The organism is Streptomyces sp. NPDC037421 (assembly GCF_055602105.1).
In genome coordinates, this window is sequence record NZ_JBVJWV010000038.1 from 1 (window position 1) to 55,383 (window position 55,383).

51 protein-coding genes (1 of these 51 only partly in view) are annotated in these 55,383 nt (G+C 74.2%); 28 read left to right on the plus strand and 23 right to left on the minus strand.

All coding sequences use genetic code 11. The features are described 5' to 3' along the window. Window positions 1–147 precede the first annotated feature (147 nt). From ACZ7IF_RS33830 to ACZ7IF_RS33840, 3 genes are all read left to right on the plus strand, one after another. Window positions 148–399, plus strand: coding sequence for a hypothetical protein (locus ACZ7IF_RS33830; RefSeq protein ID WP_470979567.1), 252 nt, complete (start codon window positions 148–150; stop codon window positions 397–399). A gap of 170 nt (window positions 400–569) precedes the next feature. Further along, window positions 570–1,070 carry a hypothetical protein gene (locus ACZ7IF_RS33835; RefSeq protein WP_470979570.1) on the plus strand — a complete coding sequence of 167 codons (501 nt, stop codon included), beginning with the start codon at window positions 570–572 and terminating at the stop codon, window positions 1,068–1,070. 161 nt (window positions 1,071–1,231) lie between these two features. Further along, window positions 1,232–3,301, plus strand: a complete 2,070-nt coding sequence (locus ACZ7IF_RS33840; RefSeq protein ID WP_470979573.1) for a SpoIIE family protein phosphatase — start codon at window positions 1,232–1,234, stop codon at window positions 3,299–3,301. A gap of 4 nt (window positions 3,302–3,305) precedes the next feature. Here ACZ7IF_RS33840 and ACZ7IF_RS33845 read toward each other — a convergent pair whose 3' ends face one another. The 4 genes from ACZ7IF_RS33845 to ACZ7IF_RS33860 form a co-directional block, all read right to left on the minus strand. After that, window positions 3,306–4,475, minus strand: coding sequence for a PP2C family protein-serine/threonine phosphatase (locus ACZ7IF_RS33845; protein WP_470979576.1), 1,170 nt, complete (start codon window positions 4,473–4,475; stop codon window positions 3,306–3,308). 94 nt (window positions 4,476–4,569) lie between these two features. Beyond that, entirely contained in the window at window positions 4,570–6,627 is a 2,058-nt protein-coding gene (locus ACZ7IF_RS33850; RefSeq protein ID WP_470979579.1) for a prolyl oligopeptidase family serine peptidase, read from the minus strand. Between the two features lie 62 nt (window positions 6,628–6,689). Then, entirely contained in the window at window positions 6,690–7,601 is a 912-nt protein-coding gene (locus ACZ7IF_RS33855) for an aldo/keto reductase (protein ID WP_470979581.1), read from the minus strand. A 60-nt stretch (window positions 7,602–7,661) separates the two neighbouring features. Beyond that, the gene (locus ACZ7IF_RS33860) at window positions 7,662–8,015 is read right to left on the minus strand and encodes a PRC-barrel domain containing protein (RefSeq protein WP_470979584.1); all 354 of its coding nucleotides are present in this window, start codon (window positions 8,013–8,015) and stop codon (window positions 7,662–7,664) included. A gap of 100 nt (window positions 8,016–8,115) precedes the next feature. On the opposite strand from ACZ7IF_RS33860, the gene ACZ7IF_RS33865 reads away from it, so the two are divergent. Then, window positions 8,116–8,730, plus strand: a complete 615-nt coding sequence (locus ACZ7IF_RS33865; RefSeq protein ID WP_470979587.1) for a TetR/AcrR family transcriptional regulator — start codon at window positions 8,116–8,118, stop codon at window positions 8,728–8,730. Window positions 8,731–8,768: 38 nt separating this feature from the next. Next, a complete protein-coding gene (locus ACZ7IF_RS33870) occupies window positions 8,769–10,067 on the plus strand; it encodes an MFS transporter (protein ID WP_470979728.1) in 1,299 nt (432 codons plus the stop codon). Between the two features lie 45 nt (window positions 10,068–10,112). On the opposite strand, the gene ACZ7IF_RS33875 is transcribed toward ACZ7IF_RS33870, so the two are convergent. The 5 genes from ACZ7IF_RS33875 to ACZ7IF_RS33895 all read right to left on the minus strand — a co-directional run bounded on the left by ACZ7IF_RS33875 (window position 10,113) and on the right by ACZ7IF_RS33895 (window position 16,641). Beyond that, window positions 10,113–13,349: a TIM-barrel domain-containing protein gene (locus ACZ7IF_RS33875; protein ID WP_470979590.1), complete on the minus strand. Its 3,237-nt coding sequence runs from the start codon at window positions 13,347–13,349 to the stop codon at window positions 10,113–10,115. Window positions 13,350–13,536: 187 nt separating this feature from the next. Next, entirely contained in the window at window positions 13,537–14,313 is a 777-nt protein-coding gene (locus ACZ7IF_RS33880; RefSeq protein WP_470979593.1) for a class I SAM-dependent methyltransferase, read from the minus strand. Between the two features lie 44 nt (window positions 14,314–14,357). Beyond that, the gene (locus ACZ7IF_RS33885) at window positions 14,358–15,311 is read right to left on the minus strand and encodes a transporter (protein WP_470979596.1); all 954 of its coding nucleotides are present in this window, start codon (window positions 15,309–15,311) and stop codon (window positions 14,358–14,360) included. Further along, window positions 15,308–16,219, minus strand: coding sequence for an ABC transporter ATP-binding protein (locus ACZ7IF_RS33890; protein ID WP_470979599.1), 912 nt, complete (start codon window positions 16,217–16,219; stop codon window positions 15,308–15,310). Before ACZ7IF_RS33890 ends, ACZ7IF_RS33885 begins: the two co-directional genes overlap by 4 nt. Continuing rightward, complete coding sequence (locus tag ACZ7IF_RS33895; RefSeq protein ID WP_470979601.1) at window positions 16,216–16,641, minus strand: GntR family transcriptional regulator; 426 nt, start codon at window positions 16,639–16,641, stop codon at window positions 16,216–16,218. Before ACZ7IF_RS33895 ends, ACZ7IF_RS33890 begins: the two co-directional genes overlap by 4 nt. A gap of 211 nt (window positions 16,642–16,852) precedes the next feature. Here ACZ7IF_RS33895 and ACZ7IF_RS33900 point away from each other — a divergent pair, with 211 nt between their 5' ends. Both ACZ7IF_RS33900 and ACZ7IF_RS33905 read left to right on the plus strand, forming a co-directional pair. Next, window positions 16,853–19,681 (plus strand): D-alanyl-D-alanine carboxypeptidase, encoded by a 2,829-nt coding sequence (locus ACZ7IF_RS33900; RefSeq protein ID WP_470979604.1) that lies wholly within the window; start codon window positions 16,853–16,855, stop codon window positions 19,679–19,681. Window positions 19,682–19,710: 29 nt separating this feature from the next. Further along, entirely contained in the window at window positions 19,711–20,214 is a 504-nt protein-coding gene (locus tag ACZ7IF_RS33905; protein WP_470979606.1) for a GNAT family N-acetyltransferase, read from the plus strand. A 10-nt stretch (window positions 20,215–20,224) separates the two neighbouring features. On the opposite strand, the gene ACZ7IF_RS33910 is transcribed toward ACZ7IF_RS33905, so the two are convergent. Then, window positions 20,225–20,800, minus strand: a complete 576-nt coding sequence (locus ACZ7IF_RS33910) for a helix-turn-helix domain-containing protein (RefSeq protein ID WP_470979609.1) — start codon at window positions 20,798–20,800, stop codon at window positions 20,225–20,227. Window positions 20,801–20,953: 153 nt separating this feature from the next. Here ACZ7IF_RS33910 and ACZ7IF_RS33915 point away from each other — a divergent pair, with 153 nt between their 5' ends. From ACZ7IF_RS33915 to ACZ7IF_RS33935, 5 genes are all read left to right on the plus strand, one after another. Beyond that, complete coding sequence (locus tag ACZ7IF_RS33915) at window positions 20,954–21,733, plus strand: ABC transporter permease (protein ID WP_470979612.1); 780 nt, start codon at window positions 20,954–20,956, stop codon at window positions 21,731–21,733. After that, window positions 21,730–22,446, plus strand: a complete 717-nt coding sequence (locus ACZ7IF_RS33920) for an ABC transporter ATP-binding protein (protein ID WP_470979614.1) — start codon at window positions 21,730–21,732, stop codon at window positions 22,444–22,446. The genes ACZ7IF_RS33915 and ACZ7IF_RS33920 overlap by 4 nt, the downstream gene beginning before the upstream one ends. Before the next feature lie 291 nt (window positions 22,447–22,737). Beyond that, window positions 22,738–23,739 (plus strand): ABC transporter substrate-binding protein, encoded by a 1,002-nt coding sequence (locus ACZ7IF_RS33925; RefSeq protein ID WP_470979617.1) that lies wholly within the window; start codon window positions 22,738–22,740, stop codon window positions 23,737–23,739. Window positions 23,740–23,771: 32 nt separating this feature from the next. Continuing rightward, entirely contained in the window at window positions 23,772–24,881 is a 1,110-nt protein-coding gene (locus ACZ7IF_RS33930; RefSeq protein ID WP_470979620.1) for an aryl-sulfate sulfotransferase, read from the plus strand. Between the two features lie 303 nt (window positions 24,882–25,184). After that, window positions 25,185–26,771 (plus strand): phospholipase D-like domain-containing protein, encoded by a 1,587-nt coding sequence (locus tag ACZ7IF_RS33935; RefSeq protein ID WP_470979623.1) that lies wholly within the window; start codon window positions 25,185–25,187, stop codon window positions 26,769–26,771. Window positions 26,772–26,804: 33 nt separating this feature from the next. Here the strand turns inward: ACZ7IF_RS33935 and ACZ7IF_RS33940 are convergent, their stop codons facing one another. The 7 genes from ACZ7IF_RS33940 to ACZ7IF_RS33970 form a co-directional block, all read right to left on the minus strand. Continuing rightward, complete coding sequence (locus tag ACZ7IF_RS33940) at window positions 26,805–27,194, minus strand: hypothetical protein (protein WP_362462246.1); 390 nt, start codon at window positions 27,192–27,194, stop codon at window positions 26,805–26,807. Window positions 27,195–27,528: 334 nt separating this feature from the next. Beyond that, window positions 27,529–28,446: a MurR/RpiR family transcriptional regulator gene (locus ACZ7IF_RS33945; protein WP_470979625.1), complete on the minus strand. Its 918-nt coding sequence runs from the start codon at window positions 28,444–28,446 to the stop codon at window positions 27,529–27,531. Window positions 28,447–28,557: 111 nt separating this feature from the next. After that, on the minus strand, window positions 28,558–29,358 hold the full coding sequence (locus ACZ7IF_RS33950; protein WP_470979628.1) for a hypothetical protein: 801 nt from the start codon (window positions 29,356–29,358) through the stop codon (window positions 28,558–28,560). Further along, complete coding sequence (locus tag ACZ7IF_RS33955) at window positions 29,358–30,623, minus strand: VWA domain-containing protein (RefSeq protein ID WP_470979630.1); 1,266 nt, start codon at window positions 30,621–30,623, stop codon at window positions 29,358–29,360. The genes ACZ7IF_RS33950 and ACZ7IF_RS33955 overlap by 1 nt, the downstream gene beginning before the upstream one ends. A gap of 75 nt (window positions 30,624–30,698) precedes the next feature. Further along, complete coding sequence (locus ACZ7IF_RS33960) at window positions 30,699–31,892, minus strand: cytochrome P450 family protein (protein ID WP_470979632.1); 1,194 nt, start codon at window positions 31,890–31,892, stop codon at window positions 30,699–30,701. Window positions 31,893–31,998: 106 nt separating this feature from the next. Beyond that, a complete protein-coding gene (locus tag ACZ7IF_RS33965) occupies window positions 31,999–34,260 on the minus strand; it encodes a HelD family protein (RefSeq protein ID WP_470979635.1) in 2,262 nt (753 codons plus the stop codon). 138 nt (window positions 34,261–34,398) lie between these two features. Then, the gene (locus ACZ7IF_RS33970; RefSeq protein ID WP_470979638.1) at window positions 34,399–34,875 is read right to left on the minus strand and encodes a hypothetical protein; all 477 of its coding nucleotides are present in this window, start codon (window positions 34,873–34,875) and stop codon (window positions 34,399–34,401) included. Window positions 34,876–35,301: 426 nt separating this feature from the next. Between ACZ7IF_RS33970 and ACZ7IF_RS33975 the strand changes: the two genes are divergently transcribed. Continuing rightward, complete coding sequence (locus tag ACZ7IF_RS33975; RefSeq protein ID WP_470979641.1) at window positions 35,302–37,125, plus strand: glyoxal oxidase; 1,824 nt, start codon at window positions 35,302–35,304, stop codon at window positions 37,123–37,125. Between the two features lie 169 nt (window positions 37,126–37,294). Then, window positions 37,295–37,504: an acyl-CoA carboxylase subunit epsilon gene (locus ACZ7IF_RS33980; RefSeq protein ID WP_470979644.1), complete on the plus strand. Its 210-nt coding sequence runs from the start codon at window positions 37,295–37,297 to the stop codon at window positions 37,502–37,504. 29 nt (window positions 37,505–37,533) lie between these two features. Here the strand turns inward: ACZ7IF_RS33980 and ACZ7IF_RS33985 are convergent, their stop codons facing one another. Next, window positions 37,534–39,168 (minus strand): FAD-dependent oxidoreductase, encoded by a 1,635-nt coding sequence (locus ACZ7IF_RS33985; RefSeq protein ID WP_470979646.1) that lies wholly within the window; start codon window positions 39,166–39,168, stop codon window positions 37,534–37,536. A gap of 293 nt (window positions 39,169–39,461) precedes the next feature. Between ACZ7IF_RS33985 and ACZ7IF_RS33990 the strand changes: the two genes are divergently transcribed. From ACZ7IF_RS33990 to ACZ7IF_RS34040, 11 genes are all read left to right on the plus strand, one after another. Next, entirely contained in the window at window positions 39,462–40,556 is a 1,095-nt protein-coding gene (locus tag ACZ7IF_RS33990) for a SchA/CurD-like domain-containing protein (protein ID WP_470979649.1), read from the plus strand. A gap of 112 nt (window positions 40,557–40,668) precedes the next feature. Continuing rightward, a complete protein-coding gene (locus tag ACZ7IF_RS33995; RefSeq protein ID WP_470979652.1) occupies window positions 40,669–41,115 on the plus strand; it encodes a cupin domain-containing protein in 447 nt (148 codons plus the stop codon). Then, window positions 41,112–42,383 (plus strand): beta-ketoacyl-[acyl-carrier-protein] synthase family protein, encoded by a 1,272-nt coding sequence (locus ACZ7IF_RS34000; RefSeq protein ID WP_470979655.1) that lies wholly within the window; start codon window positions 41,112–41,114, stop codon window positions 42,381–42,383. Before ACZ7IF_RS33995 ends, ACZ7IF_RS34000 begins: the two co-directional genes overlap by 4 nt. Further along, window positions 42,380–43,633, plus strand: a complete 1,254-nt coding sequence (locus ACZ7IF_RS34005) for a beta-ketoacyl synthase N-terminal-like domain-containing protein (protein ID WP_470979658.1) — start codon at window positions 42,380–42,382, stop codon at window positions 43,631–43,633. Before ACZ7IF_RS34000 ends, ACZ7IF_RS34005 begins: the two co-directional genes overlap by 4 nt. A gap of 76 nt (window positions 43,634–43,709) precedes the next feature. Then, the gene (locus ACZ7IF_RS34010; RefSeq protein WP_007262353.1) at window positions 43,710–43,964 is read left to right on the plus strand and encodes an acyl carrier protein; all 255 of its coding nucleotides are present in this window, start codon (window positions 43,710–43,712) and stop codon (window positions 43,962–43,964) included. 1 nt (window position 43,965) lies between these two features. Further along, window positions 43,966–44,439, plus strand: coding sequence for an SRPBCC family protein (locus ACZ7IF_RS34015; RefSeq protein ID WP_470979662.1), 474 nt, complete (start codon window positions 43,966–43,968; stop codon window positions 44,437–44,439). Window positions 44,440–44,485: 46 nt separating this feature from the next. Next, the gene (locus ACZ7IF_RS34020; protein ID WP_470979665.1) at window positions 44,486–44,818 is read left to right on the plus strand and encodes a TcmI family type II polyketide cyclase; all 333 of its coding nucleotides are present in this window, start codon (window positions 44,486–44,488) and stop codon (window positions 44,816–44,818) included. Window positions 44,819–45,201: 383 nt separating this feature from the next. Then, window positions 45,202–47,271 carry an RICIN domain-containing protein gene (locus ACZ7IF_RS34025; protein WP_470979668.1) on the plus strand — a complete coding sequence of 690 codons (2,070 nt, stop codon included), beginning with the start codon at window positions 45,202–45,204 and terminating at the stop codon, window positions 47,269–47,271. 97 nt (window positions 47,272–47,368) lie between these two features. After that, window positions 47,369–47,995, plus strand: a complete 627-nt coding sequence (locus ACZ7IF_RS34030) for a hypothetical protein (protein ID WP_470979671.1) — start codon at window positions 47,369–47,371, stop codon at window positions 47,993–47,995. A gap of 97 nt (window positions 47,996–48,092) precedes the next feature. Further along, window positions 48,093–48,608 (plus strand): mycothiol transferase, encoded by a 516-nt coding sequence (locus ACZ7IF_RS34035; RefSeq protein WP_470979674.1) that lies wholly within the window; start codon window positions 48,093–48,095, stop codon window positions 48,606–48,608. Window positions 48,609–48,624: 16 nt separating this feature from the next. Further along, the gene (locus tag ACZ7IF_RS34040) at window positions 48,625–49,116 is read left to right on the plus strand and encodes an SDR family NAD(P)-dependent oxidoreductase (protein WP_470979676.1); all 492 of its coding nucleotides are present in this window, start codon (window positions 48,625–48,627) and stop codon (window positions 49,114–49,116) included. Between the two features lie 5 nt (window positions 49,117–49,121). On the opposite strand, the gene ACZ7IF_RS34045 is transcribed toward ACZ7IF_RS34040, so the two are convergent. The 3 genes from ACZ7IF_RS34045 to ACZ7IF_RS34055 are packed head-to-tail and all read right to left on the minus strand — an operon-like array spanning window position 49,122 to window position 51,843. Next, window positions 49,122–49,937, minus strand: coding sequence for a DUF4097 family beta strand repeat-containing protein (locus ACZ7IF_RS34045; RefSeq protein WP_470979679.1), 816 nt, complete (start codon window positions 49,935–49,937; stop codon window positions 49,122–49,124). Next, window positions 49,934–50,587 (minus strand): response regulator transcription factor, encoded by a 654-nt coding sequence (locus tag ACZ7IF_RS34050; RefSeq protein WP_470979682.1) that lies wholly within the window; start codon window positions 50,585–50,587, stop codon window positions 49,934–49,936. Before ACZ7IF_RS34050 ends, ACZ7IF_RS34045 begins: the two co-directional genes overlap by 4 nt. Continuing rightward, window positions 50,575–51,843 (minus strand): sensor histidine kinase, encoded by a 1,269-nt coding sequence (locus ACZ7IF_RS34055; RefSeq protein ID WP_470979685.1) that lies wholly within the window; start codon window positions 51,841–51,843, stop codon window positions 50,575–50,577. Before ACZ7IF_RS34055 ends, ACZ7IF_RS34050 begins: the two co-directional genes overlap by 13 nt. Before the next feature lie 176 nt (window positions 51,844–52,019). Between ACZ7IF_RS34055 and ACZ7IF_RS34060 the strand changes: the two genes are divergently transcribed. Beyond that, the gene (locus ACZ7IF_RS34060; protein ID WP_470979688.1) at window positions 52,020–52,439 is read left to right on the plus strand and encodes an LPXTG cell wall anchor domain-containing protein; all 420 of its coding nucleotides are present in this window, start codon (window positions 52,020–52,022) and stop codon (window positions 52,437–52,439) included. A gap of 18 nt (window positions 52,440–52,457) precedes the next feature. Here ACZ7IF_RS34060 and ACZ7IF_RS34065 read toward each other — a convergent pair whose 3' ends face one another. Continuing rightward, window positions 52,458–52,868 (minus strand): organic hydroperoxide resistance protein, encoded by a 411-nt coding sequence (locus ACZ7IF_RS34065; protein ID WP_007262362.1) that lies wholly within the window; start codon window positions 52,866–52,868, stop codon window positions 52,458–52,460. A gap of 120 nt (window positions 52,869–52,988) precedes the next feature. Between ACZ7IF_RS34065 and ACZ7IF_RS34070 the strand changes: the two genes are divergently transcribed. Further along, the gene (locus tag ACZ7IF_RS34070) at window positions 52,989–53,492 is read left to right on the plus strand and encodes a MarR family winged helix-turn-helix transcriptional regulator (RefSeq protein ID WP_470979691.1); all 504 of its coding nucleotides are present in this window, start codon (window positions 52,989–52,991) and stop codon (window positions 53,490–53,492) included. Between the two features lie 10 nt (window positions 53,493–53,502). Here ACZ7IF_RS34070 and ACZ7IF_RS34075 read toward each other — a convergent pair whose 3' ends face one another. Further along, entirely contained in the window at window positions 53,503–53,949 is a 447-nt protein-coding gene (locus tag ACZ7IF_RS34075; RefSeq protein ID WP_470979694.1) for a MarR family winged helix-turn-helix transcriptional regulator, read from the minus strand. 137 nt (window positions 53,950–54,086) lie between these two features. On the opposite strand from ACZ7IF_RS34075, the gene ACZ7IF_RS34080 reads away from it, so the two are divergent. Then, window positions 54,087–55,383, plus strand: partial view of an MFS transporter gene (locus ACZ7IF_RS34080; RefSeq protein ID WP_470979697.1) — the 5' portion only. The gene runs 206 nt beyond the window's last position; the window shows 1,297 of its 1,503 coding nt (coding positions 1–1,297); it begins with the start codon at window positions 54,087–54,089; its stop codon lies off the right edge, out of view.

The window sequence follows — 55,383 nt, forward strand, 5'->3', positions numbered from 1 at the left end:
CCCCCCCCCCCCCCCCCCCCCCCCCCCCCCCCCCCCCCCCCCCCCCCCCCCCCCCCCCCCCCCCCCCCCCCCCCCCCCCCCCCCCCACCCCCACCCCCGCCCCCGCCCCCGGATGCGTCGGCGGCTGACCGGCTCCAGGGTGGAGGCATGGAGCACGCGCCGATCGTCGTCCACCGCATCTCCCCCTCGGGCGGCCGCCGGGTCACCCTGCGCGTCCAGGACCGCGAAGCGGCCCTCGGCACGGCGCACACCGACGCGGACGTGATCGAGTTCCTGCGCCGTGCGGAGGTCCCGGACCCCGACGAGGTGGTGCTCGGCGGCGCGCCGGCGCTCATCGAGTGGCAGGGGGACGCCCCGCACGTCTACGAGGCCGAGCCGACGGACACCGACGTCCCCTGACGACCCCGCCCCGCTGCCTCCCTCCCCCCTCCCCCACCGCCGGCAGGGCCTCATTCCGGCCAATGCATGACGCGTGCATGACATTTCACGACGCCTGTGACACATTCCGTGGCGCACTCCGCACCGCCCTCGCACCACACCCCCACAAGGACGTGTCACAGAGGAGCGACATGATGCACCGTGCGAAACTCGCCGTCGCCGCACTGGCCCTCGCGGCCACGGCCGGCAGTGTCACGAGCGCCGCCGCCTTCGGCACCACCGCCGACCAGAAGGTCGACGGCGTCATCGTCGTAGCGGGCAACACCTGCACCTGGACCAACGCCCGCACCAGCGCCAATCCCCCCAGCGCCCTCACCGTCGACCGCACCAGCATCAACAGGCCCGGCGGGAACCTCACCTGCGACGGGGGCATCACCGCCACCCTCAACAACAACCCGGCGTTCACCTTCGACGCCGCCGGGACCTCCGCCCGTACCGACCTGATCGACATCACCGGCCAGCAGAGCTTCATATCCTGCCGCTACAGGGCCACCGGCATCCTGTGGGACCGCGACGCGGCGACCGGGAAGTACGTCAACCGCGCCTTCACCGCCACCAAGAGCTCGGGCAGCTTCCTGTGCCCGGGATCCGTGACCACGGCGGCCGGCGGCGCTTCCATGCTCTTCCACTGACCTGCCCCCACCCGCCGGCACGGCACCGCCGTCCGCACCGGACGGCGGTGCCGTCCCGCGTGAGCGGGGACACCACCACCCGATGGCCGCGACCGGGTCGCCAGGGCTGCGGCGGGGCATCAGCATGGTGGGGAGTCCGCCCGGGTGAGGAGGCGCAGGTGATGGCCGATGCGCAGCCCGGACCGCCCTCCGGCGGCCCCGGGGCGGGATCTCCGGCGGCGGGCGGCCTGCTCGACGTGCTCGGGGTGGCCGCCGTGGTCCTGGACGCCGAGGGCCGCATCAGCCTGTGGAGCCCGCAGGCCGAGACCCTCTTCGGCTACCCGGCGGAGGAGGCCCTGGGGCAGTACGCGGCGACGCTGCTGGTGGACGAGCGGGACCGCGAGGAGGTCCTGGAGCTGTTCGCCCGGGTGATGTGGGGCCAGGGCGCGTGGGCGGGCTCCTTCCCCGTGCGCCACCGGGACGGCCGCAGCGTCCTCGTGGAGTTCCGCAACATGCGCCTCCAGGCCGCCAACGGCCGTCTCTACGCACTGGGCCTGGCCTCGGAGCAGGCCACCCTGCGCCGCGTCGAACGGGATCTGGCCCTGTCCCTGCGCATGGTCGACCAGTCCCCCATCGGGCTGGCCGTCCTCGACACCGATCTGCGGTACGTCCTGGTCAACCCGGCCCTGGAACGCATCAACGGGGTGCCGTCCGAGCGGCACATCGGGCACCGGATCGCCGACATCCTGCCCTTCCTGGACGCCTCGGCGGTCGAGGCCGGCATGCGGGAGGTCATGGCGACCGGCGCGCCCCTGCTGGACCACTTCACCACCGGCCAGATCTCCGAGGACTCCGGTGAGCGGGCCTGGCTGGTGTCGATCTACCGGCTGGAGGACCAGGCCGCCCGGGTGATCGGCGTCGCGGTGTCGGTGGTGGACGTGACCGAACAGCACCGCGCGGCCGTGTCGGCCGCCCACGCCCGCCGGCGCCTGGCCCTGATCGCCGACGCCTCCGCGCGCATCGGCACCACCCTGGACCTGGACATCACCGCCCGGGAGCTGGCCGACGTCGCCGTCCCCGAGATCGCCGACATCGCCGCCGTGGACGTCCTCGACACCATGCTCACGGGGCCCCGGCCGGGCGAGGCCGCCGACGAACGGGGCGTACGGTTCCGCGCGCTCGCGGTGAAAGCGGCCTACCGCACCCCCGCCGAAGAGGCGGCCGACCCCGTCGGCGACGTGGCGTCGTACCGCCCCGAACGCCTGGTGGCACGCTGCGCCCGTACCGCGCGGCCGGAACTCGTCCCGCACGTACGGCCCGAGGACCTGCCCCGCATCGCCCGCGACGAGGCCGCCGCCCGGCTGCTGGGCGAGGCGGGGGTGCACTCGTACCTGGCGGTGCCGCTGATCGCCCGCGGCCAGGTCCTGGGCACCCTCGACCTCAAGCGTGCCCGCAACCCGGTGCCGTTCGGCCCCGACGACGTGCTCCTCGCCTCCGAACTCGCCGCCCACGCGGCCGTGTCCATCGACAACGCCCGCTGGTACCAGCGCCAGCGCCACGCCGCCCTCGCCCTCCAGCGCCACCTGCTGCCCCAGCACCCGCCGGCGGCCCCGGGCCTGGACATCGCCTACCGGTACCAGCCCGCCGGCGCGGCCGACGAGACCGGCGGCGACTGGTTCGACGTCATCCCGCTCACCGGGGACCGGACCGCGCTGGTCGTCGGCGACGTGATGGGCAGCGGGATCAACGCGGCGGCGACCATGGGCCAGCTGCGCGCCACCGCCCGCGCGCTGGGCCGCCTGGGCCTCGACCCCGCCACGGTGCTCACCCACCTCGACGCGGCGACCGGCGACCTCGGGGAGGCCATGGCCACGTGCGTCTACGCCGTCTACGACCCCCACAGCAGGCTGTGCCACATCTCCACCGCGGGCCACCTGCCGCCCGTGCACCTGCGCAGCGGCCGCCCTCCCCGGCTGCTGCGGCTGCCGACGGCGGTGCCGCTGGGCGTCGGCGGCGTCCCCTTCGAGAACACCGCCCTGACCCTCGGCGAGGGCGACGAGCTGGTGCTCTACACCGACGGGCTGGTCGAGACCCGCGACCAGGACATCGACGCCCGCCTGCTGACCCTGACCGACCTCCTCGCCGGCCCCCACCGCCCCATCGAGGAGACCTGCGACCTGCTGCTGTCGGCGCTGCGCCGTCCCGACACGCACGACGACGTCGCCCTCCTCGTCGCCCGCGCCCTCGGCTGAGCCCTCACGCGGACGCGCTCCGCGAGCGGATCCGGGCGGCGAGCACGGCGACGTCGTCCTCGGCGTGGCGGGCGTCGAGGCCCGCGACCACGGCGTCCACGGCCTCCTCGGCCGTCCCGCAGGCCGGCAGCCGCAGGCCGGTGAGCCGGGCGAGGGAGCGGTCGATGTCCTCGCCGCGCCGCTCGACCAGCCCGTCGGTGTAGAGGACCAGGGTGTCCTCGGGCCCGAGGGGGTGGGCCGCCGACTCGTACCCGCCCAGTCCCGTGCCCAGCGGCGGCCCCACCGGTACGTCGAGCAGCCGGCCGGTGCCGTCCGCCGCGAACACGGCGGGCGGCAGGTGCCCGGCGCTGGCGTACAGGGCGGTGCCGCGCGCGGGGTCGACGCGTACGAGCAGGCAGGTGGCGGCGCGCCGGGCGGCGTCCTCGGCGACGAGGGCGTCGAGCTGGCGCAGCACCCGGTGCGGGGCGAGCTCGGTGGAGGCGACCTCGCGCAGGGTGGAGCGGTAGGCGTTCATGTCCACGGCGGCGTCCAGGCCGTGCCCCATGACGTCGCCCACCACCAGCAGGGTGCGCCCGAAGTGCAGCCGGACCGTCTCGAACCAGTCGCCGCCGACCAGGGCGCTCGGCCCGACCGGCAGGTAGCGGCCCGCGACCAGCAGGTTCGGGTGGGGCCGGCCGGGGTCGGCGACGAGGGCCCGCTGGAGGTCGAGCGCGACGGACTCGGTCGCGGCGAGCCGCCTGGCGTGGCGGATGTGCAGCGCGGCGAGGCGCGCGGCGAAGTGCAGGGCGGCGGCCTCGCGGTCGGTGAACGCCTCACCGGTGCGGACCGCGAGGAGGGTGCCGTACGAGGTCCCGTGCCGGGCCAGCGCGACGGACAGGCCGTGCACCGGGGGGCCGCCCGGGCGCAGGGTCCAGCTGCGCAGCGGATGGCCCCCGTCGAGGGCGACGACGGCGGGCCGTACGGCCGGTCCCGGGGCGCGCAGCAGCCCGGTGGCTCCGGCGGTGGCCACCCGCTCGGTGCGGCCGCCGGAGGTCAGGTCGACGGCCGCCGCGTCGCACAGGGTGCGGAAGAGGAAGGCGGCCAGTTCCCGGCAGGTGGTGCGCTCGTCGTCGGTCGTGCCGATGGCCTCCAGCGCCCCGTCCGGATCCGGTGCGTGGCCGTCGAGGTCCGACACGTCTCCTCCGACCGGCGGGCGGCCCCCTGCGGGCCGCCGGTCGGTCCATTCCACCAGCCCCGGCGCGGCGGGGCCGGTGGAGCGCGCCGGACGGTCACCTCGCGGGGGTGAGCCGCTCCCACAGGAAGGTGGCGACGAGGGCCTCGTTGAAGGCCGTCTGCTGGTGGTCGGTGGCACCGGAGTGGCCGCCGCCGATGTGCTCGTGGAAGAGGACGGGATGGCCCAGTTCGCGCAGCCGGGCGGCCGCCTTGCGGGCGTGGCCGGGGTGGACGCGGTCGTCCCGGGTGGAGGTGAGCAGCAGCAGGGGCGGGTACGCGGGGCCGTCGGCGGTCATCCGGTGGTACGGGGAGATCCGTTCGAGGTGGGGCCGGTCGGCGGGGTCGTCGGGGTTGCCGTACTCGGCGGTCCAGCTGGCCCCGGCGAGGAGCTTGTGGAAGCGGAGCATGTCCAGCAGCGGTACGTGCGAGACGACGGCTCCGAACAGCCCGGGTTCGCGGGTGAGCATCGCGCCCATCAGGAGGCCGCCGTTGCTGCCGCCCTCGATGCCGAGCTGGGCGGGGGTGGTGATGCCGCGCGCGGTGAGGTCGCGGGCGACGGCGGCGAAGTCCTCGAAGGCCCGGACCCGGTTGGCGCCGAGGGCGGCCTGGTGCCAGGCGGGCCCGTACTCGCAGCCGCCCCGGATGCCGGCGAGGACGTACGTGCCGCCGCGCGCGAGCCAGGTCCGGCCGTTGACGGCGCTGTAGGACGGGACCATGGAGATCTCGAAGCCGCCGTAGCCGTAGAGCAGGGTGGGGCCGGGCCCGGGCCGGTCCTCGGGGCCGACCACGAAGTACGGGACGCGGGTGCCGTCGGCGGATGTGGCGAAGTACTGGCTCACGCGGAGCCCGGCGGTGTCGAAGAGGGCGGGGGCCTGCTTGAGGGCCTCGCCGCCGGCGGTCCCGGCCTCTCCCCGGAACAGGGTGGAGGGCTGGAGGAAGCCGGTGACGTCGAGGAAGTACTCGTCGCTCTCGTCCGGGTCGGTGCACACCACCGAGGCCGTGGACAGCGGCGGTACGCCGTCCAGGGGGGCGCGGGTCCAGCCGTCGGGGCCGGGGGTGAGCAGTTCCAGACGGGAGGAGACGTCGGCGCGGGTGCGCAGCAGGAGGTGGTTGCGGGTCCAGCTGTAGCCGGCGAGGGCGGTGCGCTCGTCGGGGGTGAACAGGACCTCCGCCTCCCGGCCGCCCGCCCGGAAGTCCTCGAAGCCGAAGGCGAGCAGGCTGCCGGCGGGGTGGCCGAGCCAGGGGGTGCGCGGCTGGACGATCAGCCACCGGCGGTGGATCCCGGCGCCGGCGTCGTCCGGTACCTCGATCTTCTCGGGTGCCGCGGCGGGGTCCTCGGGCAGCAGGAACAGCTCGCCGTTCCAGAAGTCGATCTGCCGGGACACGAAGTCCCGTTCGAAGCCGGGCGTGTCGTCGTGCCAGCCGGTGGCGGACAGGTCCTCCGGCCGGGCTTCGTAGACCCGTTCGGCTTCGGCGAGGGGGGTGCCGCGGCGCCAGCGGCGGACCTGGAGGGGGTAGCCGGAGGGGGACATGGAGCCGGGGCCGAAGTCGGTGCCGATCCAGAGGTGGTCGGCGTCGATCCAGTCGACCCGGGTCTTGGCCTCCTCGACGGCGAAGCCGCCCTCGACGAACTCCAGCGTGTGCAGGTCGAACTCGCGCACCACGCAGGCGTCGGCGCCGTCGCGGGAGAGCATGACCAGGGCGTGGCGGTTCTCGGGGCCGAGGACGGCGCTGCCGGCCCAGGCCCATTTCTCGTCCTCGGCGGCGGCGAGGGCGTCGAGGTCGAGGAGGGTCTCCCAGGCGGGGTGCTCGGTGCGGTACTCCTCCAGGGTGGTGCGCCGCCAGACGCCGCGCAGCCTGTCGGCGTCCTGCCAGAAGTTGTAGAGGTGGCGGCCGCGCCGGACCACGTACGGGATGCGCCCGTCGTCGTCGAGGACCTCGCGCACCTCGCGCTCCAGCACCTTGAAGCCGGGGTCCGTGGTCAGCGCGGCGACGGTCTCGGCGTTGCGCTCACGGACCCAGGAGAGCGCGGCCTCTCCTTCCACGTCCTCCAGCCACAGGTAGGGGTCGTGGTCGTGCGGGCCGCCGGAGCCGGCGGGGGGCTGTTCGCTCATCCGCCGATTGTGCCGGACGCGGGCGGGCCGGCGGGACGCTCCCGGCGGCCCGGCCCGCCGTGCTACCCGGCGGCGTGGTGGAGGCCTTCGAGGAGGGCCAGGTCCTCCTCGGTGAGGCGCAGGGCGCCGGCGGCGACGTTGTCGGCGAGGTGGTCCGGGTTGCCGGTGCCGGGGATGGCCAGGACGTGGGGTCCGCGCCGGAGGGTCCAGGCGAGGCGCACCTGCGCGGGGCTGGCTCCGTGGGCCCGGGCGACCGTGAGCAGCTCCTCGCTCTCGGAGCCGGCCGCGCCGCCTTCGCGGCCGGCGGCGGCGATCGCGAAGAAGGGCACGAAGGCGATGCCCTGCTCCCCGCAGGAGCGGACGAACGCGTCGTACTCGGGCCGCACCCCGATGCCGTACATGTTCTGCACGCAGACGACCGGCGCGATGGTCTGCGCCTCGGCGAGCTGTTCGGGGGTGACGTTGGAGACGCCGAGATGGCGGATGAGCCCGGCCTCGCGCAGCTCGGCGAGGACGCCGAAGCGCTCGGCGAGCGAGTGGGTGCCGAGGATGCGGAGGTTGACGAGGTCCAGGTGGTCGCGGCCGAGCTGGCGCAGGTTCTCCTCGACCTGGCCGCGCAGCTGCCCCGGCCCGGCGTACTCGGCCCACTCCCCCGAGGCGTCCCGTGCGGGGCCGACCTTGGTGGCGATGACGAGGCCGTCGGGGTAGCGGCCGCCGAAGGCGCTGTTGATCAGCTCGTTGGCGGAACGGAGCGGGGAGAAGTAGTAGGCGGCGGTGTCGATGTGGTTCACGCCGAGTTCCACGGCGCGGCGCAGGACGGCGATCGCCCGGTCCCGGTCGCCGGACGCGGCGCCGGCCTCGAGCGCCGCGCCGTTCTGCGGCAGGCGCATGGCGCCGAAGCCGATCCGGTTGACCTCCAGGTCTCCCAGGGTCCAGGTTCCCGATGCGGATGCGGTGATCGTCTCTGTCGTCATCCGAAGATGATCACTCATGGGCCGGAGCCGCCGCCAGGGGCTTTCGCCCGCTCCGCCGTGTCACATGTGCGGGTTGGAGTAGTACGTCTCGATCAGGCTGACGAAGGCGGGCTCGTCCTCGTGCCGGCCGTCCTTCTCGTAGTCGGGCGAGTCCTTGACCTGGTCGCGGGTGCATCCGAGGTGCACGGTCGCGGACTCGGTGTCGACGCGTGAGACCACGCCGGCCGGGATGACGACCTTGCGGCCGAAGATCCAGGGGCCGGTGTCGACGACGAGGTAGGAGCGGCTCACGTCGTCCGTGTGCCGGTCGACCTTGCCGATCGATCCGTCGGCCGCCTCGACCTTGTAGCCGACGAGGTCCGTGCCGGGTGCGTAGCCGGCGTCGTGTCCGTAGCCCCACATTCCGGTTCCCATGGCAGCCTCCTCGTGTCGGACTCGTGGGTGGCGCCTACCCGCAGGCCGGGGAGGAAACCCGCGAGTAGACAGTGTCTACGTCGCATGGTAGACACTGTCCATGGAATCGGATGCACCGCTGCGCGAGCGGCTGATCGACGTCGGGGTGGAACTGGTCACGACCGAGGGGACCGGCTCCCTCGGCCTGCGGGAGATCGCCCGCCGTGCCGGGGTCTCCCACGGCGCGCCCCGGCGCTACTTCCCCACCCACCAGTCACTGCTGTCGGCCATCGCCCGGCGCGGCTTCGGCGACCTCGGCACCCGCTTCCTCGCGGCCGGCGCCGGGCAGCCCGCGCCCCGCGAGCACGTGCGGGCGCTCGGACGGGCGTACGTGGGCTACGCGCTGGAGCAGCCCGGCATGTTCGAGCTGATGTTCCGGCACGACCTGCTGGACAGCACCGGCCAGGAGCCCTCCGGCGGCCCGCGGCTGCGGGAGCAGACCCTCCCGCTGTTCGCGCTGCTGACCGGGCTGGTCGGCGCCTGCGGGGCGGCGGAGCCCGAGGTGACGGCGGCCGCGCTGTGGGCGGGGCTGCACGGGGTGGCGCAGCTGTGGGGCTACGGAAGCCTGCCGCTGGTCCTCGGGACCGGCGCGGAGGGAGCGGGCGGGGGCGGCCCGCGCCTGGACGCCCTGGTGGACGCCGTCGTGGACGCGCACCTGGGGGCGGAGCCCGCGTGAGGGAGCGACTCACGCTGGTGGCCAGCGCGGCCGGGGCGATGCTCGTCGCGCTCGACGGCACGGTGCTCGTCGTGGTGCAGCCGGCCCTGCGCCGCGATCTGGGGGCCGGGGTGGCCGAGGTGCAGTGGACGAGCACCGCCTACCTGCTCGCCGTCGCCGCGTTCCTGGTCGTCGCCGGGCGCCTCGGGGACCGCTACGGGCACACCCGGATGCTGCTCACGGGCGTGCTCGGCTTCGCCGCCGCGTCGGCGGGGATCGCCCTGGCCCCCGGGGTCGGCTGGGTGATCGCGCTGCGCGCCGTGCAGGGGCTGTTCGGGGCGCTGTTGCAGCCCGCGACGCTGGCCCTGCTGCGGCTGGCGTACCCGCCGGAGCGCCTGGGCCGGGCGGTGGCGGCGCGGACCGGAGCGATCGGGGCGGCCGCGGCGGCGGGGCCCCTGCTGGGCGGGGTGCTGGTCGCGCTGCTGGACTGGCGGGCGGTGTTCCTGCTCAACGTGCCGGCCGCGCTGCTGATCGCCGCCCTCGCACTCGCCGTACGGGTGCCCGCGCCGGAGCCGCGGGAGCCGGGGCGGCTGGGGCCGGCCGGTCCCGTACTGCTCGCGGCCGCCCTGGCGGCGGCGGTGCACGCGCTGGCCGGCGTACCGCGGTACGGGTGGACGGCCGCGCCGACGCTGCTCGGGTTCGCGGCGGCCGCCGGGCTCGGGGCGCTGTTCGTACGGGGCGAGCGGCGCGCGCGGCTGCCGCTGGTGCCGGCCGCGGTGGCGCGGTCGCGGCCCGTGGCGGCGGCGGTGGCACTGCTGCTGGCGGTGTCGGCCGGAATGTTCGGGGCGCTGTTCACGGCCACGTTCCTGCTCCAGGACGTACGGGGCCTCAGCCCGCTCGACACCGGGATCCGGGTGCTGCCGCTGACCGCGCTGATGGTGGCCGGGGCGCCGGTCGCGGGGGCCGCGCTGCGCCGGTACGGGCCCCGGCGGACGGCGCTCGCGGGGACGGCGCTGGTGGTGCTGGGGATCGCCGGGCTCGGCGCGGGCGGCGGGGCGGCCTTCGGGGTACTGGGGGCCGGGTTCGCGGCGGTGATGGTCACCGCCACCGGGACCGTGGTCGGTGACGCCCCGGCCGGGTACGCGGGGGTGGTCGGCGGGCTCAAGCAGACCGCGATGAACGTCGGCCCGAGCCTGGGGATCGCCGTCGCGGCGGGCGCCGGGGCCGGTGCCGCCGGGGCCGGTACGGCGGGCGGGCCGCTGACGGCACTGGCGGCACTGGCCGCCCTCGGCCTGGCCGCGGCCTGGCTGCTGCCGGGCCGGGAGCGGGAACGGGTGCGGGCGGCGGAGGCGGCGTAGGCGGGCGGGCCCGGCCCGGCGTGGGGGGCCGGGCCGGACCCGCGGTCAGGGGGTGAAGGTCCAGCGCTGGGCGGCGGCACCGGTGCAGGGGGCCCGGGTGAGTCCGGTGCCGTTGGCGGTGCCGGAGCCCGCCGGGGTGAGGCACTGGCCGGCGCTGCGCAGGCTGCCGTCCGGGCCGGGCTGCCAGGTCTGGGCGGGGCCGGCCGCGCAGGCCCGCACCGTGACCTTCGCCGGGTCCGCGGCGTCGAGGCAGACCCCGCCCAGGCCGGTGAGACGGCCGTCGCCCTGGAGGGTCCAGCGCTGGTTCGGGCCGCCGTGGCAGGTGTAGAGGGTGGGTGCGGTGCCCGGGGTGGTGTCGCTGTGCGGGAGGTCCAGGCAGCGCGCGGAGGCCGCGTTGACGAGGGTGACGTCGGGCGGGAGCGGTGCCGGGCGGCCGGTGAGGGTGAGCTCGGCGGCGCTGGTCCAGGGGCCGCGCCCGCCCGCCTCGGTCAGGGCCCGCAGCCTCAGGTAGCGGCCGGTCCGGGGGGCGAGGGTGACGGACTTGGCCGCCGGGGTGTCGGCGAAGGTGCCGGTGGCGGCGGGGGTGCCCCAGTCGGTGGTGGTGTCGGACACGTAGACCTCGTAGCCGCCGATCCGGCCGTTGGCCCCGCCGTCCTGGCGCGGCAGGTAGCCGAGGCCGTCGACGCTGTAGCGGGCGCCGAGGTCGATCCGGATCTCGTGCGGGAGGGCCGCCGCCTTTCCGGAGGACCAGGCGGTGTGCCACAGGGTGGCGGGGTTGCCGTCGAAGGCGTTGACCGCGGCCCCGTTCTCGGCGGCGGTCTCCTGGCTGTCGGCGGAGACCAGGGTCCAGGCCGACTGGGGGACGGGCGACGAGGTGACCGGGATCGGGTCGGCGGCCGGGACCGAGGTTCCGGTGGCGGTGACGCTGAACGCACCCGCCTTCGTACCGGTCTTGACCCACAGCACGCCCGTGCGGTCGGCCGGATCGAAGAACCATCCGGTGGCGGCCGCGTCGTAGGCGGCCTTGTCGGCGAGGCGGGGCAGCGCGGCGCCGTCCGCCGTGAGGGCGGTGGGGGCGGAGGCCACGTGGAGGGTGAACTCGTAGCCGCGCGCGGCCCGCTGGCCGGCGTAACCGCCCGTGGGGGCGCCGACGGAGACGGTGACCGTGCCGGAGCCGGCCGCCGGGGCGCTGACGTCCACGCGCTGGCGGGCGAAGGCACCGGAGGCGTAGGCGCGGGTGCGGCCGTCGTCCTCGTACAGGCTGAAGGTGGAGGCGCCGCGCGGGTGGATGTCGTAGGTGAGGGTGTCGACGGGCTTCTCGCCGGAGTAGTTCATCTGCGGCCACATCGGCACGATCGCCCCGCCCTTGACGAACAGCGGCAGGGTGTCGAGGGGCGCCCGGTAGCCGTTCAGCCAGCCGGGGCCCGCGTACGTCTTCCCGGTCCAGTAGTCCGTCCAGGTCCCGGCGGGCAGGTAGATGCCGTCGCGGACGGAGGTGTCGGAGACGACCGGTGCGACGAGGAAGGAGTCCCCGGCCATGAACTGGCCGCTGGTGAGGTTCCCCCGGGCGACCGGGTCGTCGGGGTACTCCAGGACCATCGCGCGGGTGCTGGGGACTCCGGTCTCGTGGGCGGTGCGGCTCATCGTGTACAGGTAGGGCATCAGCCGCATCTTCAGCTGGAGGTACTTGCGGTTGACGGAGAGGTACGGCTCGGCGAAGCGCCAGGGCTGCTTGTCCTGGTAGCCGGCCGACGGGTTGACGGCGCCCCATCCGGACATCGTCATGAAGGCGGGCGTGAAGGCCTTCCACTGGAGGTCGCGGGCGTACGTCTTGGGGCTGCCGCCGAAGATGCCGTCGACGTCGCCGGAGGCGTAGTTGAGGCCGGACAGGCCCGCGCCGACGATGGCGGGGACGTGCCAGCGCATGTCGTCCCAGGTGCCGTGGGTGTCGCCGGTCCAGACGACGGCGTTGCGCTGGGTGCCGGCCCAGCCGTCGACGGTCCACACGTAGCGGCGGGCGTCGGAGTTCTTCTCGATGCCGTCCACGGCCTGCTGGACGCCCTGGAAGGCGCTCTTGTAGCCGCCGCCGATCCAGGCCACGTCGGTCTTGACGCCCCGGCTGCCCGCGTTGCCCACCTCGTCGGCGATGGAGCCCAGTCCGGTGGAGGTCCACAGGCCGGTCTGGAACCCCTTCGCCTTCAGGGCGTCGACGGTGGACTTCAGGGGTGCGGTGTAGCCGCAGCCGTAGCCGTCGTTGGGCAGGAACCAGCCCGAGGGCATGTCGGCGGCGCGGGCGTCGGCGGCGTAGCCGGCCACGTCGGGGGTGGTCTGGTGGCGCGGCCGGCCGTGGTCGCCCTGGTAGTCGGGGTTGGAGGCGTTGAAGCAGTCGGCGTTGCCGAGTTCGAAGCCCCAGATCGGCGCCATGAAGGGTTTGCCGCTGACGTCCGTGTAGGCGTCGAGGACGGACTTGAGGGAGTCGCCCGTGAAGTACCAGGCGTCGAAGCGGGTCTCGTCGTGGGTGAGGGCGGTGGGCGCGTTGAAGGCGTACGAGCCCGGGGCCCAGGTGTTGCGCATGACGCCGTAGTCGTTGGTGGACATGTAGAAGGGGGCGGGGCTGGCGTTGTCGTTCTCGCGCCACTCGTTGTCGACGGCCACGGGCACCGTCTTGCCGCGCAGCGCCCACTCGCCGAGGCGCAGGCCGGTGCCGTAGAACTGCTCGTCGGCGCCGCGCGCCAGGTACTGGGTGGTCTTGCCGCCGCCCCAGCTGGTGGGCTGGGTCTCCTGCCAGACGGGGGTGGTGTCGTCGGCGCGGTAGACGGAGAACTGCAGGGGCGATTTGTTGACCCGGATGGACAGGGCCCCGGTGGTGATCCGGAAGTGGGTGCCGGCGTCGGTGTAACTCGCGCTCACCGGGCCGAAGTCGGTGGTGGGGGCCAGGTCGGAGCCGGCCGGGTCGTTGGTGAAGGCCCCGTCGGGGGCGAGCCAGAGGCGGAAGATGTCGGCGCGGGCGACGACCACGCGGGCCTTGGCCCCGCTGGAGGTGCTCACGGTGAAGGTGCCGCCCGACTGGGTCAGGCCGGTGACGGTCCCCGCCGTGGCGGCCGGCGCGGCGGCCGCCGCGCGGGCGGTGGCGGGCCCTGCCGCGGCGAGGCCCGCGGCCGCGAGCGCGGCGGCGAGCAGGGCCGCGAGGCGGGTCCGGTGGCGGCCGGGGCGGTCCCGGCGGCGGTGCTCGGGTGGGGGGTCGTGCCGGTCGCGCCTCAGGGACAGTCTCGTCGGACTCATCGGGCAGCTCCTCGTGCGGTCCGGATCGCGGACACACCGCCTTGGCATGCACCCGGCAAGATAGCGGACTCGGGTGGCCCATTTGAAGGAACCTGTTCGAAGTAGTCCGGTACCAAGCACATTTGAGCATGAAGGGGCCCGGGCGGGTGGCCGTCACACCGGCTGCGCCGCCCGGGCCGGGCCGCCGTCAGGCGGCGGTGACGCGGATCTTGGACTGGCCGTGGCCGAGCTCCTCCCAGTCCTCCATGAAGCGGGCCTTCAGCCCGTGCCCGGCCGCGAGGTCCACGAGGGTCTGGGTGCGGTAGTAGAAGTCCTCGCGCAGGACCTGGTGTTCGGCGCCCTCGGTACGGTCGAAGGTGAAGTCGAACCAGCCGCCGGGCGCGAGGACGCGCTCCACGTGCGCGAGGCACTCGTCGATGATCCCGATCGGCGAGTGGGAGAACACGCTGTGCGCGTGCACCACGTCGAAGTGGCGGTCGGGCAGGAAGTCCAGCGTCAGGTCCTGGGTGATGGTCAGGTGCGGGAGCTTGTCCTGGAGTCCCCGCCCGGTCAGCGTCCCCTTGGCCGCCATGAGGATGTCGGGCGAGATGTCGATGCCGTAGTAGTGGCCCGTGTCCAGGTGCTCGATGAAGCGCCAGCCCGCGCGCAGGTTGCCGCATCCGATGTCGAGCATGCGGTGGCGCGGGGTGAGGCCGTGCGCCACGAGGTAGTCGAACTGCATCCTGCCGAGGGCCAGCCAGCGCTCGTGGGTCTGGCTGCCGACGGCGGCCTCCGGGTTGCGGCCGGTGTCGGAGGCCATGACGGCCCGGTAGTAGCCCACGTGGTCCGGGTGCTTGAGGCGCAGCCACCGGTCGCGGGCGGCACGGCGTACGTACGGGGCGATGCGGGTCGGGTTGCCCAGCGCGTAGCGGACCTTGTGGCCGAGGCCGGCGCGGTTGGCGGTGAGGTTCTTCTTGGTGGCCATGAGGGGTCCCCCTGGGGTGCGGACGGATCGGGCGGGCGCGGCGGTCAGGCCGAGCGGCGGCGCAGGACGAGGAGGGTCAGGCCCACGAGCGCGGCCGCGGCCCCGAGGTAGAGGGCGGTGTCGATCCACTGGAAGGTCCAGAAGTCGCCGCTGGGATAGACCTTGTGGTAGCGGCCGGTGAAGCCGTGCTCGGCCATGCACGCCCGCATCTCGTCGCCGGAGGTCTGGCAGACCTTCTCGATGGAGTACTCGCGGCCGTCGGGCGTGACGTAGCCGAACTGCCCGGTGGACCAGGCGCTGCCGACGGGCCGCTTCGGGGTGTCGCCGGGGGTGACCCGGGTCTCGGGGGCGATCCAGGAGGTGCGGAAGTACGTCACGAACACCATCGCGGTGCCGATCGCGGCCAGGGCCGCGCCCATGGCGGGCAGCACGCGGCGCACCAGCAGGCCCGCGAGGGTGCCGGCGGCGAGGCCGAACAGGGCGCAGGCCACCGGGGCCGGGCCGGTCGCGTTGTAGACCGGGGCGTCGTGCCAGTAGGGCCCGTCGAGGGTGTTGGCGATGGGCAGCCACCACCAGGCGACGAGCCCTCCGACGACGGCCGCCACGAGGGCGGCGACCAGCGCCGCGAGGCCGAACCGGGCCGCGAACCAGCGGCGCGGGCCCACGCCCTGGGTGAGGGCCAGCTTGAACGTGCCCGTCTCCAGCTCCCGGCCGATGAGCGGGGCGCCCCAGAACACGCCGATCAGGGCCGGTACCGCGATGCCGAGGGCGCCGAGCGTGCGGATGCCGGCGGAGTTGCCCTCCATGATCTGGAAGGTGGCGGGGCTCTCACAGCCTCCGTTCCAGCCCGGGCAGGGCACCCAGCCGGTGGCGTCGATCAGCTCCGCCATCTCGGAGCGCCGGTAGGCCACGTACGCCGTGCAGAGCGCCAGCAGGGCGAGCGCGGACAGGATCATCAGGCGCTGCTGGCGCCAGGCCAGCCACAGGACGCCCTTCATGCGGCGGCCTCCTTCTCGGCGGCGGGGCGGGGGGCGCGCAGGTGTGCCAGCAACAGGGTTTCCAGGGAGGGGGTCTCGGTGATCCAGCGGCCGTCGCCGTCCGGCGGCGGCGTACGGACGAGGGCGGTGACCTGGCGGCCGCCGACGGCGGAGTGCACGACGCTGCCGCGGTCGACGGAACGGGGCAGTCCGTCGGACTCCGCCTGGTCGGCCCTGCCGGTGATCCAGGTGTGCGCCTCGCAGAGCTCCTGGACGTCGCCGCAGAGCCGGGCGGTCCCGTCCTTGAGGAGCACCACGTGGTCGCAGACGTCCTCCAGTTCGGCCAGGACGTGCGAGGACATCACGATGCCGGTGCCGCGCTCGGCGGCCTCGGTCATGAGCAGGGCCATCACGTCGTGCCGGGCGACCGGGTCGAGGTCGGCCAGCGGCTCGTCCAGGAGCAGCAGGTCGGCGCGCTTGCCGAGTACGAGGGCCAGCGCGACCCGGGTCCGGTTGCCGCCGGACAGCGACCCGACCCGGACCCCGCGGCGGATGCCGGAGCCGGTGAGCAGCTGCTCGGCGGCGTCCTGGTCCCAGTGGCCGCGGTTGAGCGCGCGGCCCATGCGCAGGGTGTCGGCGACGGTGAAGCCCGGGTGCAGCGGCTTCTCCTGCGCGAGGAAGGCGGTGCGCCGACGGGCGCCGGGGGTGCCGGGGGCCTCGCCGAAGACGCGTATCTCCCCGCCGGTCGGGCGCAGCAGGCCGGCCGCGAGCTGGAGCAGGGTGCTCTTGCCCGCGCCGTTGGGGCCGACGAGGGCCGTGACGCGGCCCGCGGGCAGCTCGACGTCGCACGCGTGCAGGGCCCGGTGGCCGCCGAACTCCCGCCCGAGCCGGGTGGCCCGTAGTGCCGGCGCGTGGGTCGGATCGCTCACGCCGTTTCCTCTCTCGACTGTCCGGGCCGTCCGGGCCCGGAGGGGTTGAAGCTTTCGTCCACGGCGGCCGCGATGAGCGCCGTGATGTCCTCGCGGTCCAGCCCCGCCTCGCGGGCCTGCGCCATCCAGGCGGCCAGGGCCAGGCGCAGCGGCGAATCGGGGGCCGCGCCGGGGTGCGAGAGGGAGCGGCGGACGAACGTCCCCGCGCCGGGGCGCGGTTCGACGAGCCCTTCGCGTTCGAGCTCCCGGTACGCCTTGAGGACGGTGTTGGGGTTGATGGCGGTGGCCGCCACCACCTCCCGGGCCGTCGGCAGCCGGTCGCCCGGCTCCAGCACGCCCAGCCGCAGGGCCTGTTTGACCTGCGTGACGAGCTGCAGATAGGTGGCGACGCCGCTGCGCCGGTCTACTCGGAACTCCACCATCCACCTCATTCCACTAACACGTTAGTGGAATAGTGCAGACTTGGTGAGGGCTCGTCAAACCGGCGGAGTATGACCGAACCGTCACAGCCCGCCGAAGCGGGAACGCGGAGGCCGGCTCGGGCATCTAGGTGATCGGCGGGCCGGTGACGGCCGCGCCGACGTGACGGCGAGAACCGGCGCAGCCGGGTGTGAACAGCGAAGTGGGGCGTGGATGAAGGCGGAATCGGTGGCGGACGGTGCCCTGGCCGGGCGGGACCCGGAGGACAGTGAGCCGGGGGACGGTGCCCGCACCGGCGCCCCGGCCGGGCGTGGAACGGGCGCACCGGACCCCGAGTCGACCGATGCCCCGGCCGGGCGCGGGCGGCCCGTACCCGCCGAGGCCCTGGCCGGGCGTCAAGCGGCCGGATCCGGCACCGGGCCGGGGCCGGCCGACGCCGGGCGGGGGACGGCCGAGCCGGCCCCGGAGGACGGCGTCCCCGCCGACGGGACGGCCGCCGGGACCCGTGCCGGCGGGAAGGCGACCGACACCGGTCCCGCGGCGAAGTCGACGGACACCGGTCCCGGGCCGGAAGACGACGCCCCCGTCGGGCGGGAGCCGGCCGGATCCGGCCCCGAATCGGCATCCGACACCCCTGCCCGGCCGGAGGCGTCCGGCTCCGAGCCGGAGGACGACGACCCTGCGGGCCGGGCGACCGCCCGCGCCGGGCGTGAATCCGCCGGATCCGGCACCGGGCCGGCGACCGGCACCCGCCCCCGGGAGGAGACGGCCACCCCGGCCCTGAAGGACGCCCTGAAGGACGGCACCTCCGCCGACGGTGAGGCCACCGGCGCCCGCACCGGTGGCGAGGCGGCCGAACCCGGCACCGGGCCGGGGCCGGCCGGCGCCGGGCCCGAGCAGAAGGACGGCGGCCCCTCCGAGGGTGAGGCTGACGGCGGACCCGAGCAGGCGAGCGCCCGGCCCCGCGCCGGGCGGGACCGGAGCGGCGCCGACGAACCGGACGCCGGGCACGGGACGGCCGCCACTGCGCCGGCCGGGCGCGACGGGACCGCCCCGGACACCGGGCGCCGAAGCGGGAGCGGGCCGGGTGACCAGCCGGAGGCCCGGGTCTCCGCCGCGCGCAAGACGTCGGACGGCACCGAGCCGCCGGCGGAACCCGCCCCCGAGCGGGGCGAGTCCGCCCGGGCGGGTGCCGACGGAGAGCCGGCGGGCGCGGTCGGCGCTCCGGCCCGCCCCGGCAAGGAGCGGCCGGAGGAGGACGGCGCCTCCGTGCGGGGCCGGGCAGGCGGAGCCGCCCCGGACAAGGACGCCGACGCGCGCCCCCGCCCCTCATGGGCGCGGAACGACGACCGGCCGGGCGAAGCCCCCGCCACCACCGCCGGCGCGGACGACGACGCGAAGGAACGTCCCCGCCCGTCCTGGGCGAAGGGCGAGGGGACCCCGGATCCGCGCACGCCCGCGCGGCAGCGGGCCGGCATACCCGCGCCCGAGGGCGGACCGGCGGCCGGTGGGCCACCGGACCGCGCCCCGGCCAGGGCCGCAGCCGCCCCGGCGGACCCGGATCCGAAGGGCGCGTCCGCCCGGCCCGCACCCAAGAGCGCGGCAGCGCGACCGCACGACCCCGAGCGGACCAGCGAGTTCGTCGCGCTCAAGGACCCCGACGCACCCGAGCCGCCGAAGCCGAAGCCGGCTCCTGCGCCTGCACCGCCGGTCGTCCTGGAACCCACCCGCGAAGCCCCGCTGCCGCCGCTCGACCTGCTGGCCGAGCTGACCAACACCGCTCCCCCGCCGGAGACCCCGCGCCGCACCCTCACGCGCCGCGTCAAGGTGTGGACGCCGATCGTGCTGCTGCTCGGCGCCGCCGTCGCGGGCGCGCAGATGCTGCGTCCGCTGCCCGCCCCCCAGCTCGTCGCCGCGCAGGCCTCCTTCACCCTCGACGGGTCGACCTCCGTCCCCTGGCCCGCCAAGGGCCAGGCGGCCGTGCGCGTCTCCGGTTCCGGCGACGTCGGCACGTTCGGCGAGCAGAAGCCGATGCCGACCGCCAGCGTGGCCAAGGTGATGACGGCCTACGTGGTCCTCAAGGGCCATCCGCTGCGCAAGAACGATCCGGGTCCCAAGATCGAGGTCGACGCCAAGGCGGTCGCCGAGGGCAACTCCGAGAGCGAGTCCCGGATCGTGGGGCTCACGGCCGGGCAGAAGTTCGGCCAGCTGGACATGATCAAGATGCTGATGATCCCGTCCGGCAACAACATCGCCCGCCTCCTCGCCCGTTGGGACACCGGCGGCGACGAGGCCGCCTTCGTCGCGAAGATGAACGCCGCGGCGAGGGAACTCGGCATGAAGGACACCACGTACACGGATCCCAGCGGTCTGGACGCCGGCACGGTCAGCACCGCCGCCGACCAGCTGAAGCTGGCCGAGGCGGTCATGAAGGACGAGGCGTTCCGCACGGTCGTGGCGATGCCCAGCGCCCCCGTCGAGGGGCTGCCCGAGCCGCTCATCAACAACAACGGCAGCCTGCTCCTCGCCCCCGGCCTGAGCATCAGGGGAATCAAGACCGGGTCGAGCACCCCCGCGGGCGGCACCCTGGTGTGGGCCGCGTACAAGACGGTCGGGGGCGAAACCCCGCTGATCCTCGGCACGATGATGGACCAGCACGTGGACGGCCCGGACCCCAACGGCGGCAGGAGCCTGGAGCTGGTGAAGGAGAACAGCCGCAAGGTCATCGAGGCGGTCCGCACGGCGCTCGGCCCGGCCACCGTCATCCGCAAGGGGCAGCTGGTGGGCCACGTGTCCGACGGGCTCGGCGGCTCGACCCCGCTCGTGGCCGTGAAGGACCTCACCGTGATCGGGGTACCGGGCCAGCAGCTGCGCATCTCCCTCGGCGCGGGCGCCAAGCCGGTGCCGCACGAGGCGAAGGCGGGGACCGAGGTCGGCGTGCTCACCGTCGGCGAGGGGGAGGGCGCGAGGGGCGTACCGGTCGCGGTGGGATCGGACCTGGCCGAGCCCTCGTTCGGAGCCAGGGTCACCCGGCTGTCCTGAGGCGGCTCCCGCTGTGGTTGCATGACCGGATGGACGTCCGGCGGCGCGAACCCGAGGACCTCGGCGCGTGCGTGCGCGCACTCGCCGAGGTCCACCACGACGACGGCTACCCGGTGGACTGGCCCGAGCACCCCCGGGAGTGGCTGTCGCCGTCCGCGCTGCTCGGCAGCTGGGTCGCGGAGCGGGACGGCCGCGTGGCCGGCCACATCGGCCTGTGCCGCAGCGGGCCGGGCGACTCGGCGCCGGAGCTGTGGGGCCGGCGCACGGGGGTGCCCGTGGAGGGCGTGGCCGTCGTCAGCCGGCTGTTCGTCGCGCCCGGCGCGCGCGGGCACGGGATCGGCGCCCTGCTGATGGCGCGGGCCGTGCGCGAGGCGCGGGAGCTCGGGCTGCACCCCGTGCTCGACGTGGTGGCCTCCGACACCGCGGCCGCCGCGCTGTACGAGCGGCTCGGCTGGAGCCTGCTGGCGACCGTCGAGCAGCGGTGGGGCCCCGGCCGGGTGGTCGGCGTACGCTGCTACGCCGCGCCCCTGTAGGCCGACGGGGTCAAGGGTTCGCGATGACGAGCAGGGTACGGGCGGCCGCCGTGCCCCCGCCGGGCAGTACGCAGCGGTGGGGCAGGTCGCCCCGGTGGTGGGCGCTCTGGCCGGCCGTCAGCAACAGGGGTTCCTCGCCCCGGACTTCGAGGACGACCTCCCCTTCGAGTACGTAGAGGAAGTCCTCGCCCGGGTGTTCGAACCAGCCGCGCTCGCCCTGGCCGGGCTCGAAGTGGTGCTCGTAGGCCTCCATCAGCGCGCTGCGCCCGCCCGGGATGAGCACCCGGGCCACCTGCCCCGCGGCCTCGCTGACGCGGATCACCTGAGGGTCGCTCTCGTGGCTGACCACGCCCGGCCTGCCCGGCGGCCGCAGGAAGGTCCCCGGGGCCACGTCGAGGGCCTCGGCGATCCGGTAGATCGAGCTGAGGCTGGGCGTGGCCAGTCCGCGTTCGAGCTGGCTGAGGAAGGGCTGCGAGAGGCCCGAGCGGGCGGCCAGTACGGCCATGGAGACCCGGCGGGCCGTGCGGCACTCGCGGATCGCGCGGCCGACCTCGATGGCTTCGGGCGTGGGTTCGGGGCGGGACACGCTGGTGAACGTACCCCATCGGCTTCCGGCGGCCCGGTGGCCCCGGGAGGTTTCGTACTGCTGCAACACACCGTTCATAAGCGTCGTCAATTATTGACCTCACTTATGAACGACAGGCCGGCGACGGCCGGACAGCAGATGAGGAGTGCTCGCGTGCACCCCACCCCCTCCCCCAAGGGCCGGGCCCTCGGCCGGTTCGGCCCGCCGCTCGGCGCGGCCGCCGCCGTGCTCGGGCTCTGGTCCCTGCTCGCCCGGTCGGGCGCGGTGGCCCCGGGGCTGCTGCCCACGCCGGCCGACACCCTCGCCGCGCTGGCCGACAGCGCCCGCAGCGGGGTACTGGCCGACGACCTCGGCGCGAGCCTGGCCCGCGCGGGGCAGGGCTTCGCGCTGGGGGCGGTCGTGGGCGGCGCCCTCGGGTTCGCGACCGGCTACCTGCCGCGGCTCTCGGCCGCCGTCACCCCGGTGGTCTCCTTCCTGCGGCCCATCCCCGCCATCGCGCTGGTGCCGCTGGCGACGGCCTGGTTCGGCATCGGCGAGAGCGCGAAGCGGCTGCTGATCGCGTACGCCGTGCTCCTCGCGGTCTGGCTGTACGTGCACGACGGGGTCTCGCGGGTGCCGGTCTCGCACCTGAGGGCGGCCCGGTCGCTGGGCGCTCCGCTGCACCGGCGGTTCACCGAGGTGCTGCTGCCGGCCGCCGCGCCCGCGCTGCTGGCGGCACTGCGCTACGGGGCCTCGGTGGCGCTGCTGGCGCTGGTCGCCGCCGAACTGGGCGGCGCCGACAGCGGGCTGGCGTACCGGCTCCAGGTGGACGGCCAGTTCCTGCGGGTGGACCGGATGTTCGCGGGGCTGCTCGTGCTCGGGCTGCTGGGCGTGGCGGCGGATCTCGTACTGGCCGCCGTCGGGCGCCGTTTCGTCCACTGGAGCGCGTCATGAGCCTCGAAGTACGGCTGGAGGGGCTGACGGTGGGCTACGGAGCGGCGCCCGTGCTGGAGCGGACGGACCTGGTGTTCCCGGCGGGGTCGTTCACCGCGCTGCTGGGGCCCAGCGGCTGCGGCAAGTCCACGGTGCTGAACACGGTGGCCGGCTTCGTCCGCCCGGCGTCGGGCCGGGTGACGGCGGGGTCCGCGCCGGTGGAGGGGCCGGGACCGGACCGGGGCGTGGTCTTCCAGCACTACGCGCTCTTCCCGTGGCGCACGGCCCGGGGCAACGTCGAGTTCGCCCTGAAACGGCTCGGGCTGCCGCGCCGGGAGCGGCGCGAACGCGCCCTGGCCGCGCTCGCGGAGGTCGGCCTCGCGGACGGCGCGGAGAAGTACCCGGCGCAGCTGTCGGGCGGGATGCAGCAGCGCGTGGCACTGGCCCGGGCGCTGGCGGCGGAGCCGGAAGTGCTGCTGATGGACGAGCCGTTCGGGGCGCTGGACGCGCTGACCCGGGGCCGGATGCAGGACCTGCTGCGGGAGCTGTGGCGGCGCAGCGGGACCACGGTGCTGTTCGTGACGCACGACATCGACGAAGCCCTTGCCCTGGCCGGGCGGGTGGTGGTGCTGGGCGCCTCCCCGGGCCGGGTCCTGGCCGACCATCCCGTCCCCCCGGGCCCCCCGGATCCGGAGCTCCGCGCCCTGATAGCCCGCCACCTGACCACCCCCTGACCCCGCCCGGCCGGACCGGCCGCACGCCGCCCGGCCCGTGGCCCGGATCCGGGTGGCCGGGCGCCGGGCCCGGCCCTTCGGCATCCGGCCGGACCGGCCCGCGACCGGCTGCCGCGCTCCCGGCCGAGCCGCGGCCCGGCCGCACGCCGCCCGGCGCTTCGGCACCCGGCCGGCCCGTGGCCCGGATCCGGGCGGGCCGGCGCCCGCCCGAGCCCGTCTGCGCGCGGCCGGGCGCCGCCCGCCCCCCTCTGTTCCCACCCCCGCTCCCCCGTCCCCGAAAGGACCCGTCCCATGCCCCGATCCAGACCCGGCGTCCGCGCGGTGGCCGCCGCACTGTCCGCCGCACTGCTGTCCCTGCTCGCCACCGCCTGCGCGCAACCCCCGGAGGGGAACGGCCGGCGGGCCGTGACCGTGGCCGGGAGCGACCAGCTCGGCGGCGCGCCGGTGTACCTCGCGCAGGAGCGGGGGCTCTGGGCCGAGGAGGGCCTCGACGCCACCGTGACCACCCTGTCCACCGGGCGGGACGCGCTGAACGCCGTCCTCGGCGGGCAGGCGCAGTTCGGGGTCGTGGGCGACCTGCCCGCCGTGACGGCCGCGCTCGGCGGGCGGGACGTGCGGATCGTGGCCGACCTGTCGCGGTTCTCCGACTGGCGCCTGCTGACCCGTACCGACCGGGGCATCACCGGCTTCGCCGCGCTCAAGGGGCGCAAGGTCGGGGTCCCGCAGGGCACCAACGTCGAGTACGCCCTGAGCCGGATGCTCGCCTCGGAGCGGCTGACCCCGGCCGACGTGACCGTGGTCAACCTGGCCCCGAACCAGGTCGCGGCGGCGCTCGCCCGCGGCGACGTCGACGCGGGGGTCACCTTCCCCAGCTTCTACGACGCCGCCCGCACCGCCCTGGCCGACCGCTACGCCGAGGTCCCCTTCTCCGGCTACACCGCCCGCACCCTGCTCGTCTCGGGTCCCTCCGCCGACGACGCCGCGGCCACCGCCGTCCTGCGTACGGTGCTGCGCGCGCAGCGGGCGGCCGGGGCCGACCCGGCCGCCGCGCGGGCGGCCGTCGTCACCCAGTCCAAGGGCGCGCTCCAGGCCGGCTACGTGGACGCCTTCCACCCCCGCTACACGTACGGCGCGAGCCTGACCCCCGAGCTGCTCGCCCAGCTGGCCGACGAGGCCGCCTGGGCCAAGGCCGCCCAGAACCTGCCCGGCGCCGCCGACCGGCAGAGCCTGCGCGAACGGCTGCGCCCCGCACCCCTGACGGCGGCCGACCCGGCCGCCGTCACCCTCCGCTGACCCCCTCCACCAGGAAGCAGGCACGACCCACCATGACCGTCGACCAGAACACCCTGCGCCGCCGCGGCACCGGACTGCGCGCCCACGACCCCGAGCGCAGCCACGGCGGCTACACCCTCTACACCCCCATCACCAGCGAGGGCACGATCCACCTCGTCGACATCGAGGGCAAGCCGGTCCACACCTGGAGCTCCCCGCACCCGCCGGGCCGCCAGGCGCAGCTCCTCCCGAACGGCAACCTCTTCTACGCGGCGAAGGACACCTCCGGCCCGACCCTCTTCCCGATCTGGGACGTCTACCACGGCGGCATCTTCCAGGAGCTGGCCCCGGACTCCACGGTGCTGCGCGAGGCCCGGCACCCCTTCCACCACCACGACGCCTCGATCCTGCGCAACGGCAACCTGCTCATCACCGGCGTGGAGCCGCTGCCGGCGGCCGACGCCGCCCGGATCCGCGGCGGGATCCCCGGTTCGGAGGCTCCGGGCGGGGTGATCTACGGGGACGTGGTGTACGAACTGACCTGGGACGGCGAGGTGCTGTGGCGCTGGGCGGCCATCGAGCACCTGGACCCCGAGGAGGTGCCGCTGAACCCGCACTTCGCCCGTGAGCACTGGCCGATGGCCAACACGGTCAACGAACTCGCCGACGGCGGGATCGTGGTGGGCTTCCGCAGCGCTTCGACGACGGTGGCCGTGGACCGCGCCGACGGCTCCGTCCGCTGGCGGATCGGCCCGGACGTGCTGGCTCAGCAGCACCACCCGCACGAGCTGCCGGGCGGCAACATCCTGGTCTTCGACAACGGGACCTACCGGGACACCACCTCGGTGCCGTACTCGCGGGTGCTGGAGCTGGATCCGGTCAGCGGTTCGGAGGTCTGGTCGTACGAGGACAACCCGCCGCAGAACTTCTTCAGCCCCTACATGTCCAGCGCGCAGCGCCTGCCGAACGGGAACACCTTCGTCGCGGAGGGCTCCTTCGGCCGCCTCTTCGAGGTGACCCCGGAGGGGGACGTGGTGTGGGAGTTCGTCGTCCCGGAGTTCGGCTCGTTCAGCCGGGGCACGGGCCTGGAGTCCTCGCGCGGCGCCCAGAACTCGGTGTTCCGCGCCTACCGCTACGGCGCGGACGAGATCCCCTGGCTCTGACGGCCGGCGGCCCCCGGCACCCGGGCCCGGTTCCGGGCGCCGGGGGCTCCCGCGGAGCTCCGCCTCTGCCCCGCCAATCGGATGGCAGGATTCCGGCGGCTGGTTTCGGCCACACGGCCGGACGAGACGGGCGGACTGCGCCCGAAGGGCGCGGCCGTTGCGGCCCGAGGGGTGGCCGAAAGGCGACCGCGCCCGGATGAACAGGGGCTTACGGGCTGGTAACTTGCGCGAGTTGATCAAGGCCGGGGCCCGGTTTCACCATGCCGCCCGGCCGGAGCCACCCCCCAGTACCAAGGAACCACATTGGCACGCACCGTCCGCACGACGGCCCTCTCGCTCACCCTCTCCTTCGCCCTGCTCCCCGCCGCGCCGGCGTTCGCCGACTCGCCGACCCCCCACCTGGACTCGGTCGAGCAGACCCTGCGCCAGGTCTCCCCCGGCCTGGAGGGCTCGGTCTGGGAGCGCACGGCCGGCAACAGCCTCGGCGCCTCCGCCCCCGGCGGCTCCGACTGGCTGCTCCAGACCCCCGGCTGCTGGGGCGACCCGTCCTGCGCCGACCGCCCGGGCTCGCGCCGGCTGCTGGAGAAGACCCGGCAGGACATCGCCCAGGCCCGCCAGAGCGTGGACATATCCACCCTCGCACCGTTCCCCAACGGCGGTTTCCAGGACGCGATCGTGGCCGGCCTCAAGGAGGCCGTGCAGAAGGGCAACCGGCTCCAGGTCCGCATCCTGGTGGGCGCCGCGCCGATCTACCACGCCAATGTGATCCCGTCCTCGTACCGCGACGAGATGGTGGCCAAGCTGGGCCCGGCGGCCGCGAACGTCACCCTCAACGTGGCCTCGATGACCACCTCGAAGACCGGCTTCTCCTGGAACCACTCCAAGCTCGTGGTGGTGGACGGCGGTTCGGTGATCACCGGCGGCATCAACAGCTGGAAGGACGACTACCTCGACACCGCCCACCCGGTGAACGACGTCGACCTCGCGCTGTCCGGTCCGGCGGCGGGCTCCGCCGGCCGCTACCTCGACACCCTGTGGGACTGGACCTGCCGCAACAAGACCAGCTGGAGCAGCGTCTGGTTCGCCTCCTCCAACAACGCCGGCTGCATGCCCACCCTGCCCCGGCCCGCGGCCCCGGCCGGCGGCGGTGACGTCCCCGCCCTCGCGGTCGGCGGCCTCGGCGTCGGCATCCGCCAGAGCGACCCCACGTCGGCGTTCAAGCCGGTCCTGCCGACGGCCCCCGACACCAAGTGCGGCATCGGCGTGCACGACAACACCAACGCCGACCGGGACTACGACACGGTCAACCCGGAGGAGAGCGCCCTGCGGGCGCTGGTCGCCAGCGCGAACAGCCACATCGAGATCTCCCAGCAGGACCTGAACGCGACCTGCCCGCCGCTGCCCCGCTACGACATCCGGCTCTACGACACGCTCGCCGCGAAGCTCGCGGCCGGCGTGAAGGTCCGCATCGTCGTCAGCGACCCGGCGAACCGCGGCGCGGTCGGCAGCGACGGCTACTCGCAGATCAAGTCGCTCAACGAGGTCAGCGACGCGCTGCGCGGGCGCCTCACGGTCCTGACGGGCGACGAGCGCAAGTCGAAGGCCGCGATGTGCCAGAACCTCCAGCTGGCGACCTTCCGCGCCTCGGACAAGGCGACGTGGGCGGACGGGAAGCCGTACGCCCAGCACCACAAGCTGGTCTCGGTGGACGACTCGGCCTTCTACATCGGCTCGAAGAACCTGTACCCCTCCTGGCTCCAGGACTTCGGCTACGTCGTCGAGAGCCCGGCCGCCGCGAACCAGCTGAAGGACTCCCTGCTGGCTCCGCAGTGGAAGTACTCGCAGGCGACCGCGACGTACGACTACGCGCGCGGCCTCTGCCAGGCCTGACGGCCCGGCCCGGGCTCCGGGCCCCGCTCCGGGTCAGCGCCTGCGCTGACCCGGGGTGGCCGCAAGCAGCAGCGCCTCCGAGACGAGGCGGGCGCCCCGGGAGAGACGGCCGAGCTGTTCGAGCTCGATGGCGTACATCCTGATCGTGTTCTCGATGACCGACTCGGCGACGCCCATCGTCGGCAGCTCGGCCCGGCTGGTGTGCAGGGCGACGCGGACCGCGCGCATCTCGTGCTGGAGCTGGAGCTGTACGTGCCGGGCGAGCAGGGCGTGGTGACGGGTCAGCGTCAGGTAGCTGCCGTAGCGCGCCGGGAGGAGGTCCCGCAGCCAGCGGGTGGCGCTGCGTTCCCAGTCGTGCGTACCGGGGGCCTTGACCTGCAGGGGCCAGTCCGGGCTGCGCGTGAGGGTGGCCGTCTGGGGCATTCTCGTCACTTCCGAGGGTGTCGAACTCTGATCGAGACACTGCTGGGGGGCGGCCTCGGCCCAGGGGTTGACCGAGGCCGCCAGGGGCGCTCCTCCGGGGGATCCACAAGCCTTGACGCGGCACCCGGTCCCGCCGTGAGGAGGTTCGGCGTACTGGGTGGCCGTTCGAGGCGGACGCGGGGAACGTCCGCCTTTGGCGTCTGAGGGATCCGGAGCGCCGCCGTCAGTAAACATATATACCGTCGAGTAATCAAGGGTATGAAAAATTTCATGCATGCCCTGGCGCTGAATATCCCGCTTCCACACGTGGGTGCACGACGGGTGAAATCGGCCCTTACAAGAAGAAACCGTGCTGGTCGGCGACCTGCTCGTACTGTTCGAGCCGCGCCTGGGTCCGCTCGGGGTCCGCGTCGGCCATGGCCTGGAGCAGGGCGGCGGAGAGCATGCCGGGGGCCGCGTACGAGTCGAACACCAGCCGGGAGCCGGTACCGGCGGTCAGCACCACGTCGGCCGCCTCCACCAGCGGCCCGACGGTGGGGTCCGTGATCAGGACGACCTTCAGCCCCGTGCTGCGGGCCGCGCGCAGGGCGGCCAGGGTCTCGTTCGCGTGCCGGGGCATGGCGAAGGCCAGCACCCAGCTCCCGCCCGCCGCCCGGCACTGGAGCAGGGCGTCGTAGGCCACGCTGCCGCCCCGGGTCACGAGGCGGACGTCGGGGTGGATGCGGCGGGCCGCGTAGGCGAAGTACTCCGCCAGCGAGACCGAGATCCGCAGGCCCAGCACGGTCAGCGGCACGGACCGGGCCAGCTCGCGGCCGATGTCCAGCACCTGGTTGGTGTCGGCCAGGAGCCGGCGTACGTGCTCCAGGTTCTCGATCTCGGCGTCGACGGCGGCCTGCAGTTCGTTCCGGCGGATCTGCTCCCGGCTGTCCGGGGTGCCGGCCACCGCCGACAGGGCGATGGGCTGGAGCACGTCGCGCAGGGCCGGATAGCCGCTGAAGCCGAGGGAGGAGGCGAACCGGGTCACCGAGGGCTGGCTGACGCCCACCCGCTCCGCGAGCTCGGTGATGGAGAGGAAGGCCGCCTCGGTGAGGTGGTCGATCAGGTACTGGGCGATCCGCCGCTGGCCCGGTGAGAGGCGGTGGCCGTCGAAGAGCGCGAGGAGCCGGTCGGCCGGCGGTTTCTCCTGCCCGGGCGGGGTCCCGCCGGGCGTGATCGCGGCCGCCTGCGCGCGTGCCTGCTGCCCCGATGACACCGGCGGCCTCCTTCTGACGTCACTCTCCCTCCAACATAGCCCACGCTCCGTGGCCGGATGATCATTTGGAGGGCGGGGGCCGCCGCACCCCTCGGGCACGGCGGCACCCGGTCACGCCTGGGGCCTGGAGGGGCGGCCCGAGCCGCGGGTGAGGGAGTACCCGTAGATGCCCGCCAGGGCTGCGAGCACCCCGCCGGCGGCCGTCCACAGCCAGCGGTCGGACCACCGGCCGCCGGACCAGCCGCCCTCCGGGGCGCGCGCCTCCCGCTGCTGCTCGGAGGCGCCCGCGATGCCCGGGACCAGGGGCTCGGCCAGGGCCGCGTCCACCGCCCGCGCCCCGCCCGTCTCCTTCATCTCGGCCTCGACCTGCGCCTTCACGGGCAGACCGAGGTCCTCCTCGTGCGCCCCGACGACCGTCAGGCGGACGTAGTAGCTGCCCGGGAGCGGGTCGTTGGACCAGGCCTCGGCCCCGGAGCGGACGGTGCGCAGGGTGCAGGAGAGCTCCACGGTGGCGGTCTGCTTGGCCGCCGCCGCGCTCTGGTGCCCGTACATGCAGGGCTGCCTGCGGCGCAGGCCGTCGTACACGTCGAGCTGCCACGTCTGCGCCCCGTGCCGGGCGGCGGACTCCGGGAGCGTCACCGAGGCCCGCACGGTGGCCCGTTGGCCGGTTTCGGCGGGGAACGCCCAGTAGAGGTAGTCGCCGGTGGATCCGGAGGCCGTGGCCTTCTGCCCGGGCCTGAAGAGCGCCGCGGTGCGGAAGCCCGTGCCGGCCTCGGTCGGGGCCTTGCCGTCCTTCCCGGTGCCCTGGCCCGCGCTCGGGGTGGGGCTCGGGGCCGCGGTGGCGGCGGCCGCCGGGGCCAGGAGCGCGGCTCCCGCCAGCAGGGCGGCGGTCAGGGTGCGTACGGTACGCATCAGTTGGTCCTCCAGACGGAGATGCGCCAGCGCGAGATCCAGCCCCAGACCAGACCGGCGAGCAGGCCGGTCAGCACCAGCAGGCCGATCAGCCACCAGCCCCGGCCGAGGCCGAAGGAAGCCGCGTCGGAGCCCCCGTCGGGGCCGTCGACGAGGTCGATGGTCAGCTCGACGGGCATGCCGGGGGTGGTCTTGACGGCCGGTCCGGCGGCGAAGGAGTTGCTGACCTGGAGGCAGACGGTCTCGGGCTTCTCCGCCTCGTCCCCGTCGAGTCCGGGCTTCGGATAGCGCAGACCGGTGGAGATCACGTCGGTGCGGCCGTCCCCGGCCTCGGAGCCGCGCACGATCTCCCGCCCGTGGGCGGTGGTCGCGCGCAGCAGCACGCCGTAGTCGTTGTTGACGGCCCGGTCGGCGCCGATGCTGACCGAGGCGCGCAGCTCCTGGCCGGGGCGGACGTCGACCTTGTACCAGCGGTGCTCGCCGAAGGTCTCGCGGTCGCTGTAGAGGCCGGCCTTCAGCAGCGGGGCGCTCTCGCACTGCTTGGCGCCCTCGGCGGCCACGGGGGTGGCGACGGGGTCGGCGGCGCGGTCGACGAGCTGTCTGACCCTGCCGGAGAGTTCGGCGGTGTGCGTCACCGAGGTGTACGTGCCTCCGGTGGCCTCCGCGATGCAGGTGAGCTGGGCGCGGGTCTTGGCGTCGGGGACGAGGCCGAGGGTGTCGACGACGAGGTGGATGCCCTTGGCGGCGATCTCGCGGGCCACCTCGCAGGGGTCGAGCGGGGCGCAGGTGTCCTCGCCGTCGGTGATGAGGACGATCCGGCGGGTGGCGTTGCCGCCCTCCAGGTCCTGGGCGGCGGCCTGGAGGGCCGGCCCGATGGGCGTCCAGCCGGTGGGCGCGAGGGTGGCGACGGCCGTCTTGGCCTCGGTGCGGTTCACCGTGCCTACGGGGTAGAGCTGTTTGGTGTCCTTGCAGCCGAGCGCCCTGTCGTCACCGGGGTAGGTGGCGCCCAGGGTCCGTATGCCCAGGCGGACTTCGTCGGGTACCGCGTCGAGGACCTCGTTGAAGGCCTGCTTCGCGGCGGCCATGCGGGACTGGCCGTCGATGTCGTTCGCGCGCATGGAGCCGCTGACGTCGAGCACGAGCTCGACCTTCGGCGGCTCCTTCGCCGGTCCGTCGGCGGCGGCCGCGGTCGACGGGAGGAGTCCCGCGGTCAAGGCGACGAACAGGCCGCAGGCCCCTGCCGCCAGTCGTTTTCTTGTGATCATCGCCGGATCGTATTGAGGATCCGGCACCAATCCAAAACGTGTACCGGCAGGCGGTGTCCGCCCTGGCGGGGCCGGCTACCAGCGCACCGGCAGCCGGGTCACGCCGTGCATCAGGCTGCCCGGGATCCACTCCAGGGGGCCGCCGTCCGGGTCGGCCTCCAGGGCGGGGAACCGTTCCAGCAGGCCCCGGACCGCGATGCGGCCCTCCATCCGGGCCAGCGGTGCGCCGAGGCAGAAGTGCAGCCCGTGCCCGAAGGCGAGGTGGCCGCCGGGGGCGCGGCGGATGTCGAACACGCCGGGCCGGGCGAAGCGGGCCGGGTCCCGGCCGGCGCCGGAGAGGGAGGCGAGCACGACCGACCCGGCGGGGATGAGCACACCGCCGATTTCCACGTCCTTGGCGGCGTAGCGGTAGGTGGTGTTCTGTACGGGGCCGTCGTAGCGGAGCATCTCCTCCACGGCCCCGCCGAGCAGGCCCTCGTAGTCGGCACGGAGGGCGGCCAGTTGTTCCGGGTGCGCGAGCAGGGCCCGTACGCCGTTGGAGATGAGGCTGACCGTGGTCTCGTGGCCGGCGACCAGCAGCAGGAAGGCCATTCCGATCAGCTCGTCGGGGGAGAGCGAGTCTCCGTCCTCGTCGCGGGTGCGGATCAGCGCGCTGAGCAGGTCGTCGCCGGGGGACTCGGCCTTCTCGGCGACGAGGTCCGTGAGGTAGAGGGTGAGCTGGTCGAACGCTTCGGCGTTGGTGGTCTTCGGACGGGGCGCGACGATGTCGTTGGACCAGCGGCGGAAGCGTTCGCGGTCGAGGTCCGGGACGCCGAGGAGCTCGCAGATCACCGTCATCGGGAGCGGGAAGGCGAGGGCATCGATCAGGTCGGCGGCGCGCGCGGGCCGGGCGGCCATCGCGTCCAGCAGTTCGTCGGTGATCTGCTGGACGCGGGGGCGCATCGCCTCCACCCGGCGGGCGGTGAACTCGCGGGCCACCAGGCGGCGCAGCCGGGTGTGGTGGGGCGGGTCGGACTCCAGCATGTTGGAGTTCGAGGCGCTGGGCTCGATGTCCGGATACAGCCCGGAGTTGCGCCAGTCCTTCAGCAGGTCCGGGTGGGTGAGGGCCTGGCGGGCCTCCTCGTACCCGACGACGAGCCAGTACGGGTCGTCGTCGGGCCTGGCGCCCGTGACCTGGTGCACCGGCCCGGCGGCGCGCAGTGCCGCGTAGAAGGAGTGCGGGTCGGAGTCGAAGTCGGGGGCGCTGGAGGCGATGTCGACGAGGGCCATCCGATCACCCTACGACGGTCAAAGCCCCCCGGAGGGGGCGAATCCGGCCACTCGCCACCGGGTGGGTGGCCGGTCTCGTCCCGTTCGCGGGGGCCTGTCCGGTCCGTCAGCCGGGCAGCCCTTCGGGGAGGCGGCCGGTGTGCACCACCCCGAGGTGCTGGGTGGCGCGGGTGAGGGCGACGTAGAGGTCGCTCGGGTCGAGGTCCGCGGGCTCGGCCACGATCACCGTGTCGAACTCCAGCCCCTTGGCCTGGCGGGCGTCCAGCAGGACCACCGGGCGGGTGAGGTCCGGCTGCTCCCCCGCCGGTACGCCGGGCAGCGCCGCGGCGAGCGCCGGGTGCAGGGGGCGCGGGGCGATCACCGCGAGCCGGCCTTCGGCGGGCGCGCCGTCGCGGACGGCCTCGGCGACGGCGCCGGGGAGGTCGGCCGCCGCCCGCACCCAGGGGCGTACGCCGGTGGAGCGCACCGAGCGGGGCGGTTCGAAGCCGGGCCGGTGGGCGCGGAGCACCCCGGCCGCCAGCTCCATGATCTCGGCGGGCGTACGGTAGTTGACGCCGAGCCGTACGTGTTCCCAGCGGTCGCCCACGTACGGGTCGAGGATCTGCTTCCAGGAGCCGCAGCCGGCTTCGTCGCCGGTCTGCGCGGGGTCGCCGACCAGGGTCATGGAGCGGGTCGGGCAGCGGCGCATCAGCAGCCGCCAGGCCATCTCGGACAGCTCCTGGGCCTCGTCGACGACGAGGTGCCCGAAGGCCCAGGTGCGGTCGGCGGCGGCGCGTTCGGCGGTGGTGCGGTGGTCGGCCTCCTCCTGCCGCTCGGCCATCCGCTCGGCGTCGATGATGTCGTGGGCGGCGAGGTACTCGTTCTCCATGTCCTCGAACTCGTAGGACTCCGAGCCCTGGGAGAGGTCGAGGACGCCCTGGGCGTAGGCGATGCGCTCCAGCCGGTCGCGGTCGGCGGCGGCCTTGCGGGCGCTGTCGTCGACGCCGAGGAGTTCGGCGGCCTCGTCGAGGAGCGGGACGTCGGCCGGGGTCCACTCCCCCGAGGTGCGGCGGATCAGCCCGGCGTCCTCGGCGGGGAGGTGGGTGGGGTCCGCGAGGAAGTCGGCGACCAGCTGCTCGGGGGTCAGGTGCGGCCAGAGGGTGTCGATGGCGGCGTGCACCTCGGAGCTGGTGGCGATCTCCTTGCCGAGCTGCGCGATGTCGTCCGGGCCGAGCAGGTTGGGACCTCCGTAGGGGTCGGCTCCGAGCCGGTCGGCGAGCTGTTCGGTGAGGGCGTCGACGACGGCGAACGCGAAGTAGGGGCGGGCCAGGTTGTGGGGCAGGGCGGTGGTGCGGGCCCGGTCGCGGGCGGCGTGGGCCATGGTCCGGTCGAGCAGGAGGGTGCCGTAGTCGTCGTGGTCGATCTCCAGCGCCGGCTCGGGGACCACGGCGCTGTCCTCCCCGCTGCCGGCGGGCACGGCCTCGGGGAGCGTCTGCCGGTCGGCGACGACCCGGGCGAGGACGTCGGCCATGGCCGCGCGGCCCTTGACGGCGGCGGCGCCGGGGCGGTCGGTGCCGGTGGCCCTCAGGCCCGGGTACAGGTCCCCGGGGGAGGCGAGGAGGACCCCGGTCTCGCCGAGGGCGGGCAGCACCTCGCCGATGTAGCCGAGGAAGGCGGGGTTGGGGCCGACGATCAGCACGCCGCGTTTGGCGAGCAGCTCGCGCTGGGCGTAGAGGAGGTAGGCGGCGCGGTGCAGGGCGACGGCGGTCTTGCCGGTGCCGGGGCCGCCCTCCACGACGAGGACGCCCTGGTGCGGGGAGCGGATGATGCGGTCCTGGTCGGCCTGGATGGTCCGCACGATGTCGTGCATGCGGCCGGTGCGGGCGGCGTCGAGGGCGGCGAGCAGCACGGCGTCCGCGTCGGCGCCCTCGTAGCCGGTGCGCTCGGTGTCGGCGAGGTCGAGGATCTCGTCGTGCAGGGCGGTGACCCGCCGCCCCTTGGTGGTGATGTGGCGCCGGCGGCGCAGGCCCATCGGGACGTGTCCGGTGGCCAGGTAGAAGGGGCGGGCGGCTTCGGCGCGCCAGTCGAGGACGAGCGGGGTGCGTTCGGCGTCGTCCTGCCGGATCCCGATGCGGCCGATGTGGTGGTCGCGGCCGTCGGAGAACTCCAGCCGGCCGAAACACAGACCGTGTTCGGCGGAGTTCAGGGCGGAAAGCAGACCGGACTGCTCGGCGACCAGGACGTCCCTTTCCAGCCGCGCCTGGAAGCCGGTGCCGCCTTCCCCGAGGGCGCCCCGAACGGCCCGTTCGGCCTGGTCCCGCAGGTCTTCGAGGCACGCGTAGAGCTCGTTGATGAATTCCTGCTCGCTCTGAAATTCGGTGTTTGACAATTTCGCTCCCAGCGCGATACGATGTCCCCGTAAAGCTTCGCCACGCCCTCTTTCAACAGAGAGCGTGAACCATCGAATATACGCGGAAGCACGCCCCGGACGTCAATTCGTCCGGGGCGTTTTTGTATGCCGTTCCGGTCAGCGCACGTCGAAGCTGACGGAGGAGGCCTTGTCGTTCATCCCGTCACCGACGTAGGCGTTGTAGCCATAGTAGGTCTGGTGGGCGCCCCGGAAGTCGCCGTGCTCCCACAGGGTGATCGGGCAGGTGATGCCCTGCGCGGAGCTCACCGTGTCGTTCCACCCCCACTTGGACAGGCTGTTGAACTCCGGATAGCGCCAGTTGCAGCCGACGCTGCCGCGGAAGGTGAACTCGCTGCCGCCGGAGTTGGCGTCGCTCCATATCTTGCCGAGGTCCTTGTACTCGGCCGCGGCGCCGAGCGAGGCGGCCTCCGCCTTGGTCGCGAAGCAGCCGCCCTCGCCCGTGTCGATGACGAGGGCACAGAACTTCGCGGGCTTCGGTGCCGGCTGCGGGGTCGCGGCGGAGGCCGGGCTGACGGCGGCGGCCAGCACGAGCGACGTGGCGGCGAGCGCGAGCGCGGATCGGACGATGCGCATGAATGCTCCTCAAGTATGCGGACAGGGCGCTTCGTCCACCGAAGGGACCTTTGGGAACTGAAGCGCGACATCACCCAACAACGCGGCATATCCACCCGTCCAGGACGCGCAGGTGCCGGTGGCATGTTTCGTACGGGTCCGCGCGCCGGGCCGGCCCGTACGCGGCTGGCGCGATCACGGCGCGCGGAGCGGCTGCGGGGCCGGTCACCGGCCGGCGCGCGAAGGCGCCGGCCGCGCCGCGTGGCCGAAGCCCCGTGCCCGTGCGAAGCCGGGCGCACTGCCGCCGATTGTCCCGATACGGGTGGACGGCGCCGCGGCGGGCACCCGTACGAGGCAGCCCGCTCGCGTCATATGAGGTGATATGCACCTGATCTCCTAGCATGGCGTCCCTCCCGTCCCGGCGGTCGTCGCACACCGAGGAGTCGCATGTCCCGAGCAGCACACCGGTCCGCCGCCCTGGCCGCCGCGCTGGCCGCGGCCGTCTTCCTGTCGGCGCCGGCCCCCGCGGCCGCGCCGGCCCCCGACCGCGCGGACACCGACGCCGAGGTCACGGCCGGGGAGGCGGCCCTGATCGGCGAGGAGCACGCGCTCGCCCACTCCGAGCGGCGCCGCGCGGCCCGGGGCGCCGACGGCTACCCGCAGGCCACCCGGACCGCGAGCCTGGCCGCGCTCACCGATTCGCAGGCGCTGGCCAACAAGGGCTTCCGCCCGGCGGAGTCGGGAAGGTTCGCGGAGTTCTTCCCCTCCCCCGACTTCGGGGTCCACCTCGCCCAGCTGCCGACCGGCAAGGTGCTGCTCTTCTCCTTCGAACGGGTCGAGACCGACCCCACCAAGGAGACCGGCCCCACCGACCGGATCGGCCGGACCAACGCGGGCCGCGCCTTCCTCTGGGACCCCTCCAGGGGCACCGGCGCGCGGGCCTTCAAGGAGGTCCGGCCGCCGACGGTGCTGATGCCCGACGGCACGTACACCCCGCGCCCCGCCCCGTTCTTCTGCGCCGGGCACGCCTTCCTGCCCAACGGGATGCTCGCGGTCTTCGGCGGCAACACCGGCGGCAAGGGCGGCAGCGGCGCGAAGCTGTCCTTCGTCTTCGACCCGTGGACCGAGCACTGGTTCCGCAACCGGGACATGTCGGTGGGCCGCTGGTACCCGTCGGCCGTCACCGGCGCCGACGGCCGCCAGATCATCATGTCCGGCCAGTCCGAGCGCGGTACGGGCACCCCCACCCCGGTGGTGGAGCGCTTCCCGGCGAAGGGGCTGCCGGTGCCCCGGCGGCCGTTCGACATCCCGCTGGACATCGCGGTCGACCGGTTCCAGGCGGACGCGCCCTTCCGCAACGACTACCCGCACCTGTTCTCGCTGCGCGACGGCATGATCTACGGGCTGGGCCGGGACGCCGACCAGCAGTGGCTCTTCGACCCGGTCAAGGAGACCCGCCGCGACCTGCCCCGGCGCCCGGCGGACTTCCGCGGCTACGGATCCGCCGTACCGCTCCCCGCGGGGCTGCGCGGGCCGGACTCCGTGCTGGTGCTGGGCGGGGACCCGCACGATCCCAACACCTACCGGCTCGCGGGCGGCCGGTGGACCACCGAGCGGCCCCGGGCCTTCGGCCGCACCCAGGACGACACCCTGATCCTGCCGGACGCGACCCTGCTGACCGTCAACGGGGCGCTGAGCACCCGCGACTACGGCAACGGCCCCTTCAACCCCAAGGCCGACCTCAAGTACCGCCAGACCGAGCTGCGCGACGCCACCGGGCACTGGCGGCTCGGTCCGGCCCAGCGGCTGCCCCGGGGCTACCACTCCAACGCCCTGGTGATGCCCGACGGACGGGTGATGGTGACCGGGGACGAGCTCCAGCAGATCGCCAACGACCCCGACATCCGGGACTCGATGGACGGCAGCATCGAGATCTACGAGCCCCCGTACCTCCACAAGGGCGGCGCCCGGCCGGCCCTGGACCGCGCGCCCCGGGGCGAACTCGCCCACGGCGCCGCCTTCGAGGTGCGCAGCTCCACCGCCGCCGCCGTCCGGCGGGCCGTGCTGCTGGCGCCGACCACGGTCACCCACGCGGTCAACACCAGCCAGCGGCACCTGGAGCTGCCGCTCACCGGGGTGCGCGGCGACACCGTCGGCCTGCGGACCCCGCCGACGGCGGCGGACGCCCCGCCCGGGTACTACATGCTGTTCCTGCTCGACGCGCGCGGGGTGCCCAGTACGGCCAAGTGGGTGAAGCTCGGCCTGCGCTGACGGCCTGACCAGGGCACTCGCCGGGCGCGTCGCCCGGATGGGTGTGCGGCGGGCCCCCCGGCACGACACGCCGCCGGGGGGCTCGTAGCGTCGTCAGCACCCGGGCCGCCGGCCCGCGAGGGACCCGGAGGACCGGGTCAGGGGGGTCTCCCGACGAGAGGCCGTACCGATGGGAAGCGACGTCTCCATAGCCGGCCTGCTCCGGATCCACCGGGGCAGCGCCCAGCCCGAGGAACTGGCGGCGATCACGGTGGTGGTCGCCTGCCTCGCGGGCCGGGCCGCGCAGGCCCGGCCCGGGCCGGGCCGGGGCGCGCACCACCGCCCGCCCCCGCGGCCCGCGGGCCACGGCTGCTGGGCGGGGTGCTGGGCCTGCCGCTGAGCGGGCCCCGTCCTTCGGTGGCAGCGCCCTCAGGAGCGGCGCAGCAGCCGCGTCATGGCGTCCGTGAGCTCCCTGCGCGGGTCGGCCGCCGGGCCCTCGGAGCGCCAGGCCACGAACCCGTCGGGGCGTACGAGGACCGCGCCGTCGGCGGGCAGTTCGTGGAGCCGGTCCCAGCCGGGCGCGCCGTCCGGCTGGACCAGGTCGGCGTCCGGTGCGGAGCCGACGGTGTAGGCGTCCAGATGTGCGCCGAGTTCCCGCGCGACCTGCCCGGCCGCCTCCTGCCAGGGCGTGCCCGGGCTGCTGAGCAGCACGAACGAGGTCTCGTACAGGTCCAGCGACGAGATCCGCCGGCCTGCCCGGGTGAGCCACATGTGCGGTGCCCTGGTGCCGATGTCGCCCTTGAGGCGCATCTCCTCCGGGATGACCGGCCGCGAGGGGTCGCCGCCGAGGACGGCGCCGCTCGGGTAGCAGTAGCCCATGGCCGTGGTGAGGACCCCGCTGCCGGGGCCTCCGCCCATGGTGGGCGGGGGTACGTACCCGGGGTGGCTGTGCTCGGCCGAACGGGCGGAGGCGCGCTCGCTGGTGGCGCGGGCGACGGGGAGGCGTTCCTCCTCGTAGCTGTCGAGCAGGCGGGGGCCGGCGGAGCCGTTCAGTACCGCCGCGATCTTCCAGGCGAGGTTGTGCGCGTCCTGGATGCCGGTGTTGGAGCCGAAGGCCCCGGTCGGGCACATCTCGTGGGCGGCGTCGCCCACCACGAAGACCCGGCCGACGGAGTACTGCTCGGCGACCCGTTCGGCGGCGTGCCAGGGGGCCTTGCCGCCGACCTCCACGTCGAGGTCGGGCAGCCCGATGGCCTCGCGGATCTGCGTGACGCAGCGTTCCTCGGTGAAGTCCTCCAGGGTCTCGCCCGTCTCCGGGTGCCAGGGGGCGTGGAAGACCCACTGGGTCTCGTTGTCCACGGGCAGCAGTGCTCCGTCGGCGCCCGGGCGCATCAGGTAGCAGACGATGAAGCGCAGGTCGCCGAGGGCTTCGGCGAGGCGCTCCGAGCGGAAGACGATGCTCACGTTGTGGAAGAGCTCGCCGTTGCCCGTCTGGCGGATGCCGAGCGCCTCCCGGACGGGGCTGCGCGGGCCGTCGGCGGCGATGAGGAAGTCGGCGCGCACGGTGATGTGCTCGCCGGTCTCCCGGTTCTTCACCAGGGCGGTCACTCCCGTGGCGTCCTGGTCGAAGCTCATCAGTTCGGTGGCGAAGCGCACGTCGGCGCCCTGGGCGCGGCTGTGCGCGGCCAGGACCGGCTCGATGTTGTTCTGGCTGCACAGGCACCAGCCGGTCGGGCTGAAGCGGGCCAGCGCCCCGGAGGGGTCGACGGCCTTGATGAGCCACTTGTGCTCGCCGCCGACGAGGGCCTGGGTCTGCAGGATGCCCTGATTGGCCTCCAGCGCGGAAGCCTCCTCTCGGATGGCGGGTTCGACGCCCGCCGTCCGGAACAGTTCCATCGTCCGGGCGTTGATCCCCCGTCCGCGCGGGTGGACGGAGGTCCCGGCGTGCTTCTCGACCACCATGTGCCTGATGCCGTGACGGCTCAGGAACAGCGAGGTGGAGAGGCCTACGAGGGAACCGCCCACGACGAGGACCGGTACGCGGACATCGGCATGCTCTTCCATCGGCTGCGGACTCCTGTTTCGTGTGGGGGGCAGTGGACGCCTTATGCCCCCGATCAGGGTTCTTGCCCTGGCGAGTCGCGTCTTGTCACCCGCTTGATCCGGAGATGTCGCGATCCGTACCCGGCCGGATGACGATGAGCGACAGCGGCGGACCCACTTGGGCCACACCGTCCGCCGTTCCCTACCGCGCAGGCCCGCGCGGGGCCCGCCGGGCCCGCGCCACCGGCGGTCGCCGCCGACGAGCACCGAGTCGCCCACGCGCCGGTCCCAGGCCCTCACGAAGGAGTGAGCAGATGACAACCACCCTGTCCGAACGGGTGTCTCAGTCCGCCTTCGACGGCTCCATGCTGCGGGTCGTCCTGCTGATGGACCTCCACGAGGGTGCCCAGCAGCGGTTCTTCGACGCCTACGAACAACTGCGCCACGACATCGCGTCGGTGCCGGGCCACCTCGGCGACCAGCTCTGCCAGTCCTTCGCGAACCCCTCCCAGTGGCTGATCACCAGCGAGTGGGAGAGCGCCCCGCAGTACCTCGCCTGGGTGAACAGCGAGGAGCACGTCGCGCAGGTGAAGCCGCTGGGCGCCTGCGCCCGCTCGATGCGGCCGCTGACCTTCACCGTCCTGCGCGAGACCGGCAAGCGGTACGAGGCGCCGGAGCGGGCCTCGGGCCGGCTCCAGGGCGCGCCCCGGCTGGGCGAGGGCGTCGTCCGGCACGCGCTGACCTTCACGGTGAAGCCGGGCAGCGAGGAGAAGGTCGCCGGGATCCTCTCCTCGTACACCTCCCCGGCCGCCCGGGTCGACGACCACACCCGGCTCCTGCGCACCTCCCTGTTCATGCACGGCAACCGGGTCGTGCGGTGCGTGGAGGTGCAGGGTGACCTGACGGCTGCGCTGCGGCACGTGTCGGAGCAGCCCGAGGTGCGGGCCGTCGAACAGGCCATCAATCCTTATCTGGAGCAGGACCGGGACCTGTCCGACCCGGAGTCGGCGCGGATGTTCTTCATGCGCGCGGGCCTGCCGGCCGTCCACCACGTGGCCGCGCACGGGCCGCGGCCCGACGAGGTGACGCGGCACGCGCTGTTCTACCCGGCGAAGGCGGGCTGCGGCCCGCTCGTCGCCCGCTTCCTGGCCCGCCAGGACGAGACGGCCGCGAAGGTCCCCACCTCCCCGGTGCTGAGCAGCAGCATCTTCCAGCGCGACGACGTGGTGGTGCGCCTCCTCGACGTCAAGGGCCCGGCCGACGGCCGCTTCGCGGCGGGCTTCGGCATCGAGGGGCCCCGCAAGGCGGCGGTGCTGAACCGCCTGCTGGCCGGGGCGCCGGGCACCGGGCCGGCCGCGCCCCACCCCATGGACCTGATCACCGACCGCCGGGCCCCGGCGCAGTCCTGATCCGGACGGGCCCGCCCCGGGCACGCCCCGGACCCGGCCCCCGCACCACCACCGTCACCACCCGGCAGCCCACGCTCACGCCAAGGCTCCGATCCGCCAGGAGGAAGTCAGCATGACCAGACATCAGCCGCGCATCGTCGACCTCAGCGAGACCCAGCCCAACCGCAGGCGCGGAGGGGACCTGCGCGCCGTGCTCACCCCGACCTCGGTGGGCTCGACCAGCGGATTCATGGGCCTGGCGGTGATGGCCCCCGGCGAGTCGATCGCCGAGCACTACCATCCGTACTCCGAGGAGTTCGTGTACGTGGTCGCCGGGACCCTGGAGGTCGACCTCGACGGCGAGACCCACCCGCTGCGCACCGACCAGGGCCTGCTGGTCCCGCTGAACATGCGCCACCGGTTCCGCAACGTCGGCGGCACCGAGGCCCGGATGGTCTTCCACCTCGGCCCGCTCGCCCCGCGCCCGGAACTCGGGCACGTGGACACCGAGGAGGCGCCGAACCCGGACGCCACCGCGTGGGCGGAGCGTCCGCCGGAGCGCTCCGGGGTGGTCTCGTGACGCGCCGGCGGGTGGCCGTCACCGGGGTGGGCGTCGTCGCCCCGGGCGGCATCGGCACCGCCGCGTTCTGGGACCTGCTGTCCAACGGGCGTACGGCGACCCGTGGCATCACCCTCTTCGACCCGTCCGGGTTCCGCTCCCGGATAGCCGCCGAGGTCGACTTCGACCCCTGTGAGCACGGCCTCACCGAGGACGAGGCGGCCCGGGCCGACCGCTACATCCAGTTCGCCCTGGTCGCCGCCCGCGAGGCGGTGGCCGACGCCGGGCTGGAGCTCGACGGCGAGAGCGCCTGGCGCACGGGCGTCTCCCTCGGCACCGCGGTCGGCGGTACCACCCGGCTGGAGCACGACTACGTCGCGGTCAGCCAGCGGGGGTCGTGGTGGGACGTGGACCACCGCCTCTCCTCCCCCTTCCTGCACCGCGCGTTCACCCCCGCCACCCTCGCCTCGGCGGTGGCGGAGCAGACCGGGGCGCGCGGCCCCGTACAGACCGTCTCCACCGGCTGCACGTCCGGGCTCGACGCCGTCGGGTACGCCGTGCACTCCATCCAGGAGGGCCGGATGGACGTGTGCGTCGCCGGCGCGTCGGACTCCCCCGTCTCCCCCATCACCGTGGCCTGCTTCGACGCCATCAAGGCGACCTCGGCGAACAACGAGGACCCGGCGCACGCCTCCCGCCCCTTCGACGCCGACCGGGACGGGTTCGTCCTCGGCGAGGGCGGCGCGGTGCTGGTCCTGGAGGAGCTGGAGCACGCCCGGGCCCGCGGGGCCCGCGTCTACTGCGAGATAGGCGGCTACGCCACCTTCGGCAACGCCCACCACATGACCGGGCTGACCACCGAGGGCCTGGAGATGGCCCGGGCGATATCGACCGCCCTGGCGCAGGCCAGGATCGACGCGCGGGACATCGACTACGTCAACGCGCACGGCTCCGGCACCAAGCAGAACGACCGCCACGAGACGGCGGCCGTCAAGCGGGTGCTCGGCGACCACGCCTACGAGACGCCGATGACCTCCATCAAGTCCATGGTGGGGCACTCGCTCGGCGCCATCGGGGCGATCGAACTCGCGGCCTGCGTGCTGGCCATGAAGCACCAGGTGGTGCCGCCGACCGCGAACTACGAGACCCCCGACCCCGAATGCGACCTGGACTACGTGCCGCGCACCGCCCGCAGCCACACCCTGCGCAGCGTGCTGTCCGTCGGCAGCGGCTTCGGCGGATTCCAGTCCGCCGTGGTCATGTCCCAGCCCAAGGAGGTACGCGCGTGAACAGACCTACCGCCGGCGCGCCGGTGGCCGTCACGGGCATCGGGGTCGTCGCGCCCAACGGGATCGGCGCCGCCGCCTTCTGGAAGGCGACCCAGGCGGGCGAGAGCGTCCTGGACCGGGTGACCCGGCAGGGGTGCGAGCACCTGCCGGTGCGGGTCGCCGGCGAGGTGCGGGGCTTCGAGCCCGGGGAACTGGTCGAGGACCGGTTCCTCGTGCAGACCGACCGGTTCAGCCACTACGCGCTGGCGGCGGCGGACCTCGCGCTGGAGCACGCCCGGCTGGGCCGGGCGGACTACGAGGACGATCCGTACGCGGTGGGCGTCGTCACCGCGGCCGGCTCGGGCGGCGGCGAGTTCGGGCAGCGCGAGCTGCAGCGGCTGTGGGGGCAGGGCCCCCGCTACGTCGGCCCGTACCAGTCGATCGCCTGGTTCTACGCGGCCAGCACCGGCCAGGTCTCCATCCGGCGCGGGTTCAAGGGCCCCTGCGGGGTGGTGGCGAGCGACGAGGCGGGCGGGCTGGACGCCTTCGCGCACGCCGCCCGCGGGATCCGCCAGGGCAGCCGGGCGATGCTGGTCGGTGCGACGGAGGCACCGCTCGCCCCGTACTCGGTGGTCTGCCAGCTCGGGTACGAGGGGCTCAGCACCGCCGAGGACCCGGAGCGCGCCTACCGGCCGTTCACCGCGAAGGCCTGCGGCTTCGTCCCGGCGGAGGGCGGAGCCATGTTCACCGTCGAGGACGCCGCGGCGGCCGAGCGGCGGGGCGCGCCGGTGCGGGCCCTGCTGGCCGGGCACGCCGCCACCTTCACCGGGCCGGGCAGGCCGGAGGAGTCGGGAGAGGGCCTGGCCCACGCGATCCGCGGCGCGCTGCGGGAGGCGGGGCTGGCTCCCGAGGAGGTGGACGTGGTCTTCGCCGACGCCCTGGGCACGCCCGAGGCGGACGCGGCGGAGGCGAGGGCGATCCGGGAGGCGCTCGGCGCGCACGGGGCGAAGGTGCCCGTGACCGCTCCCAAGACCGGTACCGGGCGGGCGTACTGCGCGGCCGGCACCCTCGACGCGGCCGCCGCCGTGCTGGCGCTGGAGCACGGCGTCGTCCCTCCCACCCCGAACGTCTTCGACGTCTGCCACGACCTCGACCTGGTCACCGGCAGCGCCCGCGTCGCCCCTCTGCGGACCGCGCTCGTGCTGAGCCGGGGCCGGATGGGTTCGAACGCGGCCCTCGTCCTCCGCAAGGGGCCCGGACCCGGAGCCTAGGGACCGGCACCCCCGTTCGTCAGGGCCGGCCGCGCCAAGGGCCCGGCCCCCGGAAGCAGGAAAGAGAGAAGGCACCATGTCCGACCGACTGACCCTGGAAGAGCTGGCGACGCTCATGAAGACCGCCGGCATCACCGTCGACCCCACGGAGCTGGCGAGCCGCCCGGACTCCCGGTTCGACGACTACGGCCTGGACTCACTGGGCCTGCTCGGCATCGTCGGTGAGCTGGAGAACCGGCGGGGCCGCGCGCTGCCCACGGACGCGGACCGCTGCAAGAGCCCGCGCGAGTTCGTCGACCTCGTCAACAACAGCCTCATGACCGGAGCCTGACATGCCTGGACACACCGACAACGAGATCGTGGTCAAAGCGCCCATCGACGTCGTGTGGGACGTGACGAACGACCTGCCCAACTGGCCGAAGCTGTTCAGCGAGTACGCCTCGATCGAGATCCTGGAGAAGACCGGGAACACCACCCGGTTCCGGCTCGCCATGCACCCGGACGAGAACGGCGTGGTGTGGAGCTGGGTCTCGGAGCGGACGGTGGACCGCGCGGGCCTGACGGTGAAGGCCCGCCGGGTCGAGACCGGCCCGTTCGCGCACATGGACATCCACTGGGAGTACGGCGAGGTGCCGGGCGGGACCCGGATGCGCTGGGTCCAGGACTTCGCGATGAAGCCGGACGCGCCGATCGACGACGCGGGGATGACCGACCGCATCAACCTCAACTCCCGGATCCAGATGGAACTCATCCGGGACAAGATCGAGCAGCGGGGCGGCCGCAAGGCCCCGGCCGGCCGCCGCTGAGGGCTCCTCCTTCCCGGTCCCCACCAGTCGAAAGGCACACCTCCCGATGCACCAAGCCCTCATCGTGGCCCGTATGGCACCCGGTTCGGCGCCCGACATCGCCGGCCTGTTCGCCGCCTCGGACGCGGGTGAGCTGCCCCACCTGGTCGGGGTCAGCCGCCGCAGTCTCTTCCAGTTCGGGGACGTGTACATGCACCTGATCGAGGCCGACCGGGACCCCGGTCCGGCCATCGCCCAGGTCACCGGGCACCCGGAGTTCCGCGACCTGAGCGAGCGGCTCTCGGCCTTCGTCAGCCCCCACGACCCGAAGACGTGGCGGAGTCCGAAGGACGCGATGGCCCAGCGGTTCTACCTCTGGGAGCGGGACGCCGCCCGGTAGTCCGTACGGGTGCCCAAGCCGGCGCCGCACCTTCCGGGGCGGCCTGGGCACCCACGGCCGCGCGCGCCGGCCCCGCCCGCTTCACGGCTCGTGACGGGGGGAATTCGGCAGGTAGTTTTTGAATGAATACCTGACTGAATTCCCGTCAACAAGGTTCCACCTTATATCTCGATTTGATAACGAGATCCCGGAAAAGGCCTGGACCTTTGACTCGCAACGCGCGTAACTCGCTTGGTTTCAAAGCAAATTGACAGTTCATCAAATCAGACAACAAGGTAACGGATAGATTTCCCGGACCGGTCTCCCGTTTGTCCGAATCCTCCGAGCCGCTCATCTGGCAAGCTTCCGCGCACCCACTCTCCTGACATGGACTTGAGGTGCGCATGACAGCACGATCCACCGGCCGGCGCCGTAAACCCGGCCACCGGCGCAAACCCCGGAAGCTGATACTCCTCACCGCCGCCATGGCGTCGGCGGCGGTACTCGCGGGAGGCATCGCCTACTCCCGCATCGGCGGCGACGCCGAGGCGACCACGACCGCACTGGCCGAGGCACCCGCCGCGGCCGCCGAACCGGCCGCCGCGCCGGCCCGGGACGCGGAACCGGCTCCCCTCGCGAAGGCGCCCGCGAACGAGGGCGAGCGCGGCATGGTCTACGACGGGCTGGAGACGGCCCCGAAGGGCGACCGCTGCGTCGGCGTCTACCGCACGAAGGCGGGCCTGTGCACCCACGGGCCCGACGCTCCCCCCGGGGGCGTCGACATCAAGAAGGACGTCGAGCCCGTCGTCCGCACCAAGGCTCCGGCGGCCGACCCCGCCGCCCCGGCAAGCGCCGACCCGGCGGCCGGCGAGGGCGGCGGGCGTCCTCAGGACGCGCCCGCCGCCGACGCCCGCAGCGCCGCGAGCGCCAAGGCCCCGGCCCCGCCGGCCTCCGGGAGCCAGGCGGTCGCCGCCGGGCCGGCCGGACAGACCGTCCAGTGCGACGGCGACGGCAGCACCGGCAACCGCGTCCAGGTCGTGTACGTGCACGGCCCCGGCCGCGACCGGTACGCCGAGTACGTGGCCTCGTTCCGCAAGTGGGCGGCCGACGCCGACCTCATCTACGCGGCGAGCGCCAAGGAGACCGGCGGCGTCCGGCACATCCGCTACGTGACGGCCGCCGACTGCACGCCCTCGGTGCTCAACATCGAGCTCCCCGACTCCGCGCTCTCGGAGTTCAGCGCCACCAACAACGCGCTGGCCGGCAAGGGCCTGGACCGCCGGGACCGCAAGTACATGATCTTCGCGGACACCCAGGTCTACTGCGGCATCGGAACCTTCAACGGCGACGAGCGGCCCGGCCAGAACAACCTGAGCAACTTCGGCCCGTCCTACGGGCGTACCGACTCGGGCTGCTGGGGCGGCCACACCGCCGCGCACGAACTCGGCCACAACCTGGGCGCGGTCAACAACAGCGCGCCCAACACCAGCCGGGGCGCGCACTGCACCGACGAGTGGGACGTCATGTGCTACTCGGACACCCCGTACTACCCGCAGATGCGCAACATCTGCACCAACAAGGCGTCCGAGAACATCCTGGACTGCAACCACGACGACTACTTCCACACCAGTCCCAAGCCCGGCAGCTACCTGGCCACGCACTGGAACATCGCCGACAACCAGTTCCTGATGCGGAACGCGGGCGGGGGCGGTACCAACCCGGACCCGAACCCGAACCCGTCGCCGACCGCGAAGCCCAGCCCGTCCCCCACCAAGAAGCCCTCGGGCGCCCCGGCGGTGACGGCGGGCCAGATCCAGTCCGACTCGGTGGTGCTGAGCTGGCCGAAGGCCGAGGGCGCCGCCTGGTACCAGGTGCTGCTGAACGACAAGCACCTGACCTGGGTCCAGTCCACCTCCCTGCGCGTCTACAACCTGAAGCCCGGCACCGCGTACACGGCCGCCGTGTCGGTCCGCGACGGCTCCGGCCGTGACAGCGGCCCCGGCAAGGCCGCGTCGTTCCGCACGGCCGACACGGGCGGCGGCGCCACCACCCCGGGCACCCGCTACGTGCTCGGCAACGGCAGCAGCGGCATGGCCGCCGAGCTGTGGGGCGGGCGCACCGCCGACGGAACCGTGCTCGTCGCCAACCGGACCAACGGCTACGCGCAGCAGCAGTGGTACTTCGACGACGCGGGCAACGGGACGGTACGGATCAAGTCCGCGGCGTCCGGCAAGTGCCTCCAGCCCGGCGGCGCTCCCGCCGCGGGCATGTGGGTCGCGCAGCAGCCCTGCGGGAACTCCGCCGCCCAGCAGTGGCGGGTGGCCTCCCGCGACGGCGCGGTGACCATCACCGACGCCGGCGGCGGCTTCGCCCTGACGGTCAGCAACCGGCCCTACTACGGGACCTGGCTGCTCGACCTCCAGCGCGCGGACGGCCGTCCGGCGCAGGTCTGGACGGCCCGCAAGGCCGGCTGACCCAGCCCCTCGAACCGGCGGGCGGCCGTACTCCCCTACGGCCGCCCGCCCCTCGTCTTCCCCTCCCGCACCTCCCCTCACCTGGAGCACCGTGCCGATGCGCCGACACCTCCCGAACCTCCCCGCCCTGGCCCTCGCCGCACTCACCCTCCCCCTGCTGTGCCTCGTCCTGGCCATGGGCGCCGCGGGGCCCGCCCACGCCCACGGCGACACGCTGAAGGTGGTCATCACCGGTCAGCGGGACGGCCGTGTCACCGCCGACGTCACCTGGGAGAACGACGGTGACGCCGTCGAGGAGGCCGTGGCCGCCACCGTGAACGCCGCCAGCCCCGACGGGAGCCGTACGGAGGGCCCGTGGCGGCTGGTGCGCGACGCCGGCCGGGCCGCGGGGTGGATCACGGCCGAGGCGCTGCCGCCCGGCACGTGGAAGGTGACCGTCGACGCGGGCTTCCCCTCGCTCGGACACACCCACAAGGAGATCGCGGTTCCGGCCGTGGACCCGGCACCGTCGGCCCCGGCCCCCTCCGCGCCCCCCGCTTCGACCCCCTCGGCCCCCACAGCCCCCACAGCCCCGGCAGGCGCCGCCGCACCGCCCGCCTCCCCGACGCCCGCGCCGTCCGGCGGGTCCGGCGGGTCCGGCGGCTGGTGGACCACCGCCGGGGTGGCCGGGATCGCCCTCGCCGGCGCGGCGGCCGGGATCTTCCTGCGCCGCTCCCGTCGCTGACGGAGTGTCGCCCGCCCGGCCCGGCGGCGGGCGAGCATGGTGGTCCCCGGAACGGCTCGACGGCGTACACGACGAGAGACACGGCTGGGGACTGCACATGAAGGCCACGGAGGTACTGGCGGACGGCTTCGGACGCATCCGGGAGGTGGTGCACGAGGCGGTCGAGGGGCTCACGGCCGAGCAGTTGAACGCCCGGCTCGACCCGGCGGCGAACTCGATCGCCTGGCTGGTCTGGCACCTGACCCGGGTGCAGGACGACCACGTCGCCGAGGTCGCGGGGCTGGACCAGGTCTGGCTGGCGGACGGCTGGGCCGACCGCTTCGGCCTGCCGCTGCCCGTCGACGGCATCGGCTTCGGACACACCGCCGCCGAGGTCGGCAAGGTCCGCGCCGACTCCCCCGAGCTGCTGCTGGGCTACTACGACGCGGTCCACGAGCAGAGCCTGCGCTTCGTGCGGGGCCTGGCCGCCACCGACCTCGAACGGATCGTCGACGAGCGCTGGGACCCGCCGGTCAGCCTGGGCGTACGGCTCGTCAGCGTCCTGACGGACGACCTCCAGCACGCGGGCCAGGCCGCCTATGTCCGGGGCGTCCTCCAGCGCGCATCCGCATAGCGGGAAATCGGACGCCGTGTACGTCCAGGGCGACGTCTCCGACGCCGGGGACGCGCGGCGGATCGTCCGCGCAGCGATCGACGCCTGCGGCCGGCTCGACATCCTCGTCAACAACGCCGGTGTGACCCGCTTCGTGCCGCTCGACGACCTGGAGGGCACGGACGCCGCCGCCTGGCGGGAGATCTTCGACGTCAACGTGGTCGGCGCCTGGCAGATGATCACCGCCGCCGTCCCCCACCTGCGGGAGTCCGGGGCGGGCTCCATCGTCAACGTCTCGTCGGTGTCCGCCACGCGGGCCCTCGGGAGGGCGCCCGGACTGATCGACACGCCCTGGTACGACGGGGCGCAGGAGGTCTGGGAGAACTCCCGCGAGTGGATCACGACCAGCACCCCGCTGCGGCGCGCGGGCGCCCCGGAGGACGTCGCCGAGGCGGCCCTCTACCTGGTGAACGCCGCCTGCACGACGGGGGACGTCCGCACCGTCGACAGCGGCCGCCACATCGTCTGACCCGGTCAGGGGCCGGCCGGGCGGTACGCGGCGCTGGCGTGGCCCGCCTCGACGGCGATGTCCAGGGCGCGGCCGGCCGAGGGGTCGTCCAGGGCGTCCTCCGCCTCGCAGCGCCCCGCGCCCGCACGGCAGCTGACGCGGTAGCGGGTGTCCGTGGGCAGGACGAGCTCCAGGCTGCCGGCCCCGGCGCGTGCGGTGACCTGCTCCGGCGGTGCCGCGAAGCGGGCGTCCGCCCGGCCGGCTCCCGCGCGGATGTCGGCCTGCGGGACGGTGAGGCCGGTGGCCCGCAGGGTGCCGTCGCCGACCCGCGCCCGCAGGGGTCCGCGCAGGTCGGCCAGGACCAGCGTGCCGGCGCCCGTCTCGGCGTCGACCGCCGCGGCCATGCCGCTGACGCTGATCCGGCCCGATCCGCCGGAGACCTTCAGCGGGACCCCGACGGGCACGGTCACCGCGAGCCGGACCGAACAGCCGAGCCCGGCGGCGACGGTGAGGGAGTCGCCGGGGCAGTGCGGGGTGAGCCTGAGGGTGTCGCCGAGCCAGCTCTCCTCGACGACGGGCTCCTTGAACGACCAGGCGAGGTCGGCCCGGTAGCCGACCTCCTGGTCGCCGCGCGGGGTGACGGCCACCTCGGAAGAGCCCGCCACGACCTCCACGGCGGTCACCGCCCGGCCGCCGCTGCCCCCGACGGCCGTGCCCCTGCGTACTCCGACACCGGTCCCCGCCTGCCAGGCGGCCGCCGTCACCACCAGGACGGCGCTGAGCGCGGCGGCGGTGTGCCAGGCGAGGCGCTGCCCGCGGCCCCCGGCGGCGGGACGGGTCACGGCGTGCCGTCCAGGAAGCGCAGCACGGCGAGGACCCGGCGGTGGGCCTCGGCGGCCGGGGGCAGGTCGAGCTTGGCGAAGATGTTGTTGATGTGCTTGGCCACCGCGCTCTCGCTCACGACGAGTCCGGCGGCGATCGCCGCGTTGGAGCGGCCTTCGGCCATGAGGGCCAGTACGTCGCGCTCGCGCGGGGTGAGCCGCTCCAGCGGGTCGGGGCCGCCGCGGCGCAGCAGGAGCTGGGCGACGACCTGCGGGTCGAGGGCGGTGCCGCCGGCCGCGACGCGCCGCAGGGCGTCGATGAACTCCTCGACGTCGGCGACGCGCTGCTTGAGCAGGTAGCCGATGCCCGCGCCGTTCTGGGAGGACAGCAGGTCGGCGGCGTAGCGCTCCTCCACGTACTGGGAGAGCAGCAGCACCGCCGTCCCCGGGTGCTGACTGCGGATCATCAGGGCGGCCCGGACGCCCTCGTCGGTGAATCCGGGCGGCATCCGGACGTCCACGAGCGCGAGGTCGGGGCGGTGTTCCTCGACGGCGGCCAGCAGGCCTTCGGCGTCGCCGGTTTCGGCGGCCACCTCGAATCCGGCCATTTCCAGGACTTTGACAAGACCTATCCGCAGCAGGACGGAGTCCTCGGCGATCACAGCCCGCACGGCAGCTCCACAGTGACGGTGGTCGGGCCCCCGAGGGGGCTGTTGATCAGAATCGTTCCGTCGACCGACCCTACGCGCTTGCGCAGGCCGGTCAGTCCGGTGCCGCCCGCCGGGTCGGCGCCGCCGACGCCGTCGTCGGTGACGACGACGCGCAGCAGGTCGCCCCGGCGGCCGCCCGCGACGCGGATGACGTCGACCGAACAGCGTTCCGCCCGGGCGTGCTTGGCCACGTTGGCGAGGGCTTCGGAGACGACGAAGTAGGCGACGGCCTCGACGGTGGGGCCCGGCCGCTCGGCGAGGTCCACGGTGAGTCCGACGGGCAGCGGGGCGCGGGCGGCGATCCCGGAAAGGGCGGCGTCCAGGCCCCGGTCCTCCAGTACGGCCGGGTGCAGGCCCCGTACCAGGTTGCCGAGTTCCTCGATGGCTTCCTTCGCCTCCCGGTGGGCCTCGTCGATGACGGCCCTGGCCTCGGGCGGCAGGTCGGTGAGGGTGGCGCGGGCGATCCCGAGGTTCATGGCCAGGGAGACCAGGCGCTGTTGGGCGCCGTCGTGCAGGTCCCGTTCGATGCGGCGGCGTTCGAGGTCGGCGGCGTCCAGGACGCCGGCCCTGCTCTCGGCGAGGACCTCGACGCGGCGCTGGAGTTCGCGGGCCCGGTTGGGGCCGAGGAGGGCGGCCGCGGCGGTGGCGTCGAGGCGGGTGAGGGCCGCCGCCATCCAGGGGGCGGCGAGCAGGGCGAGCACGCCGATGACGGTGACGGCGTCGTACTGGTTCGTCCAGCCCGGGGAGGGGAGTCCGCCGTCGGAGGGGAGCAGCCAGTACCAGGCGTAGACGGAGGCCGCGGCGGCGCCGCCGGCCCAGGTGAGGACGAGTACGGCCGCTCCGGCGGCGGCGAGCGGGCTGACGACGAGGTGGTAGCCGTACTGGCGCCAGGTCGACTCGGAGCGCAGCCGCTCGGCGAGTCCGCGTACGGTCGCCCAGCGGTGTTCGTGGACGACGGGCGGCACGTCCAGGCCGAGCAGCGTCCGGAAGCGGCCGCGCTGGAGGAGCGTCAGCAGCGGGCGGAGCGCGAGGACGAGGAGCAGCGGGAGGGAGCTGTGGCCGGGGAGGGCGACGAGGGTGACGGCGCCGAGTACGAGGGGCAGGGCGGGCGGGATCGCGGCCGTGCTGAAGGCCGTGTTGCGCCAGGCCCACGCCGACCAGGGGGCGTGCGACGCGATCCAGGTGTACGTACGCCTCAGCGCGCCGCGGTTTGCCATGTCCATACGGTAAGCGGATGGATCACGGGGTCACCACCACCCTGGCATCCGGCCGGGGGTGTACCTGGCACCACCCCCGGTCGGGACGGTGGAGCTACTGATCTTCTCCTTGCGGGCCAGCAGAGTTGTGGTGTGCCCGGCGGACGGACCGCCGGACCGGAAGGAGACCCGCAGCCATGGCCGTCATCGCCCCGCAGTTCCAGACCAGCCCCCGGTCCGCGGGAGTGCGCGGACGTGCGCCGCGGCTCGCGACGGTGCTCACCGGGGCCGGGCTGGCGCTGCTGCCGTGGATGGTGGCGCTGGCGCGGACGCTGCCGCAGACGGCGGAGGTGTCCAACTGGCCGGCCGCCTGGATCGGCTTCGACGCGCTGCTGGCCGCCGGCCTGACCGGGACGGGGATGCTGCTGCGCAAGGGGGATCCGCGGGTCCCGGCGGTGGCGGGCGCGACGGCCGCGCTGCTGGCGGCGGACGCCTGGCTCGACGTCACCACCTCGGCGGGTACGGCCGGGCAGGGCGCGGCGGTGCTGATGGCGCTCGTCGCGGAGCTGCCGCTGGCGGTGGCCTGCGCGGTGGTGGCCGCGCGGCGCACCGCCTGACGGGCGGCCGGAGCGCTGCTACTCGATGACGAGCTCGACGGGGATGTTGCCCCGGGTGGCCTTGGAGTAGGGGCAGACCTCGTGGGCCTGCTTGACCAGCAGGGTGCCGGTCTCGCCCTCCAGGTGGGCGGGGAGCTCGACGCGCAGGGTGACGGCGAGGCCGAAGCCGCCGGCGTCCTGGCCGATGGAGGCCTCCGCCGTGACGGACACGTCACCGGTGTCGACCTTCGCCTGCCGGCCGACCAGGCCGAGGGCGCTGGCGAAGCAGGCGGCGTAGCCGGCGGCGAAGAGCTGCTCGGGGTTGGTGCCCTGGCCGTTGCCGCCGAGCGCCGGGGGCATGGCGAGGGGCAGGTCGATCTGGCCGTCGGAGCTGACGGCGCGGCCCTCGCGGCCGTTGGCGGTGGCGACGGCGGTGTACAGCGCGTCCATCGGGAGGTCCTTTCACAGGGGCGGGGCGGCCGGTGGCCGGCCCTCGACCACAAATAGAGCACACAATTCAGTTGTGCACAACTCAATGGCTCGCAAGTCGGCTCCGGTACACTGGGGCGCATGACCGAGCAGCCCGCCGACATCCTCCGCGAACCCCTTCGCGACCAGGACTTCCTCCGCCTCGACGGACAGATCTGCTTCGCGCTGGGCGCCGCGAACCGCGCCTTCGGGGGCCTCTACCGGATCGTCCTGAAGGACCTGGGGCTGACCTACCCCCAGTACCTGGTGATGCTGGTGCTCTGGGAGCACGGCACGATGCCGGTCAAGCAGCTCGGACAGCACCTGCGGCTCGACTCGGGCACGCTCTCGCCGCTGCTCAAGCGGCTGGAGGCGGCCGGCCTGATCCGGCGCGAGCGCAGCGCCGAGGACGAGCGGTCGGTGCACGCGGTGCTCACCGGGGAGGGCTCGGCCCTGCGCGAGCGGGCCGTGGAGGTGCCGCGCCGGATCGCGAGGGCGACCGGGTTCGAGCTGGCCGAGATCCGCGAGCTCCAGCAGCGCCTGGGCCGCCTCACGACCGCCCTGGACGCCGCCGTCGAGTCGGCCGAGGCCGCCCCCCGGGACTGACGGGCCGGGATCAGGAGGCGGGGTCGCGCTCCATGGCGGGGCGCAGGCGCTCCAGCAGGGCGTAGAGGGCCGCACCCTCCGCCTCGTCCAGCACGTCGAGCGCCCCGCGGGTGGCCTGCATCTCCTCGCGCACCCGGCGCATGACGTCGCGGCCCTCGTCGGTCGCCACGACGTTCTTGACCCGGCGGTCCCGCGGCGCGGGCTCGCGCCGCACCAGCCCGCGCGCCTGGAGCCGGTCCACGATCCCGGTGACGTTCGAGGCGTCACAGGCGAGCAGGGCTGCCAGGCCGCGCATCGGCACGGGCCCGTCGAGCTGGGCGAGGACCTTGGCCTGCGTGGAGGTGAGCCCGTGGCGGGCCGCCGCGGCGGCGAAGTCGCGCCACTGGGCGGTGCCGATGGCCGCGAGCAGGTCCAGCAGTTCCAGCTTGGTGGGGCGGTGCGGGGCGGTGGTGCTCATGGCCGGGAGCCTAGCCGAGAATCGTTGAGATTATCAACCTTTTACTTGACCACCTTAAGTATCTCTGGCTACCTTCACCGAAGTACTTGATGACATAAAACATCTGCGTTCTGAAACATTGAGAAGGTCCCCCCGCCATGAGCTCCGCCGCATCCGCCCCCGCCGAAGCGAGGAACGGGAACGAGACGGTCATCGTCTTCGCCCTGAGCCTCGCCGCCATGGTCGTGTCGATGATGCAGACCCTGCCCGTACCGATCCTGGGCCTGATCCGCAACGACCTCGGCGCCTCCACCGCCAACGTCAGCTGGGTGACCACCGCCACCCTGCTCTCCGCCGCCGTCTTCACCCCGCTGCTCGGTCGCTTCGGCGACCAGCACGGCAAGAAGCCCACTCTGGTGGCCGTCCTCGGCGTGATGGTGGCGGGTTCCGTGGTGGCCGCGCTGGCGACCTCCCTGCCCCTGCTGATCCTGGGCCGGGTGCTCCAGGGCGCCGCAACCGCGATCTTCCCGCTGGCGCTGTCCGTGCTGCGCGAGGAGGTCCGGCCGCAGAAGCTGCCCGGCGCCATGGCGCTGGTCAGCGGCACGCTCGCGTTCGGCAGCGGCCTGGCGCTGGTCGCCACCGGCCTGCTGACCTCCGGTGACGGCGCCGACTACCGCAACGCCTTCTGGATGGCGACCGGCTTCGCCGTCGTGGCCCTGCTGGCCGTGGTGTTCCTGGTCCCCGCCACCCGGCACAAGACCGGCGGACGCACCGACTTCCTCGGCGCGCTGACCCTCGGCATCGCCCTGCTGCTGCTCCTGCTGCCCGTCTCCCAGGGCCACGAGTGGGGCTGGTCCTCCGCCCGCACCCTGGGCAGCTTCGCAGGGGCCGCCGTCATGACGGCCGTCTGGGTCCTGGTCGAGCGCAAGGTCGCCGAGCCGCTCGTCGACATGAAGATGTTCGTCCACCGCCCGGTGCTGATGGCCAACCTGGCCGGCATCCTCGTCGGCTTCGGCATGTTCGCGAACTTCCTGGGCGTCTCCTACCTCGTCCAGATGCCCGAGAAGCTCACCGGCTACGGCTTCGACGCCTCCATCCTGCGCGCCTCCGTCCAGTTCCTGCTGCCCGGCGCGATCGTCTCGCTGCTCGCCTCCCCCGTCGGCGGCCAGCTGGTGCGCCACCGCGGCCCCCGCCTCGCGCTCGCCCTGGCCGCCGCGCTCGGCGCCGCCGGCTTCGGCTGGCTGGCGCTCGACCACGGCCACACCTTCTCCGTGATCGGCGCGGGCCTCGTCGTCGGCGCGGCCGTCAGCTTCGGCTACGCCGCCATGCCCGCGGTGATCATGTCGAGCGTCCCGCACCACCAGAGCGGCATCGCCAACGGGATCAACTCCATCTCCCGCTCCACGGGCAGCGCGATCGGCAGCGCCATCGTCACCACGATCCTGGCGTCGAAGA

Bases quoted from the DNA above. Each gene is read 5' to 3' on its own strand.
- ACZ7IF_RS34010 (WP_007262353.1), top strand. From the start codon at position 43,710: ATGTCCGACCGACTGACCCTGGAAGAGCTGGCGACGCTCATGAAGACC.
- ACZ7IF_RS34065 (WP_007262362.1), bottom strand. From the start codon at position 52,868: ATGGACGCGCTGTACACCGCCGTCGCCACCGCCAACGGCCGCGAGGGC.
- ACZ7IF_RS33830 (WP_470979567.1), top strand. From the start codon at position 148: ATGGAGCACGCGCCGATCGTCGTCCACCGCATCTCCCCCTCGGGCGGC.
- ACZ7IF_RS33865 (WP_470979587.1), top strand. From the start codon at position 8,116: ATGGAATCGGATGCACCGCTGCGCGAGCGGCTGATCGACGTCGGGGTG.
- ACZ7IF_RS34035 (WP_470979674.1), top strand. From the start codon at position 48,093: ATGAAGGCCACGGAGGTACTGGCGGACGGCTTCGGACGCATCCGGGAG.
- ACZ7IF_RS33885 (WP_470979596.1), bottom strand. From the start codon at position 15,311: ATGAAGGGCGTCCTGTGGCTGGCCTGGCGCCAGCAGCGCCTGATGATC.
- ACZ7IF_RS33900 (WP_470979604.1), top strand. From the start codon at position 16,853: ATGAAGGCGGAATCGGTGGCGGACGGTGCCCTGGCCGGGCGGGACCCG.
- ACZ7IF_RS33975 (WP_470979641.1), top strand. From the start codon at position 35,302: ATGTCCCGAGCAGCACACCGGTCCGCCGCCCTGGCCGCCGCGCTGGCC.
- ACZ7IF_RS33880 (WP_470979593.1), bottom strand. From the start codon at position 14,313: ATGGCCACCAAGAAGAACCTCACCGCCAACCGCGCCGGCCTCGGCCAC.
- ACZ7IF_RS33955 (WP_470979630.1), bottom strand. From the start codon at position 30,623: ATGATCACAAGAAAACGACTGGCGGCAGGGGCCTGCGGCCTGTTCGTC.
- ACZ7IF_RS34060 (WP_470979688.1), top strand. From the start codon at position 52,020: ATGGCCGTCATCGCCCCGCAGTTCCAGACCAGCCCCCGGTCCGCGGGA.
- ACZ7IF_RS34070 (WP_470979691.1), top strand. From the start codon at position 52,989: ATGACCGAGCAGCCCGCCGACATCCTCCGCGAACCCCTTCGCGACCAG.
- ACZ7IF_RS33895 (WP_470979601.1), bottom strand. From the start codon at position 16,641: ATGGTGGAGTTCCGAGTAGACCGGCGCAGCGGCGTCGCCACCTATCTG.
- ACZ7IF_RS33995 (WP_470979652.1), top strand. From the start codon at position 40,669: ATGACCAGACATCAGCCGCGCATCGTCGACCTCAGCGAGACCCAGCCC.
- ACZ7IF_RS33860 (WP_470979584.1), bottom strand. From the start codon at position 8,015: ATGGGAACCGGAATGTGGGGCTACGGACACGACGCCGGCTACGCACCC.
- ACZ7IF_RS33950 (WP_470979628.1), bottom strand. From the start codon at position 29,358: ATGCGTACCGTACGCACCCTGACCGCCGCCCTGCTGGCGGGAGCCGCG.
- ACZ7IF_RS33925 (WP_470979617.1), top strand. From the start codon at position 22,738: ATGCCCCGATCCAGACCCGGCGTCCGCGCGGTGGCCGCCGCACTGTCC.
- ACZ7IF_RS33875 (WP_470979590.1), bottom strand. From the start codon at position 13,349: ATGAGTCCGACGAGACTGTCCCTGAGGCGCGACCGGCACGACCCCCCA.
- ACZ7IF_RS33855 (WP_470979581.1), bottom strand. From the start codon at position 7,601: ATGACGACAGAGACGATCACCGCATCCGCATCGGGAACCTGGACCCTG.
- ACZ7IF_RS34030 (WP_470979671.1), top strand. From the start codon at position 47,369: ATGCGCCGACACCTCCCGAACCTCCCCGCCCTGGCCCTCGCCGCACTC.
- ACZ7IF_RS33920 (WP_470979614.1), top strand. From the start codon at position 21,730: ATGAGCCTCGAAGTACGGCTGGAGGGGCTGACGGTGGGCTACGGAGCG.
- ACZ7IF_RS34055 (WP_470979685.1), bottom strand. From the start codon at position 51,843: ATGGCAAACCGCGGCGCGCTGAGGCGTACGTACACCTGGATCGCGTCG.
- ACZ7IF_RS33990 (WP_470979649.1), top strand. From the start codon at position 39,462: ATGACAACCACCCTGTCCGAACGGGTGTCTCAGTCCGCCTTCGACGGC.
- ACZ7IF_RS33930 (WP_470979620.1), top strand. From the start codon at position 23,772: ATGACCGTCGACCAGAACACCCTGCGCCGCCGCGGCACCGGACTGCGC.
- ACZ7IF_RS34025 (WP_470979668.1), top strand. From the start codon at position 45,202: ATGACAGCACGATCCACCGGCCGGCGCCGTAAACCCGGCCACCGGCGC.
- ACZ7IF_RS34015 (WP_470979662.1), top strand. From the start codon at position 43,966: ATGCCTGGACACACCGACAACGAGATCGTGGTCAAAGCGCCCATCGAC.
- ACZ7IF_RS33940 (WP_362462246.1), bottom strand. From the start codon at position 27,194: ATGCCCCAGACGGCCACCCTCACGCGCAGCCCGGACTGGCCCCTGCAG.
- ACZ7IF_RS33870 (WP_470979728.1), top strand. From the start codon at position 8,769: ATGCTCGTCGCGCTCGACGGCACGGTGCTCGTCGTGGTGCAGCCGGCC.
- ACZ7IF_RS33970 (WP_470979638.1), bottom strand. From the start codon at position 34,875: ATGCGCATCGTCCGATCCGCGCTCGCGCTCGCCGCCACGTCGCTCGTG.
- ACZ7IF_RS33905 (WP_470979606.1), top strand. From the start codon at position 19,711: ATGGACGTCCGGCGGCGCGAACCCGAGGACCTCGGCGCGTGCGTGCGC.
- ACZ7IF_RS33980 (WP_470979644.1), top strand. From the start codon at position 37,295: ATGGGAAGCGACGTCTCCATAGCCGGCCTGCTCCGGATCCACCGGGGC.
- ACZ7IF_RS33985 (WP_470979646.1), bottom strand. From the start codon at position 39,168: ATGGAAGAGCATGCCGATGTCCGCGTACCGGTCCTCGTCGTGGGCGGT.
- ACZ7IF_RS33850 (WP_470979579.1), bottom strand. From the start codon at position 6,627: ATGAGCGAACAGCCCCCCGCCGGCTCCGGCGGCCCGCACGACCACGAC.
- ACZ7IF_RS33840 (WP_470979573.1), top strand. From the start codon at position 1,232: ATGGCCGATGCGCAGCCCGGACCGCCCTCCGGCGGCCCCGGGGCGGGA.
- ACZ7IF_RS34075 (WP_470979694.1), bottom strand. From the start codon at position 53,949: ATGAGCACCACCGCCCCGCACCGCCCCACCAAGCTGGAACTGCTGGAC.
- ACZ7IF_RS34020 (WP_470979665.1), top strand. From the start codon at position 44,486: ATGCACCAAGCCCTCATCGTGGCCCGTATGGCACCCGGTTCGGCGCCC.
- ACZ7IF_RS33960 (WP_470979632.1), bottom strand. From the start codon at position 31,892: ATGGCCCTCGTCGACATCGCCTCCAGCGCCCCCGACTTCGACTCCGAC.
- ACZ7IF_RS33835 (WP_470979570.1), top strand. From the start codon at position 570: ATGATGCACCGTGCGAAACTCGCCGTCGCCGCACTGGCCCTCGCGGCC.